The 57,287-nt window shown below is 53.9% G+C and carries 59 protein-coding genes (1 of these 59 only partly in view); 35 read left to right on the forward strand and 24 right to left on the reverse strand.

Translation table 11 applies throughout. The features are described from left to right. Positions 1-396 precede the first annotated feature (396 nt). Positions 397-1,956, forward strand: coding sequence for a CNNM family cation transport protein YoaE (gene yoaE, locus IAE48_RS05600; RefSeq protein ID WP_054803643.1), 1,560 nt, complete (start codon positions 397-399; stop codon positions 1,954-1,956). Here yoaE and IAE48_RS05605 read toward each other — a convergent pair. The 4 genes from IAE48_RS05605 to pabB all read right to left on the reverse strand — a co-directional run bounded on the left by IAE48_RS05605 (position 1,938) and on the right by pabB (position 7,188). Further along, positions 1,938-3,551: an EAL domain-containing protein gene (locus IAE48_RS05605; protein ID WP_200133740.1), complete on the reverse strand. Its 1,614-nt coding sequence runs from the start codon at positions 3,549-3,551 to the stop codon at positions 1,938-1,940. The two genes, yoaE and IAE48_RS05605, sit on opposite strands and share 19 nt — an antisense overlap. A 165-nt stretch (positions 3,552-3,716) precedes the next feature. Beyond that, complete coding sequence (gene sdaA / locus IAE48_RS05610) at positions 3,717-5,081, reverse strand: L-serine ammonia-lyase (protein ID WP_094419648.1); 1,365 nt, start codon at positions 5,079-5,081, stop codon at positions 3,717-3,719. Between the two features lie 175 nt (positions 5,082-5,256). Further along, a complete protein-coding gene (locus IAE48_RS05615) occupies positions 5,257-5,835 on the reverse strand; it encodes a CoA pyrophosphatase (RefSeq protein WP_042714448.1) in 579 nt (192 codons plus the stop codon). Positions 5,836-5,838: 3 nt separating this feature from the next. Continuing rightward, the gene (gene pabB / locus IAE48_RS05620) at positions 5,839-7,188 is read right to left on the reverse strand and encodes an aminodeoxychorismate synthase component 1 (RefSeq protein ID WP_200133741.1); all 1,350 of its coding nucleotides are present in this window, start codon (positions 7,186-7,188) and stop codon (positions 5,839-5,841) included. A gap of 84 nt (positions 7,189-7,272) precedes the next feature. Here pabB and IAE48_RS05625 point away from each other — a divergent pair, with 84 nt between their 5' ends. Next, on the forward strand, positions 7,273-7,461 hold the full coding sequence (locus IAE48_RS05625) for a YoaH family protein (protein WP_023480153.1): 189 nt from the start codon (positions 7,273-7,275) through the stop codon (positions 7,459-7,461). Here IAE48_RS05625 and IAE48_RS05630 read toward each other — a convergent pair whose 3' ends face one another. Beyond that, positions 7,462-7,806, reverse strand: coding sequence for a RidA family protein (locus IAE48_RS05630; protein ID WP_200133742.1), 345 nt, complete (start codon positions 7,804-7,806; stop codon positions 7,462-7,464). Between the two features lie 112 nt (positions 7,807-7,918). Here IAE48_RS05630 and IAE48_RS05635 point away from each other — a divergent pair, with 112 nt between their 5' ends. The 5 genes from IAE48_RS05635 to rnd all read left to right on the forward strand — a co-directional run bounded on the left by IAE48_RS05635 (position 7,919) and on the right by rnd (position 14,298). Then, positions 7,919-9,829: an ATP-dependent DNA helicase gene (locus tag IAE48_RS05635; protein ID WP_076770012.1), complete on the forward strand. Its 1,911-nt coding sequence runs from the start codon at positions 7,919-7,921 to the stop codon at positions 9,827-9,829. A 58-nt stretch (positions 9,830-9,887) separates the two neighbouring features. After that, entirely contained in the window at positions 9,888-10,583 is a 696-nt protein-coding gene (tsaB, locus tag IAE48_RS05640; RefSeq protein WP_200133743.1) for a tRNA (adenosine(37)-N6)-threonylcarbamoyltransferase complex dimerization subunit type 1 TsaB, read from the forward strand. A 36-nt stretch (positions 10,584-10,619) separates the two neighbouring features. Then, entirely contained in the window at positions 10,620-11,207 is a 588-nt protein-coding gene (locus IAE48_RS05645; RefSeq protein WP_023480101.1) for a Slp family lipoprotein, read from the forward strand. Between the two features lie 205 nt (positions 11,208-11,412). Then, positions 11,413-13,098, forward strand: a complete 1,686-nt coding sequence (gene fadD, locus IAE48_RS05650; protein WP_200133744.1) for a long-chain-fatty-acid--CoA ligase FadD — start codon at positions 11,413-11,415, stop codon at positions 13,096-13,098. A 72-nt stretch (positions 13,099-13,170) separates the two neighbouring features. Next, complete coding sequence (gene rnd / locus IAE48_RS05655) at positions 13,171-14,298, forward strand: ribonuclease D (RefSeq protein WP_094192962.1); 1,128 nt, start codon at positions 13,171-13,173, stop codon at positions 14,296-14,298. Between the two features lie 86 nt (positions 14,299-14,384). On the opposite strand, the gene minE is transcribed toward rnd, so the two are convergent. From minE to minC, 3 genes are read right to left on the reverse strand one after another with little or no spacing between them, the layout of a single operon-like run. After that, positions 14,385-14,651 carry a cell division topological specificity factor MinE gene (gene minE, locus IAE48_RS05660; RefSeq protein ID WP_004384978.1) on the reverse strand — a complete coding sequence of 89 codons (267 nt, stop codon included), beginning with the start codon at positions 14,649-14,651 and terminating at the stop codon, positions 14,385-14,387. A 3-nt stretch (positions 14,652-14,654) separates the two neighbouring features. After that, a complete protein-coding gene (minD, locus tag IAE48_RS05665; RefSeq protein ID WP_042712035.1) occupies positions 14,655-15,467 on the reverse strand; it encodes a septum site-determining protein MinD in 813 nt (270 codons plus the stop codon). A 22-nt stretch (positions 15,468-15,489) separates the two neighbouring features. Then, on the reverse strand, positions 15,490-16,185 hold the full coding sequence (gene minC / locus IAE48_RS05670; protein WP_200133745.1) for a septum site-determining protein MinC: 696 nt from the start codon (positions 16,183-16,185) through the stop codon (positions 15,490-15,492). Between the two features lie 122 nt (positions 16,186-16,307). Here minC and IAE48_RS05675 point away from each other — a divergent pair, with 122 nt between their 5' ends. The 3 genes from IAE48_RS05675 (at position 16,308) to IAE48_RS05685 (ending at position 17,921) form a co-directional block, all read left to right on the forward strand. Next, positions 16,308-16,583 (forward strand): YcgL domain-containing protein, encoded by a 276-nt coding sequence (locus tag IAE48_RS05675; protein ID WP_094419653.1) that lies wholly within the window; start codon positions 16,308-16,310, stop codon positions 16,581-16,583. Positions 16,584-16,723: 140 nt separating this feature from the next. Beyond that, a complete protein-coding gene (locus IAE48_RS05680) occupies positions 16,724-17,383 on the forward strand; it encodes a fumarylacetoacetate hydrolase family protein (RefSeq protein ID WP_200133746.1) in 660 nt (219 codons plus the stop codon). A 91-nt stretch (positions 17,384-17,474) separates the two neighbouring features. Beyond that, positions 17,475-17,921 carry a YcgN family cysteine cluster protein gene (locus IAE48_RS05685; protein ID WP_023480182.1) on the forward strand — a complete coding sequence of 149 codons (447 nt, stop codon included), beginning with the start codon at positions 17,475-17,477 and terminating at the stop codon, positions 17,919-17,921. A 26-nt stretch (positions 17,922-17,947) separates the two neighbouring features. Here IAE48_RS05685 and IAE48_RS05690 read toward each other — a convergent pair whose 3' ends face one another. The 7 genes from IAE48_RS05690 to IAE48_RS05720 form a co-directional block, all read right to left on the reverse strand. Further along, entirely contained in the window at positions 17,948-19,231 is a 1,284-nt protein-coding gene (locus IAE48_RS05690; RefSeq protein ID WP_200133747.1) for a site-specific integrase, read from the reverse strand. Between the two features lie 31 nt (positions 19,232-19,262). After that, entirely contained in the window at positions 19,263-19,511 is a 249-nt protein-coding gene (locus IAE48_RS05695; protein ID WP_054803809.1) for an excisionase family protein, read from the reverse strand. A gap of 172 nt (positions 19,512-19,683) precedes the next feature. Beyond that, positions 19,684-19,917: a hypothetical protein gene (locus IAE48_RS05700; protein ID WP_200133748.1), complete on the reverse strand. Its 234-nt coding sequence runs from the start codon at positions 19,915-19,917 to the stop codon at positions 19,684-19,686. A gap of 143 nt (positions 19,918-20,060) precedes the next feature. After that, complete coding sequence (locus IAE48_RS05705) at positions 20,061-20,297, reverse strand: hypothetical protein (RefSeq protein WP_200133749.1); 237 nt, start codon at positions 20,295-20,297, stop codon at positions 20,061-20,063. Further along, a complete protein-coding gene (locus IAE48_RS24045) occupies positions 20,298-20,567 on the reverse strand; it encodes a hypothetical protein (protein WP_232045418.1) in 270 nt (89 codons plus the stop codon). Between the two features lie 2 nt (positions 20,568-20,569). After that, positions 20,570-20,788, reverse strand: a complete 219-nt coding sequence (locus IAE48_RS05715) for a TraR/DksA family transcriptional regulator (protein WP_200133750.1) — start codon at positions 20,786-20,788, stop codon at positions 20,570-20,572. A gap of 91 nt (positions 20,789-20,879) precedes the next feature. Beyond that, a complete protein-coding gene (locus IAE48_RS05720; protein ID WP_232045419.1) occupies positions 20,880-21,293 on the reverse strand; it encodes a hypothetical protein in 414 nt (137 codons plus the stop codon). Positions 21,294-21,314: 21 nt separating this feature from the next. Here IAE48_RS05720 and IAE48_RS05725 point away from each other — a divergent pair, with 21 nt between their 5' ends. Both IAE48_RS05725 and IAE48_RS05730 read left to right on the forward strand, forming a co-directional pair. Further along, positions 21,315-22,382, forward strand: a complete 1,068-nt coding sequence (locus IAE48_RS05725) for a host specificity factor TipJ family phage tail protein (RefSeq protein WP_255564386.1) — start codon at positions 21,315-21,317, stop codon at positions 22,380-22,382. A gap of 56 nt (positions 22,383-22,438) precedes the next feature. Further along, a complete protein-coding gene (locus tag IAE48_RS05730; protein WP_200133751.1) occupies positions 22,439-24,454 on the forward strand; it encodes a hypothetical protein in 2,016 nt (671 codons plus the stop codon). Between the two features lie 28 nt (positions 24,455-24,482). Here the strand turns inward: IAE48_RS05730 and IAE48_RS05735 are convergent, their stop codons facing one another. From IAE48_RS05735 to IAE48_RS05745, 3 genes are read right to left on the reverse strand one after another with little or no spacing between them, the layout of a single operon-like run. Then, on the reverse strand, positions 24,483-25,787 hold the full coding sequence (locus IAE48_RS05735; RefSeq protein ID WP_200133752.1) for a hypothetical protein: 1,305 nt from the start codon (positions 25,785-25,787) through the stop codon (positions 24,483-24,485). Beyond that, the gene (locus IAE48_RS05740; RefSeq protein WP_200133753.1) at positions 25,774-26,706 is read right to left on the reverse strand and encodes a glycosyltransferase family 2 protein; all 933 of its coding nucleotides are present in this window, start codon (positions 26,704-26,706) and stop codon (positions 25,774-25,776) included. The genes IAE48_RS05735 and IAE48_RS05740 overlap by 14 nt, the downstream gene beginning before the upstream one ends. Continuing rightward, positions 26,703-27,065 (reverse strand): GtrA family protein, encoded by a 363-nt coding sequence (locus tag IAE48_RS05745; RefSeq protein WP_139569730.1) that lies wholly within the window; start codon positions 27,063-27,065, stop codon positions 26,703-26,705. The genes IAE48_RS05740 and IAE48_RS05745 overlap by 4 nt, the downstream gene beginning before the upstream one ends. Positions 27,066-27,288: 223 nt before the next feature. On the opposite strand from IAE48_RS05745, the gene IAE48_RS05750 reads away from it, so the two are divergent. The 3 genes from IAE48_RS05750 to IAE48_RS05760 are packed head-to-tail and all read left to right on the forward strand — an operon-like array spanning position 27,289 to position 28,084. Continuing rightward, on the forward strand, positions 27,289-27,528 hold the full coding sequence (locus IAE48_RS05750; protein WP_139569729.1) for a DNA polymerase V: 240 nt from the start codon (positions 27,289-27,291) through the stop codon (positions 27,526-27,528). Continuing rightward, positions 27,528-27,914 (forward strand): S24 family peptidase, encoded by a 387-nt coding sequence (locus IAE48_RS05755; protein ID WP_200133754.1) that lies wholly within the window; start codon positions 27,528-27,530, stop codon positions 27,912-27,914. Before IAE48_RS05750 ends, IAE48_RS05755 begins: the two co-directional genes overlap by 1 nt. Positions 27,915-27,928: 14 nt before the next feature. Beyond that, complete coding sequence (locus IAE48_RS05760) at positions 27,929-28,084, forward strand: hypothetical protein (protein WP_200133755.1); 156 nt, start codon at positions 27,929-27,931, stop codon at positions 28,082-28,084. A 58-nt stretch (positions 28,085-28,142) separates the two neighbouring features. Here the strand turns inward: IAE48_RS05760 and dsbB are convergent, their stop codons facing one another. Continuing rightward, positions 28,143-28,673, reverse strand: a complete 531-nt coding sequence (dsbB, locus tag IAE48_RS05765) for a disulfide bond formation protein DsbB (RefSeq protein ID WP_200133756.1) — start codon at positions 28,671-28,673, stop codon at positions 28,143-28,145. A 306-nt stretch (positions 28,674-28,979) separates the two neighbouring features. On the opposite strand from dsbB, the gene fadR reads away from it, so the two are divergent. Continuing rightward, positions 28,980-29,699, forward strand: coding sequence for a fatty acid metabolism transcriptional regulator FadR (gene fadR / locus IAE48_RS05770; protein ID WP_094419657.1), 720 nt, complete (start codon positions 28,980-28,982; stop codon positions 29,697-29,699). 35 nt (positions 29,700-29,734) lie between these two features. Here fadR and IAE48_RS05775 read toward each other — a convergent pair whose 3' ends face one another. Next, positions 29,735-31,267: a SpoVR family protein gene (locus IAE48_RS05775; RefSeq protein ID WP_200133757.1), complete on the reverse strand. Its 1,533-nt coding sequence runs from the start codon at positions 31,265-31,267 to the stop codon at positions 29,735-29,737. A 320-nt stretch (positions 31,268-31,587) separates the two neighbouring features. On the opposite strand from IAE48_RS05775, the gene IAE48_RS05780 reads away from it, so the two are divergent. Both IAE48_RS05780 and dadX read left to right on the forward strand, forming a co-directional pair. Next, positions 31,588-32,886: a D-amino acid dehydrogenase gene (locus IAE48_RS05780; RefSeq protein ID WP_200133758.1), complete on the forward strand. Its 1,299-nt coding sequence runs from the start codon at positions 31,588-31,590 to the stop codon at positions 32,884-32,886. Between the two features lie 18 nt (positions 32,887-32,904). After that, positions 32,905-33,975, forward strand: a complete 1,071-nt coding sequence (gene dadX / locus IAE48_RS05785) for a catabolic alanine racemase DadX (protein WP_200133759.1) — start codon at positions 32,905-32,907, stop codon at positions 33,973-33,975. Positions 33,976-33,990: 15 nt separating this feature from the next. Here dadX and IAE48_RS05790 read toward each other — a convergent pair whose 3' ends face one another. Both IAE48_RS05790 and ldcA read right to left on the reverse strand, forming a co-directional pair. Continuing rightward, positions 33,991-35,724 (reverse strand): potassium/proton antiporter, encoded by a 1,734-nt coding sequence (locus IAE48_RS05790; RefSeq protein WP_094419659.1) that lies wholly within the window; start codon positions 35,722-35,724, stop codon positions 33,991-33,993. Between the two features lie 113 nt (positions 35,725-35,837). Beyond that, positions 35,838-36,749, reverse strand: coding sequence for a muramoyltetrapeptide carboxypeptidase (gene ldcA, locus IAE48_RS05795; protein ID WP_200133760.1), 912 nt, complete (start codon positions 36,747-36,749; stop codon positions 35,838-35,840). A gap of 101 nt (positions 36,750-36,850) precedes the next feature. On the opposite strand from ldcA, the gene emtA reads away from it, so the two are divergent. Further along, the gene (emtA, locus tag IAE48_RS05800; protein ID WP_200133761.1) at positions 36,851-37,465 is read left to right on the forward strand and encodes a membrane-bound lytic murein transglycosylase EmtA; all 615 of its coding nucleotides are present in this window, start codon (positions 36,851-36,853) and stop codon (positions 37,463-37,465) included. Here emtA and IAE48_RS05805 read toward each other — a convergent pair whose 3' ends face one another. Further along, positions 37,466-38,197, reverse strand: coding sequence for a flagellar brake protein (locus IAE48_RS05805; protein WP_094419661.1), 732 nt, complete (start codon positions 38,195-38,197; stop codon positions 37,466-37,468). Between the two features lie 209 nt (positions 38,198-38,406). Between IAE48_RS05805 and IAE48_RS05810 the strand changes: the two genes are divergently transcribed. Next, positions 38,407-38,658, forward strand: a complete 252-nt coding sequence (locus tag IAE48_RS05810; protein WP_042711797.1) for a GlsB/YeaQ/YmgE family stress response membrane protein — start codon at positions 38,407-38,409, stop codon at positions 38,656-38,658. A 51-nt stretch (positions 38,659-38,709) separates the two neighbouring features. On the opposite strand, the gene IAE48_RS05815 is transcribed toward IAE48_RS05810, so the two are convergent. Next, entirely contained in the window at positions 38,710-40,413 is a 1,704-nt protein-coding gene (locus IAE48_RS05815; RefSeq protein WP_200133762.1) for an alpha,alpha-trehalase, read from the reverse strand. A gap of 969 nt (positions 40,414-41,382) precedes the next feature. On the opposite strand from IAE48_RS05815, the gene IAE48_RS05820 reads away from it, so the two are divergent. The 15 genes from IAE48_RS05820 to tagH form a co-directional block, all read left to right on the forward strand. Next, positions 41,383-41,874 carry a hypothetical protein gene (locus IAE48_RS05820; protein WP_042711795.1) on the forward strand — a complete coding sequence of 164 codons (492 nt, stop codon included), beginning with the start codon at positions 41,383-41,385 and terminating at the stop codon, positions 41,872-41,874. Positions 41,875-41,897: 23 nt separating this feature from the next. Beyond that, positions 41,898-42,404, forward strand: coding sequence for a type VI secretion system lipoprotein TssJ (gene tssJ, locus IAE48_RS05825; protein WP_042711793.1), 507 nt, complete (start codon positions 41,898-41,900; stop codon positions 42,402-42,404). 23 nt (positions 42,405-42,427) lie between these two features. Then, the gene (tssK, locus tag IAE48_RS05830; protein WP_042711792.1) at positions 42,428-43,771 is read left to right on the forward strand and encodes a type VI secretion system baseplate subunit TssK; all 1,344 of its coding nucleotides are present in this window, start codon (positions 42,428-42,430) and stop codon (positions 43,769-43,771) included. Between the two features lie 17 nt (positions 43,772-43,788). Next, positions 43,789-45,027, forward strand: coding sequence for a DotU family type VI secretion system protein (locus IAE48_RS05835; RefSeq protein WP_076769996.1), 1,239 nt, complete (start codon positions 43,789-43,791; stop codon positions 45,025-45,027). Between the two features lie 3 nt (positions 45,028-45,030). Continuing rightward, positions 45,031-48,642, forward strand: coding sequence for a type VI secretion system membrane subunit TssM (gene tssM, locus IAE48_RS05840; protein WP_200133763.1), 3,612 nt, complete (start codon positions 45,031-45,033; stop codon positions 48,640-48,642). 18 nt (positions 48,643-48,660) lie between these two features. Next, complete coding sequence (gene tagF, locus IAE48_RS05845; protein WP_023480097.1) at positions 48,661-49,371, forward strand: type VI secretion system-associated protein TagF; 711 nt, start codon at positions 48,661-48,663, stop codon at positions 49,369-49,371. Positions 49,372-49,382: 11 nt separating this feature from the next. Then, positions 49,383-50,399, forward strand: a complete 1,017-nt coding sequence (gene tssA, locus IAE48_RS05850; RefSeq protein ID WP_094419664.1) for a type VI secretion system protein TssA — start codon at positions 49,383-49,385, stop codon at positions 50,397-50,399. A 74-nt stretch (positions 50,400-50,473) separates the two neighbouring features. Next, positions 50,474-50,998, forward strand: coding sequence for a type VI secretion system contractile sheath small subunit (tssB, locus tag IAE48_RS05855; protein ID WP_023480163.1), 525 nt, complete (start codon positions 50,474-50,476; stop codon positions 50,996-50,998). Between the two features lie 3 nt (positions 50,999-51,001). Then, positions 51,002-52,504, forward strand: coding sequence for a type VI secretion system contractile sheath large subunit (gene tssC, locus IAE48_RS05860; RefSeq protein ID WP_023480123.1), 1,503 nt, complete (start codon positions 51,002-51,004; stop codon positions 52,502-52,504). Between the two features lie 73 nt (positions 52,505-52,577). Further along, the gene (locus tag IAE48_RS05865; RefSeq protein WP_370568963.1) at positions 52,578-53,003 is read left to right on the forward strand and encodes a Rap1a/Tai family immunity protein; all 426 of its coding nucleotides are present in this window, start codon (positions 52,578-52,580) and stop codon (positions 53,001-53,003) included. Then, positions 53,000-53,494 carry a T6SS effector amidase Tae4 family protein gene (locus tag IAE48_RS05870; protein WP_200133765.1) on the forward strand — a complete coding sequence of 165 codons (495 nt, stop codon included), beginning with the start codon at positions 53,000-53,002 and terminating at the stop codon, positions 53,492-53,494. Before IAE48_RS05865 ends, IAE48_RS05870 begins: the two co-directional genes overlap by 4 nt. A gap of 202 nt (positions 53,495-53,696) precedes the next feature. After that, positions 53,697-54,179 (forward strand): type VI secretion system tube protein Hcp, encoded by a 483-nt coding sequence (locus IAE48_RS05875; protein WP_023480099.1) that lies wholly within the window; start codon positions 53,697-53,699, stop codon positions 54,177-54,179. A 201-nt stretch (positions 54,180-54,380) separates the two neighbouring features. After that, a complete protein-coding gene (locus IAE48_RS05880) occupies positions 54,381-55,214 on the forward strand; it encodes a peptidoglycan-binding protein (protein ID WP_054803667.1) in 834 nt (277 codons plus the stop codon). Between the two features lie 3 nt (positions 55,215-55,217). Beyond that, positions 55,218-56,012: a lysozyme inhibitor LprI family protein gene (locus IAE48_RS05885; protein ID WP_200133766.1), complete on the forward strand. Its 795-nt coding sequence runs from the start codon at positions 55,218-55,220 to the stop codon at positions 56,010-56,012. A gap of 140 nt (positions 56,013-56,152) precedes the next feature. After that, positions 56,153-57,287 carry the 5' portion of a type VI secretion system-associated FHA domain protein TagH gene (tagH, locus tag IAE48_RS05890; RefSeq protein ID WP_200133767.1) on the forward strand. Its footprint extends 686 nt past the window's final position, so 1,135 of the gene's 1,821 nt are visible here — the first part of the coding sequence; the start codon lies at positions 56,153-56,155; its stop codon lies beyond the right edge, outside the window.

Below are 57,287 nucleotides of genomic sequence, written 5' to 3' on the forward strand. Positions count from 1 at the left end.
TGTGAATCGGCACCAAAAAAGCGAATCGATTCAGAGATAAACTCAAAGAGAAGTTTAGGAACTTTCGCGAATTATTTTAGAGAGTGAAAAAATAATTTATGTGATGAAGATCCGTAATTTAGCTTTCATAAAAATGAAATTTTGTGGCGCAAAATATCCATACATTTTGCAAAGTCTGGTAAATCTTTGCCAGCTACCCAGGCTCTTTGCTATGTTTAACCTCCGTTTAAGTTACCAGGAGTAAAGGGCAGTAGCCCATCGTATGGATCGTCACCGACGTCAGTTCACTTTATGGCCGTCCCGCGCCACGCATTCCCCCCTTTCAAATAGAGTCAATGTCATCACGCCTGCGCATTTTCGCGCGCCGTATACTGTTTTCCTGAACAGGAGCCTGTCATGGAATTCTTAATGGATCCGCAGATTTGGATCGGTTTGTTGACGCTGGTTGTGCTGGAAATCGTGCTGGGTATTGATAACCTGGTCTTTATTGCCATTCTTGCCGATAAACTGCCGCCGAAGCAGCGCGATAAAGCACGGTTGATCGGTCTGTCACTGGCGCTGGTGATGCGACTTGGCCTGCTGTCGCTGATCTCATGGATGGTGACGCTCACCCAGCCGCTCTTCTCGGTGTGGAACCTTACCTTCTCCGGCCGTGATTTAATCATGCTGTTCGGCGGTATTTTCTTACTGTTCAAGGCCACTACGGAGCTTCATGAACGGCTGGAAAACCGCGATCACGATGGCGGACACGGTAAAGGCTACGCCAGCTTCTGGGTGGTGGTGACGCAGATCGTGATTCTCGATGCGGTCTTCTCCCTCGATGCGGTGATTACTGCGGTCGGTATGGTTAATCACCTGCCGGTGATGATGGCGGCGGTGGTAATCGCGATGGCGGTAATGCTGCTGGCCTCGAAGCCGCTGACTAACTTTGTGAACCAGCATCCGACGGTCGTGGTGCTCTGTCTGAGCTTCCTGTTGATGATTGGTCTGAGCCTGGTCGCAGAGGGCTTTGGCTTCCATATTCCGAAAGGCTACCTCTACGCCGCGATTGGCTTCTCAATCATCATTGAGTTCTTTAACCAGGTTGCGCGCCGTAACTTTCTGCGCAACCAGTCGCGCCTGCCGCTGCGTGCGCGCACCGCGGATGCGATTGTGCGTCTGATGGGCGGTCGCCGTCAGAATACGACGCAAACCGAGACGGACAGCGATGCCTCAGTAACGGTGCCGGAAGGCGCGTTTGCGGAAGAGGAGCGCTATATGATCAACGGTGTCCTGACGCTGGCGTCCCGTTCGCTGCGCAGCATTATGACGCCGCGCGGTGATATCAGCTGGGTGGATGCCAATCTGAGCGTTGACGAGATCCGTCAGCAACTGCTCTCTTCCCCGCACAGCCTCTTCCCGGTCTGTCGTGGCGAACTGGATGAAGTGATCGGTATTGTGCGCGCCAAAGAGCTGCTGGTGTCGCTGGAAGAGGGCGTCGATGTTGCCGCTATCGCATCTGAGTCGCCGGCAATTGTGGTGCCGGAAACCCTCGACCCGATCAAGCTGCTGGCGGTATTACGCCGCGCGCGCGGCAGCTTCGTAATTGTCACCAATGAGTTTGGTGTGGTTCAGGGGCTGGTAACCCCACTGGACGTGCTGGAGGCAATTGCCGGTGAATTCCCTGATGCGGATGAAACGCCGGAAATCATTGCCGACGGCGACGGCTGGCTGGTGAAAGGCACTACCGACCTGCATGCGCTGCAGCATACGCTGGATCTCGATAACTTCGTTAATGAAGAGGAAGATATCGCCACCGTTGCGGGCCTTGTCATTGCCGCGCGTGGGCAGATCCCGCCGGTAGGCGAAACCTTTGCCATTGCGCCGCTGCATATCACCGTGATGGAAGCAAACGACTACCGGGTCGATCTGGTGCGTATTGTTAAAGAGCAACCGGCTCACGACGAAGAGGAGTGATCCTCAATCGTCATCAGCGGAGCCAGCCGGTCGTCATGCGCGGCTGGCGTCGCATTCCCGGCTAACCACGCCGGGAAGTTCTCAATGGGCATCGGCTGTGCAAACAGATATCCCTGAAGTGACTGAACCCCCTGCTGACGCAAATATTGCGCCTGCTGCGGGGTCTCTACCCCCTCTGCCACCAGTTCAATATCCAGCCGCTGCGCAAGCGCGATAATGATGTCGGTCACCTTGGAGTTCACCGCATCGGTGCCGATCGCCGCAGTATAGGATTTGTCGATTTTCAGAATGTCCGGTTGCAGCTTCTCCAGCCAGCTCAGGGCGCTATTACCGGTGCCGAAATCATCAATCGCAATCTTCACGCCGTTGTGATGCAGCTCGCGCATCATGCGCGAATCAACATCCTGCAGCGCATCGCGCTCGGTTAACTCAATGATCAACTGCTGAACCGGATGGTGAACAAACCACAACCGGTGCAGATCTTTCAGTAACTCGCCATCGCGCAGATGGCTGGGGGCGGCATTAATGCCGATATGAAAATGGGCGTCGGCCGGAAAGAGATGGCGGTGCGCCTGCACCTCAATCAGCACATACCGGGTCAGCGGGGCGATCAGATGCTGCGCCTCGGCGATAGGAATAAACACCTCCGGCGAAATCGCACCCTGGCGCGGATTGTGCCAGCGCAGCAGGATCTCCACGCCGACGCACTTCAGGCTCTGGGCATGCAGCACCGGCTGGCAGAAGAGGGCAAATTCGCGGCCGGTTAAGCCAAGGTTAATTTCACGAGCGAAGCTCATGCGGCTGGCAGTGGTAAACCAGGTAATCACGCTGGTTAAAAGCCCAATCATCAGCGCCAGCGGCAGCTGTGAGGGCAGATGTTGCAGCGCCAGCCGCGTTGCACCCGGGCCGCTTACGCTCACCGACAGGGGGAAGAATTGCGAGGTACGCTGATAGCGCTTCTCATCGTCGGCCAGCAGTAGGGTCTCCAGCAGACCTTTTCCCTGCACCAGATGCCGCCCGGCAACAGAGAGTGCAACGCGGGTGATAAGCGGCGGCTGGGGCTCCAGCATTAAGCGGCTGAGCAGTTCAATATTGACCACTTCCATCACGCCACTTTGCCCATCTGCGGCGGTGGGAAACCAGACGATCAGCACCGGGCGATCTTTCAACAGGGATTTATCCGTTGAGAGGACCAGCAGCGTGGTTTTCGCCGGCAGGCTCGGCTGAAGCTGGTGAACAGGGACGTGGCGATCGCCAAAAATGCTCGAGCAGTAAAGTATGCCATCGTGCACCAGCGTAATGGAGCGCACCGTCTGCAGGCTGGCAGCGATTTTGCGCAGTTGCAGGTGCACCCCGTCACAGGGTTTACCGACCAGCGGCGAAACCATCTCGCGGGTCGATTCCAGCGGCAGCAGCAGGCGATCAAAGTTCACCACCGCATGATGGGTAAAAGAGGCGACACGTTGCTGGTTGAGGTTACGCTCGGAAACAAAGCGAAAAGCGAGGGTCAATATCAGCGCAGCAATGCCCGCCAGCACGCAGACCGTCGCGCGCCGCTGTCGATAGCTTTTAATGATCCGCTGAGCCGTTTGCATGCGCCGATCGCCTGTAATATCCCTGGCCTGATTGCCATGCCAGCACAGTTGAAGTGTAGCGGGAAATTGCTCAGCTTATGCACAAACGGCGGGGAATATTCTTGATTTGTGGCGCAGCGGGTAAAAAAAACGCCGTTCGGTTGAACGGCGTTGAGAGCGGTGAGTTTAGTCACACTGCACTTTGATGGCCAGACCACCGCGCGAGGTTTCGCGGTATTTGGCATTCATATCTTTCCCGGTCTCGTACATGGTTTCGATAACCTTGTCGAGAGAGACGCGCGGCGCGCTGGTGCGGCGCATCGCCATCCGCGCGGCGTTAATCGCCTTCACCGAGGCAATGGCATTACGCTCAATGCAGGGAACCTGCACCTGGCCGGCGACCGGATCGCAGGTCAGACCGAGGTTGTGCTCCATACCAATCTCTGCGGCAACGCAAACCTGCTCCGGGCTTGCACCCAGCAGTTCAGCCAGACCTGCCGCCGCCATCGAGCAGGCAACGCCCACTTCGCCCTGGCAGCCCACTTCCGCACCGGAAATGGAGGCGTTCATTTTATAGAGCGCACCAATCGCCCCGGCAGCGAGGAAGTAGCGAATGTAGATATCCGGGCTGACGGACTCAATAAAGTGGTCGTAATAGGCCAGCACCGCCGGCACGATACCGCAGGCACCATTGGTCGGAGCCGTCACAACGCGACCGCCCGCCGCATTCTCTTCGTTAACCGCGAGGGCAAACATGTTGACCCAGTCCACAACGATCATCGGATCGTTGGAGAGCTTATCGCTGGAGACCAGCAGGCGGCGCAGGGCTGAAGCGCGACGCGGTACGCGCAGCGGACCCGGCAACACGCCTTCGGTGTTCATGCCGCGATCGATACAGGCGCGCATGGTCGTCCAGACGTTAGCAAAGTACTCTTCAATCTCTTTTTTCGAGTGCAGCGCCAGCTCGTTCTGCATCACCATCCCGGAGAGAGAAAGCCCGGTCTGTTTGCAGTACTCAAGCATCTGCGTCGCAGAGTTGAAGGGGTAGGGCACAGCGACAGAGTCGAGGGTCTCTTTACCAAAATGCTCTTCATCAACGATAAAGCCGCCGCCGATGGAGTAGTAAGTTTTGCTGTAAACGGCTTCATCGCCGTTCAGGGCGGTAATGCGCATGCCGTTTTCGTGCAGCGACAGGTTATCGCTGTGAAAACGCATGCCATCATTCTGCGGGAAGTCGACTTCATGGCGACCCTGCGCCAGCAGCAAGCGCCCACGGTTTTCCACATCGCGGATAAACCCCGGGATCGCATCAATATCGACAGTGGCCGGCTCATTGCCCGCCAGACCCATAATAATGGCGATATCGGTATGGTGTCCTTTCCCGGTAAGGGAGAGTGAGCCGTAAACATCCACCACAACGCGGGTAGTGTTTTCCAGCAATCCTTTTTCGACCAGATCATCGACGAACTGCTTCCCGGCCTTCATCGGGCCAACAGTGTGGGAAGAGGAGGGACCAATTCCCACTTTGAACATGTCGAATAGACTAATCACATTTACACTCCTGACAGGGTTACTGGGTTTCCAGTAACGATGTAATAACTGCGCATAGTGTAAGAGGGAAGGGTGCCAGCAGGTTAACTATTCACATGAATTAAACTAATCGCTGGCCTCTATTAAACTAATAGCGAGTTCGCCGTCACAAAGTGCGCAAAACAGAGTATAGCGCTTATGGGCGCAGGCCGATTTGCAGCGCCAGCGAGCGGATGATCCCCGCCGTCATGCCCCAGACAAAATAATGCTCATACCAGGATAACCACACCCGGTGGGCATTACCGTGACGATGCACATCCAGCGGGTGATAACGCCCAAGCCGCAACGCCTCGGCAAGCGGCATTTCAAACACCGCCGCCACTTCATCTTCACTGGCACGCCAGGGGAGATCCGGCGGAATAATCCCAACCACCGGCGTAACCTGAAAGCCGGTCACGCTATCCACCGGCGGCAGGACGCCAATCACTTCAACCGATTCCGGCGGGATAGCCACCTCTTCCTGCGCTTCACGCAGCGCGGCGGCGATAAGCGAGGCGTCGGTACTGTCGACCGCGCCGCCGGGAAAGGCGACCTGGCCGGCATGTTTACGCAGCATGGCTGAGCGCTGCGTCAGCAGCAGGCCCGGCTCTTTACGCCGTACAATCGGCACCAGCACCGCCGCCTGGCGCGCATTCAGGGTAGCGGCATTAAGCTGCGGTCGCATTAGCTGAAAGCGTGATAAAAAGTTATCCAGAGTTAACACCGGTTGCTCCACGAATTACCTCTCAAGTTGCCGCAGAATACGATTAACTTTATCAAAGGTTTCCTGATATTCCGCATCCTCATCGCTGTCGGCGACAATCCCGCCGCCCGCCGAGCAGTAAAGCTGACCGTCACAGGCGGTGACGGTACGGATGGTGATGCTGGTGTCCATATTGCCGCAGAGGCTGAGGTAACCGATGCTGCCGCACCAGGCATTGCGGCGGTGTGGCTCCAGCTCATCGATAATCGCCATCGCCCGCACTTTCGGCGCACCGGTAATCGACCCGCCGGGAAACGCCGCGCGCAGCAGATCGCTTGCGTGTCGTCCGGGCGGCAGCTTCGCCGTCACGGTGCTCACCAGGTGATGCACCGCCGGGAAGGGTTCCACCACGAACAGCTCCGGCACCTGCACCGAACCCGGCACCGCCACGCGACCAATATCGTTGCGCATCAGATCGACAATCATCACATTCTCGGCACGATCTTTCGGCGAGGCGGCAAGACGGGCGGCCTGCTCAGCATCCGCTTGCGGATCCGCAAGACGGGGCAGGGTGCCTTTAATCGGGCGGGTCTCAATCTCATCACCGGTCAGGCGAATAAATCGCTCCGGCGACAGGCTGAGGATCGCCCCCTGCGGCAGGCGCAAAAAGGCGCTGAACGGCGCACGGTTTTCCTGGTTAAGGCGCACAAACGCCTGCCACTCATCGCCGCTATAGTGCGCCTGGAAACGTTGCGCGAGGTTAACCTGATAGCAGTCGCCGCTGTGCAGCCACGCCTGCACCTGGCGGAACTTCTCGCCATACTCCGCGCGGCTCATATTGGCCTGCCAGGCAGAGGTTAAGCGAAACTCAGCCTGTGGCGGTGCGCTCTGGGCCTCAAGCCAGGCCAGGCGCGCATTGACATCCCCGTGGCTCAACAACGTTACGCGCTGCAGTTTGTGGTCAACAATCAGCGCCCAGTCATAGAGGCCAACCGCCATATCCGCGACGGCAATATCCTGCGCGGCCAGTGAGGGCAGTTTTTCAAAACGGCGGCCTAAATCATAACCAAACAGGCCCAGCGCGCCGCCCTGGAAAGGGAGGTCATTCGTGGGTTCAGCATGCAGACCGCACGTATCCAGCGCCTGCTGTAAGAGTTCAAGCGGATCGCCTTGCGACGCGCGTCCAGCCTGATAAGTGATATCGCCCTGCGTTGTCAGTGTGGTGAGCGGATCGGCGACTAAAATATCAAAACGGTTATGGGGATGATCGGCATGCCCCGAATGGAGCAGCATCGCCCACGGCTGCGCGCTGAGCGGTGCGAAATAGAATTCCGCAGCGTCGCGGCGCCACGGGAGCGAGAGTTGGGCAGGCGTTAACTGTTTCATGATTCCTGGCTCTTGAGCGTCTTCGCTGGCGTAGTGCACAGACGCGTGGAATAATTAGCGCCGATAATTTATCAGGAGTTGACCATGTTTGCAGGATTACCCGCCCTCAGTCACGAACAGCAGCAGAAAGCAGTCGAACGTATTCAGGAGCTTATGGCAGGCGGCATGAGCAGCGGCGAGGCCATTACCCTGGTGGCACAAGAGTTGCGCGCCAGCCATACCGGCGAGCGGATTGTGGCGCGCTTTGAAGATGAGGAAGACGAGGAGGAGTAATTAGACCGCCGCGATAATCTTAATCTCAACTTTATAACGCGGATTCATCAGCTTCGCCTGCACGGTGCAGCGCACCGGTGCATGGCCCGCCACGACCCACGCATCCCAGGCCTTATTCATCGCTGCAAAATCATCGCTATCGGCAAGAAAAATAGTGGCGTCGAGGATCCGTGACTTATCGCTGCCCTGTTTTTCGAGCACCGCGTCAATCTGCGCCAGCGTGTTAGCCGTCTGCTCAAAGGCGTCGTCATCGAGGTTTTCCGGCACGCCAGTGTAATAAAGCGTCTGGTTATGGATCACCACATCAGACCAGCGGGCTTCCGCGTCAATACGCACAATTGTCATCACCTTTTCCTTCCTGGTTACATAGATTCGCCGGGAAGAGTGCCACAAAAACCTGGCTGGCGTAAATCCGCTCACCCTGACATAATCACTGGCGATTTAACCAGGGGGTAGTGTGACGGACGATTTTGCAACAGACGGCCAGCTTGCCAAAGCGATACCGGGATTTAAACCGCGCGAACCGCAGCGCCAGATGGCTTACGCCGTGACCGAAGCGATTGAAAAAACGCAGCCGCTGGTGGTTGAGGCGGGAACCGGAACCGGTAAAACCTACGCCTACCTTGCGCCCGCATTGCGCGCCGGGAAGAAAGTGATCATCTCCACCGGTTCGAAAGCCCTGCAGGATCAACTCTACAGCCGCGATCTGCCCACCGTCTCAAAAGCGCTGGAGTACACCGGGCGCACGGCGCTGCTCAAAGGCCGTTCAAACTACCTCTGTATCGAGCGTCTCGAACAGCAAGCGATTGCCGGTGGCGATCTGCCGGTACAAACGCTGAGCGATGTCATTCTGCTGCGCTCCTGGTCTAACCAGACCAAAGATGGCGATATCAGCACCTGCGTCAGCGTGGCTGAAGATTCCGCCGCCTGGCCGCTGGTCACCAGCACCAACGATAACTGTCTGGGCAGCGACTGCCCGATGTACAAAGAGTGCTTCGTGGTGAAGGCGCGTAAAAAAGCGATGGAAGCCGACGTTGTCGTCGTCAACCACCACCTTTTTCTCGCCGACATGGTGGTGAAAGAGAGCGGTTTCGGTGAGCTGATCCCGGAGGCCGAGGTGATGATCTTCGACGAAGCGCACCAGTTGCCCGATATCGCCAGCCAATATTTTGGCCAGTCGCTCTCCAGCCGCCAGCTGCTCGATCTGGCCAAAGATTTCACCATCGCCTACCGCACCGATTTACGCGATACCGCGCAGTTGCAGAAGTGCGCCGACCGGCTGGCGCAAAGCGCGCAGGACTTCCGCCTGCAACTCGGCGAGCCGGGCTATCGCGGGAACCTGCGCGAACTGCTGGCCGATGCGCGCATTCAGCGTGCGCTGCTGCTGCTTGATGACGCCCTTGAGCTCTGTTACGACGTGGCGAAACTCTCCCTCGGGCGCTCAGCGGTGCTGGACGCCGCCTTTGAGCGCGCCACGGTTTACCGCGCCCGCCTCAAGCGGCTGAAGGAGTTCAACCAGCCCGGCTTCAGCTACTGGTATGAGTGCACCTCGCGCAACTTTACGCTGGCGCTGACGCCGCTGACCGTCGCCGATAAATTCCAGGAAGTGATGAAAGAGAAGAAGGGGAGCTGGATCTTTACCTCCGCGACCCTGTCGGTTAACGACGATCTGCATCACTTCACCGCGCGGTTAGGCATCGAGGAAGCCGAGTCGCTGCTGTTGCCGAGCCCCTTCGATTACCCGCGCCAGGCGCTGCTCTGCGTGCCGCGCAATCTGCCACAGACTAATCAGCCCGGCTCTGCGCGCCAGCTGGCAGCGATGTTAAGGCCGATGATTGAGGCCAACAACGGTCGCTGCTTTATGCTCTGTACCTCGCACGCCATGATGCGCGATCTCGCAGAACAGTTCCGTGCCACACTTAGCCTGCCGGTGCTGTTGCAGGGTGAAACCAGTAAAGGTCAACTGCTGCAACAGTTTGTTGAAGCGGGTAACGCGCTGCTGGTTGCCACCAGCAGCTTCTGGGAGGGCGTCGATGTGCGCGGCGATACGCTTTCGCTGGTAATCATCGATAAGCTGCCGTTTACCTCGCCGGACGATCCGCTGCTGAAAGCGCGGATGGAAGATTGCCGTCTGCGCGGTGGCGATCCCTTTGATGAAGTGCAGCTCCCGGATGCGGTCATTACGCTCAAGCAGGGCGTCGGTCGCCTGATCCGTGATATTGACGATCGCGGCGTGCTGGTGATTTGCGATAACCGTCTGGTGATGCGGCCCTACGGCGCGGTGTTTCTCGCCAGCCTGCCGCCGGCACCGCGCACGCGCGATATCCGCCGCGCGGTGGAGTTTCTTGCCCGGCCTGCAGCGGAGTAATTTTCCGCGAAGTGTGGTAAGATGCGCGCCATTTTGTTGAATCTGGACTGCTATACCCATGCGAATTCTGGCTATTGATACCGCCACAGAAGCCTGTTCTGTCGCCCTGTGGAATGACGGTACGACCTTCGCTCACTTCGAACTTTGCCCTCGTGAACATACACAACGCATTCTGCCGCTGGTCAGAGCTGCCCTTGCCGACGCCGACGTCAAGCTTACCGATCTCGATGCGCTGGCCTTTGGCCGCGGGCCCGGCAGCTTCACCGGCGTGCGTATCGGTATTGGTATCGCCCAGGGCCTGGCCCTCGGCGCAGAGCTGCCGATGATTGGCGTCTCGACGCTGGCGACGATGGCGCAGGGAGCCTGGCGTAAAACCGGCGCAACCCGTGTGCTGGCGGCCATTGATGCCCGCATGGGCGAAGTCTACTGGGCTGAGTATCAGCGCGATGCCGACGGCGTCTGGCACGGTGAAGAGACCGAAGCGGTGCTGAAGCCTGAGGCGGTAAGCGATCGTTTGCAGCAGCTTGATGGCAACTGGGCGATGGTTGGCACCGGCTGGGGCGCATGGCCTGAATTAGCAGCGAATAGTCCTGTTACGCTGACCGACGGCGAGATGTTGCTGCCCACGGCGGAAGATATGTTGCCCATCGCCCGCCAGCTTTTTGCCGCGCAAAAATGGGTTGCCGTTGAACAGGCGGAACCGGTTTATTTGCGTAACGAAGTGGCGTGGAAGAAACTTCCTGGCCGGGAATGAATCTCAGTAGTACTAACTGAGTTAAGGGGTCGCATGATGGCGGGTCAAAAAGGGTTTATGCAGCTGTTACTGGCAGGGCTGGTAACGGTAGCGTTGAGTGGGTGCGTGACGGTGCCCGATGCGATCAAGGGCACCAGCCCGACACCGCAGCAAGATTTAGTGCGGGTGATGAATGCGCCAACGCTCTATGTCGGTCAGGAGGGGCGTTTCGGCGGGAAAGTGATCAATGTGATCAATCAGCAGGGCAAAACCCGGCTGGAGATCGCCTCTGTCCCGCTGGATGAAGGCGCGCGCCCGGTGCTGGGCGAGCCCTCTGTCGGGCGCATCTATGCCGACATCAACGGTTTTGTTGACCCGGTCGATTTCCGTAACCAGCTGGTCACCGTGGTCGGGCCGATTACCGGCACCGAAGCGGGTAAAGTTGGCAGCGCCTCCTACACCTATATGGTAATGCAGGTGAACGGCTACAAGCGCTGGCGCTTGCAGCAGCAAATCATGATGCCGCCGCAGCCGCTCGACCCCTGGTTCTCCGGTCCGGGGGCTTATCCCTGGCGCACAGGCTACGGTCCATGGGGCTGGTATCCGCCTGAACCCGCTCGTGTACAAACGGTCGTAACAGAATAATTTCTTGTTTTGACAGGAAAAATAAACAGCGGCCCGGCCGCTGTTTTTGTTTTCTGTATTAGATGACAAAAATAATTAGTGACGCGCTTCGCAACCTTCCGTCCGGTTAATTTTCAAACTGGTACGCTGAGTTAATATAATGTTAATTTCTTGTTTATTAACTGGGGCTGCGATGACAACAAACACTCATTTTAGAGGTGATGCATTGAAAAAGGTTTGGTTAAATCGTTATCCCGCCGATGTGCCTGCGGAGATCAACCCTGACCGTTATCAATCCCTGGTTGAATTATTTGAACACTCAGCAGCCCGTTATGCCGACCAGCCGGCGTTTATCAATATGGGCGAGGTGATGACCTTCCGTAAACTGGAGGAGCGCAGCCGGGCATTTGCCGCCTACCTTCAGGAGGGGCTTGGCCTGCAAAAGGGCGATCGCGTGGCGCTGATGATGCCGAACCTGCTGCAATACCCCGTTGCGCTGTTCGGGATTTTGCGTGCCGGGATGATTGTGGTAAACGTTAACCCGCTCTACACACCCCGTGAGCTTGAGCATCAGCTTAACGACAGCGGCGCGGCGGCAATTGTGATTGTCTCCAACTTTGCCCACACGCTGGAGAAGATTGTCGACAAAACCCAGGTGCGCCACGTCATTCTGACCCGCATGGGCGATCAGCTCTCAACGGCAAAAGGGACGGTGGTCAACTTTGTCGTTAAATATATCAAACGGCTGGTGCCGAAATATCATCTGCCGGACGCCATCTCGTTTCGCCGCGCGCTGCAAAACGGCTACCGCATGCAGTATGTCAAACCGGAACTGGTGTGCGAGGATCTGGCGTTTCTGCAATACACCGGTGGCACCACCGGCGTGGCAAAAGGGGCGATGCTGACCCACCGTAATATGCTGGCTAACCTCGAACAGGTAAACGCGACTTACGGGCCGCTGCTGCATCGCGGCAAAGAGCTGGTGGTCACCGCGCTGCCGCTTTATCACATCTTTGCCTTGACCATGAACTGCCTGCTGTTTATCGAGCTGGGCGGGCAGAACCTGCTGATCACCAACCCGCGCGATATTCCGGGGCTGGTGAAAGAGCTGGGCAAATACCCCTTCACCGCTATGACCGGCGTGAACACGCTGTTTAACGCGCTGCTTAATAATGACGAGTTCAGAAAGCTCGACTTCTCATCACTGCATCTTTCCGCCGGTGGCGGGATGCCGGTGCAGCAGGCGGTGGCGGATCGTTGGGTCAAACTGACCGGGCAGTATCTGCTGGAAGGGTATGGCCTGACCGAATGCTCGCCGCTGGTGAGCGTCAACCCGCACGATATTGACTACCACAGCGGCAGTATTGGCCTGCCGGTACCGTCGACCGAAGCCAAGCTGGTGGATGACGACAATAACGAGGTCGCTCCGGGCGAACCGGGCGAGCTTTGCATTAAAGGGCCGCAGGTGATGCTTGGCTACTGGCAGCGTCCCGATTCAACGGATGAGATCCTGCGTGATGGCTGGCTGCACACCGGCGATATTGCGGTGATGGATGACGAGGGCTTCCTGCGTATTGTCGATCGCAAAAAAGATATGATTCTGGTCTCCGGTTTCAACGTCTATCCGAACGAGATCGAAGATGTGGTGATGCAGCACCCCGGTGTGCTTGAAGTGGCTGCCGTTGGCGTGCCGTCCGCGAACAGCGGCGAAGCGGTGAAGCTGTTTGTAGTGAAAAAAGAGGCTTCCGTGACGGAAGAGGCGCTGATCGCCTTCTGCCGCCGACAGCTTACAGGCTACAAGGTGCCGAAGCAGGTTGAGTTCCGCACGGAGCTGCCGAAATCGAACGTCGGAAAGATTTTGCGACGAGAATTACGTGACGAAGCGCGTGCCAAAGTGGACAATAACGCCTGAGCTATCCGTTAGCCTCCCGAACGCCGGTTAAAGCCGGCGTTTTTTATGGGCGCAAACTGAAGAGAAAATGATTTGAATTACCAGATGATAACGACGAACGATGCGCTGGCAGCCATATGTGAAGCTGCCAGTGCGTTTCCAGCCATTGCCCTTGATACGGAATTTGTCCGCACCCGCACTTACTACCCGCAACTGGGTCTGCTGCAGATGTATGACGGCGAGCGTGTCACGCTTATCGATCCGCTGACCATTACCGACTGGACGCCGTTTCGCGACCTGCTCACCAATACGGCAATCACCAAATATCTGCACGCGGGAAGCGAAGATCTGGAAGTGTTCCTCAATACGTTTGGTGTACAGCCACAGCCGATGATTGATACGCAGATCCTCGCGGCATTCTGCGGCCGTCCGATGTCATGGGGCTTTGCCTCGATGGTGGAGGAGTTTACCGGGACGGTGATTGATAAAAGCGAATCCCGCACCGACTGGCTGGCACGTCCGCTGACCGAGCGTCAGTGTGACTATGCAGCGGCAGATGTCTGGTATCTGCTGCCTATCGCCGGGAAACTGCTGGCAGAAACCGAGCAGGCGGGCAGGCTGGCTGCCGCGCTTGATGAGTGTCGCTTAATGATGCAGCGCCGCCAGGAAGTGCTGGCACCGGACGAGGCATGGCGTGAAATCACTAACGCCTGGCAGCTGCGCCCGCGCCAGCTGGCCTGTTTACAGTTGCTGGCATCGTGGCGTCTGCGCAAGGCGCGCGAGCGTGACATGGCGGTGAACTTTGTGGTGCGTGAAGAGCATCTCTGGGCCGTGGCGCGCTATATGCCGGGCAGCCTCGGCGAGCTGGATAGCCTTGGTCTCTCCGGCAGCGAAATCCGTTTTCACGGTAAAACCCTCGTGGCGCTGGTCGCGCAGGCGCAGGAGTTGCCGGAAGAGGCGCTGCCTGAACCGCTGCGTAATCTGATGGATATGCCCGGCTATCGCAAAGCGTTTAAAGCGATTAAAGCGCAGGTGCAGACCATCAGTGAAAGCGAAAATATTAGCGTTGAGCTGCTGGCTTCGCGTCGGCAGATTAATCAGTTATTAAACTGGCACTGGAAATTAAAGACGCAAAATAGCCTGCCGGAATTAATCAGCGGCTGGCGCGGTGAATTGATGGCCGATCGTCTGAACGCGTTATTAGCAGAGTATCCGCAATAAGACTGTAAATAATTACAGTGTATTTGAGCAGATAAATAAAAAGGCAGAATTTATTCTGCCTTTTTTTATTGCCCTTATTGCGAAGACTATTTCGTCTCTTCCGCTTCTGGCAACGTGACGTTCAACTCCAGAATAGAAATATCGTCCCCTTTCTGCTCCAGCTGTACGGTGACCATTTCCGGATCGATCTGCACATATTTGCAGATGACTTCCAGAATATCGCGCTTCAGCTGCGGCAAATAGTGGGGTTCAGCGTCGCTGCGGCGGCGCTCTGCAACAATAATCTGCAGGCGTTCTTTAGCGATGCTGGCGGTATTCTTTTTTCTGGAGAGAAAAAAGTCGAGTAATGCCATAACTTATCCTCCGAACAGGCGTTTGAGGAAACCTTTCTTCTCTTCTTCAATGAAGCGGAAAGGACGTTCTTCTCCCAGCAGACGTTCCACGGCATCGGCATACGCTTTACCGGCGTCAGCATTGGCATCCAGAATAACCGGCTCGCCCTGGTTGGAGGCCCGCAGTACAGACTGATCTTCCGGGATCACGCCAATCAGTTTGATGCGCAGAATTTCCAGCACATCTTCCATGCTCAACATGTCGCCACGGTTAACGCGGCCTGGGTTGTAGCGGGTGAGCAGCAGATGCTCTTTAATTGGCTCTTCACCTCTCTCCGCACGACGTGATTTGGAAGCCAGAATGCCCAGAATACGGTCAGAGTCACGCACGGACGATACTTCGGGGTTGGTGGTGATAATGGCTTCATCGGCGAAGTAGAGCGCCATCAGCGCGCCGGTTTCGATGCCAGCCGGTGAGTCGCAGACGATAAAGTCGAAGTCCATTTTTTTTAGATCTTCTAATACTTTATCAACGCCTTCATAGGTGAGGGCGTCTTTATCGCGCGTCTGCGATGCCGGGAGAATATAGAGATTTTCAGTGCGCTTATCTTTAATCAACGCCTGGTTCAGCGTTGCGTCGCCCTGGATAACGTTAACGAAATCGTACACAACGCGGCGCTCGCAGCCCATGATCAGGTCAAGGTTACGAAGGCCAATATCGAAGTCTATAACGACCGTTTTCTTGCCCTTCTGGGCTAAACCAGTAGCGATGGCCGCGCTGGAGGTGGTCTTGCCGACGCCCCCTTTACCCGAAGTAACAACAATAATGCGTGCCATAGGAGTTCCTTGTTAAAAGGGCTTAATCTAAGGGTTGAATTGTCAAAGCGTTACCTGCCAGTTGCAGACGCGCCGCTTTGCCATAAAATTCGGCCGGGATTTGGTCACTCAGCCAGTACTCACCCGCAATAGAGACCAGCTCCGGCGTCAGGTGGGTACAAAATATTTGTGCTTCATCATCACCGCTTGCACCCGCCAGCGCGCGGCCGCGCATCATGCCGTAGACGTGAATATTGCCATCGGCAATCAACTCCGCGCCTGCGCTCACGTGGCTGGTGACAATCAGGTCGCAGTTCTGCGCATAAATTCGCTGACCTGAGCGCACCGGGGTATCAATCAGCCGTGTTTTAATAGCCGGCGTGGCGACGGATACCGGTTCAGCAACGGGCTCCGGGCGCGGTTGCGCCTTCTCTTTGCCTTCCAACAGAATAGGAAAGCCAGCGCGTTCAATTTCCGCTTTCAGTTCAGCGTCTTTGCAGCCGCTAATACCGACAACATGCAGGCCGGTGGCGGCAATGCTTTTTTGCAATTGCGGCCAGTCAATCGGACCTACCAGTGCTGAGACATTCACCACCACGGGAGCATGCTGCAAAAATGCAGGAGCCTGAGCGATTTTGTCTTCTAACGCCTGACGAATAACTTCGGGTTTTGCATCATGCAAATGAACCACGGATAAGGTAAAACTACTGCCTTTAAGCTCGATGGGCGTGTTTGACATCCTGACCTTACTCATTTTGCTCTAAACACCCGAAATCGGGGTGATATTCTGAATACTACCGGGCATGTTATAGTCCCTGTTATATTCAGGCAAGTAACCACCTCCTAATTCCGAGTAAAAGTATGTTTTGTGTGATCTATCGAAGTGCCAGACGTGAACAGACCTATCTGTATGTTGAGAAAAGAGACGATTTTTCTCGTGTGCCGGAAACATTAATGCAAAGTTTCGGCCAACCGCAGTTAGCGATGATTTTACCCCTCGACGGCAGTAAAAAATTAGCTGGCGCGGATCTGGAAAAAGTAAAAACCGCGCTCAGCGAGCAGGGATATTATTTACAGCTTCCGCCGCCGCCGGAAAATTTACTTAAAGCGCATCTCGCGGCGAACACTCAGCAATAACTCTCTCTAAAGGCGGCGGATTATTCCACCGCCTTTTTTAAACCCACTACATCCCTCTCATTTTGCGATTTGACAAACCGCCGGGCGGCGCGGATAGTCATTTTTCGCTCATGTTCAACGTGTTACCGGAGAGGCAAAACATGTATCAACATCATAACTGGCAGGGCGCTCTGCTGGATTACCCGGTGAGTAAAGTGGTATGCGTCGGCAGTAACTATGCGAAGCATATAAAGGAGATGGGCAGCGCGACGCCGGAAGAGCCGGTGCTGTTTATTAAACCTGAATCCGCATTGTGTGACCTTCGCCAGCCGCTGGTGCTGCCGACTGAGCTTGGCTCGGTGCATCATGAAATTGAACTGGCGGTGCTAATTGGTGCAACGCTGCGCCGTGCGACCGAAGATCATGTTCAACAAGCGATAGCGGGCTACGGCGTGGCGCTGGATCTGACCGCGCGCGACCTGCAAAGCAAACTGAAGAAAGCAGGGCAGCCGTGGGAGAAAGCGAAAGGGTTTGATAACGCTTGTCCCATCTCGGGTTTTATCCCCGCCGCTCAGTTTGAGGGCGATCCGCAGAACAGCGCGCTGGAGTTGAAAATTAACGGCGAGATTCGCCAGCAGGGCAGCACTTCTGACATGATTCATAAAATCGTGCCGCTGATTGCCTATATGAGTAAATTTTTCACGTTGAAAGCGGGGGATGTGATCCTCACCGGTACGCCGGAAGGCGTCGGCCCGCTTAGCAGCGGTGATGAACTCGAGCTGCGCCTCAACGAACACTCTCTCTCGACCCGCGTGCTTTAATGCTTTTGCCGCTCATTCGGGCGGCAAAACTTGCATCCCTCTGCCAGAGTGGTTATAAGGTGCACCCTGGTTACCAACGGCGGATTTTATCATGAGCGACACTCCTTTCTGGCAAAGCAAAACTCTCGACCAAATGACGGACGCAGAGTGGGAATCGCTCTGTGACGGCTGCGGGCAGTGTTGCCTGCACAAACTGATGGATGAAGATACTGACGAGATCTACTTCACCAACGTTGCCTGCCGCCAGTTAAATATCAAAACCTGCCAGTGCCGTAACTACGAGCGCCGTTTCGAATATGAACCGGACTGCATCAAGCTGACCCGTGAGAATCTGCCGACCTTCGAATGGTTGCCGCCAAGCTGTGCGTACCGCTTGCTGGCTGAGGGGAAAAATTTGCCGGTCTGGCACCCGCTGCGTACCGGGTCAAAAGCGGCGATGCACGCTGAGCGGATTTCCGTTCGCCACATTGCGGTGAAAGAGTCTGAAGTGCGTGACTGGCAAGCCCATATCCTGAACAAGCCTGATTGGGCGGATTGAGGCGTTGATATGAAAGAGGTTTTATCTTACTGATTTTGTGCCTGGGGCATGTGTGGGACATTTCCTCCAAAGTGCGCATTCAAAATATCCATCTGGTTTCGGTTATTATCGGTCATCAATTTACCGTAAACGTTGTAAACCATCTGTGCAGATGTGTGGCCCATTTGTGTAGCTATGAAGTTGGGGTTGGCTCCAGCACTTAACGCCCAGCATGCAAAAGTGTGCCGCGACTCATATGCTCGTCGATGACGAATGCCGGCGCGCTTCAGAACTTCGTTCCATGTGGCTCCAAATGACCCGGGAGCGTACCAGTCACCACCCTTACCGTTCCTTGCTGTGAGTCTCGGTACAAAAACAAAAGTGCATGCATCAATACGAGTTCTGCCAAACTCTCTGAGATGCACCTCTATCTGATGTTGCTTACCCATCCTTGTATAAGCCATCTGGCATTTGAGGGCTTGTATCGCTGCGTCAGTGAGCGTTATCACACGGTTACCACACTCTGTCTTGGGAGGCGTGAAGTGCCCCTTCAAAGCAATGTTACGACTAACGGTGATAGTCCAGTTTCTCAGGTCTATGTCTTCCCACGCCAGCGCGCTGATCTCACCATGTCGTAAACCGGTGTTAATTGCCAGAATCCACAGATTCCTTATCTGTTCTGATGGGCAAGCATCGAGAAGGCGGTAGTATTCATCCCTGGAAAGAGGATCAGGCTCTGATTTGCTCTTCCTGAGTGGATCGATACCTTCAAATGGATTTTTATCGATGTATCCATTTTGCTTTGCGAACGAGAACATGCCACCAAGACAGTTGAGATACACATTGACGGTTCTCACTGTTCTTCCCTTTTTGGGTTTGCAGTGCTCGCGATGCTTGGCGGGCATTTGATATCCAGTCAAAAGCTCCTTCCTGATCAACAAAATGTGTTCGTTAGAAATGCCAGAAACTTTCTTTTCTCTCCCCAAAATATCAACACAAATCTTGATGTAAGACTTGTAGCGGCTAAATGCGTTGAGTGTTATCTCCATCCTTTTAAGTTCAAGCCAGCGATCGGCTATTTCACCCAGGGTTGCGCCAGGGCGAAGTAAACTGAACCGAGAGAGGTTTGGAGACTGCGGGAACTGCTCTGCATAGTTGAATGTCCCTGTTTTGACTGCATAACAAATTGACGTTCTGAGCTCGCCAGCCATCTTTCTGTTTTTAGGGGTATCGGGTACGCCAAGATTTTCACGTACCCTTACACCCTGGTAGATAAACCACAGGCGCAGTGTGCCCCCGTGGTTCTCGACCCCGGTTGGATATTTAGACATGCTTCTTCCTCTGTTATGAAAGAGGGGCTATTTAAGCAGATTTTTGACGGGGGATCGCCGGGCGCTGACGTTCCACCCAGTTATCGACTTCGTGGCGGTTGTAGAGAATAGGGGAGTTGTCCTTCGGCTGGCAGTCTCCGGAGTAATGCCGGTACTCGCGGCCTTCCATCCAGGACTTTTCCCGCGCGGACTTGATAGCGTTTTTGGTCAGGCCAGTGATCGCCATCAGCACTTCTTCCGATACCCATTTATTGGGCACCAGTTGGATCGCTTCACTCATGGTTTACTCCAGGCAAAAAGAAGCCGCCCGCAGGCGGCAAACATTAAGGGATGATAGATAGGTCTTATCGGTGCTTAACACCCATCAGGCGACTCAGGGAATCGCCTGTAAGTTGCTACCGAGTGGTAATCAAAAAGCCGGACTCGGCGGCTTTGTTGAACAGAGGTGGTGGTTAAACCCAGTTGTGTTTTATCGCTTCATGCAGAGTGTCTGTATCTCCGGCAACAATATTCCATGCTTTGTTATAAACAGCCCTGTTTTGAACCTCACAACCCTCCGTTTGGCAGATAACATCGTGATGGCCATCAGCACCTTTTGATGGTGGAGTGCTAATGCAAACATCCAGTAGCATCTCTTTAGGCTGAACGCCGCAGAACGGACAAGGGATTATCGAATCAATGCTCATATCATCTCCTGGGGTTGGGTGAAATATGAGCATATCAGTAAGACAGCGCAAAGGAAGGGTTATGATTATTAATAAACGTTATATTTCAACATGTTCTTGACGGTATCGTCATTAGAACTTCTCGCTGAATCATGGTGCGCAGCTCAGTTGTCATCATCCACCCACCAGTCATAATCGTCATCATCCTGCGAAAGATTGAATAAAGGATTTGTGGCCGCCAGCATCTCCGCAGCCGCTCCCTTGCGCTGAAGTCGGCGCAGTGCTTCGTAAAGCTCGAAAGCTTCGGTGCGCTCATCGCCAATATCGAGAGAGCATGCGACGCGGTGCGCGGCGACAACGATCACCTCTAACTGGTTACGGATGTCCTGAATAGTTTCCATTCACACCTCCTCCTCAGGCGCTGCCGGGGCGTTGAACAGCGGAGTTATGTTTCTCTCCAGGTCAGTAATAACGCTCCATATCTGAACCGACTCAACACCTTTTTTTGCCAGGTCACGATAGCTATCGGCATAAACCAGCACTGGGTTTGGCACTGACCCGCTGCCCAGCAACTCAAGCAGCATGTTTGCCATTGCCGCAGCATCACCGCACTGCACATGGTCGGTATCGGCGATGACGCGTAATTCGCCGCGGGTCATTTTTGGTTTCATCGTTAAAAGCCTCTCTGCTTGCGCTTCAGTTCGATAATCCCCTGGCACTCGGCGCACATCTGGCAGCCGGGCATCGCCGCGCGCCGCAGATCAGGAATAGGATCGCCGCACTCCTCGCAATGCTCAGCCGATACCGCATTGCGGTCGACGCGGTGAGCGGAAAGTGCAGCGTTACGCTGAAGCTCTTCAATCTCTGATGCACTGTCGATGATGTCGGCCATAATCACTGCTCCCGGAACTGTTGGTTAATACGTTTGAAGGTGAACGCCAGCAATAAAAAAGGAGCCTTAAGCTCCTGGGTGATTAGTGCCTTCATGCGGTACGCTCCAGTTCTGCGAGCCCACCGCGCACCGCATCAATGATGCGTTCGAGGTATTGGTATTTGTGGTTTGGTACAGAGGGCCAGTTCGCATACCAGGGGTCATCACCCAACAGCCCAAGCAATTTGTCTCCAACGAGCCGATCGCAGCAGTTCGCTTTCACGTCATCTGCATCCTCAGCCTCGTCCCACATTTCGCGGGCTTCTTCTGCTGCGATTTCCTTCTCCCGGCGTAGTTTGATGATTTGTGACTTAACGAAGAGACGGTTTGCGTCATTGTCATCATCGACAGTGCTTTGCAGTTGCGGGTCGAAGTAGCCAATCAGATAGTCATTGCTTACGCGTTTAATGAACTCCTGAACTATATCGCCAAGCAGGACATCAACAACAAATATTCCGTCATTCACGCATCGAGCTAAGGATAAATCATGGCACTGGTAGAAATCGTGGCAACCAACCTGCACGCCGGTGCCGACCTCCGCAAACTGGAGGTTGGCTCGGTGGTAGATGTTGACGACGCAACGGCTGAGCGCTGGTTAAAGACCGGCAAGGCGAAGAAGACTGACCAAAAGAAAGGCGAAAAGCAGCCTGTCAGCAGCATTGACCTTTACGGTTTGTACTCGATCGCCGAAAGCCTGCCTGATGAACGTCTGGGTTACTTCGACTACACGTTCGATGATGAGAATGATTCGTTGGGCGACCGCGTACAGGCTATCTGTAATGCAGCGTCGGTTGTGCCGTACTGGGATGACGGCGTGCTGACCTTCACGCGCGACCAGAAAGTTAACTATCCGGCGGCAGTATTCAACCGGGCCAATATGAAGACGGACGAGTACAAAATGACGTACGAAGCCACTCTTCCTGGCGGATATGACGGGGTGCAGGTGTCGTATGTTCACCCGAAAACTAACAACAAGACCTACATCAACTATCGCGTGTTAAACGGCGCTATCCTAGAGCAGGAAGCTGAGAATCCGAACAAAATGGAGATCGTCGGATTTCGTAATGAATATCAGGCCAGAGAGCGCGCACTACGCGAGACCAAGCGTCTGATTTATTCGCGTGTTCGCATGAATGCCCGGGTGTTCGAGGACGGCATTATACAGGTGGGCAGTGTCATTCAGATGCCGGACATCTACGACAGCAACCAGCATCAGGGTTACATAACAGGGCGCGCCGGAAATAATTTTGATACCAGCGAGTCAATCACTTTTACCGGCACGATGTATGTGATGGTTACTGACAGCCTGGGAAATCCTACGCAGCGTTATCCTGCGACTGCGCGCAGTGAAACGAAATACGGATTTACGGCCGCAATACCAAATATTGAACTCAATATCTGGAATGGCGACACGGTGCAGCTGCCATCGCGCTATTTGATCGCAACCGTCGAAGAGCTGGACAGCCAGTTATGGAAGGTGGGGACTATAAAGCCTAATTCAGACAACACGGTTTCTCTGTCTGTCGCAGAGTATAGCGAAGCTATCTACTCATAAGACCTGTCCAATTCAACTACACCCGGCCGGTGCGCCGGGTTTTATATGGAAAAAATATGGCTACCACACCGACTAATATGCCCGTCCCGAGCGAGTCCCCGCGTGATCTGAAATTCAATGCGGGTAAGATCGATGAGTTCGTTACTTCCCTGGTTCACCAGTATATCGACCGTTTCGGTAATGCTCACTACACCATTGAGGGAATTCGCTGGCTCGCTCAGCAGGCAATAGCGCAGTATGGATGGATTCCGGTTGGTACATTCCAGGCCGGAGCGACACTGACACTGCCAAACCAGATTCTGAAGGACGAAACAGATGGTGAGTACTATCGGTGGGATGGCGTGCTCACTAAAACAGTAGCTGCTGGATCAACGCCTGGCTCAACTGGCGGTGTTGGTGTTGATGCATGGATATCCGTAGGTGATTCGGCTTTGAGGGCGATGCTTGCATCAGCTGCAGGCGCATCCATGGTTGGTGCTAGTTCAGGGCTCACAGTCCAGGAAGAGATCGAGAGATTAGATGGCAAAATATATTCACCGGAAGATTTTGGTTGCGATATTGCAGCTGCAGATAACTCCGCGTCTGTCATTTCTGCTCTGACGTCTGGTAAAAATGTTCACTGGAACCCGGCGAAAACTTATAAGGTGACCGGAATTATTACAGCCAGCCAGAATGTGTGGAATCTCCACACGGGTGTAATGAGCCTTAACACTTCGCGTTATTCGCTGGGCGTCGTGAAGGTGTCTTTCTCCGATAAAGTGCAGGACGATGCAAAACTGCGGATCATGTATGTTGAATCGGCTTACGACCTCTGTGAACTGGCATTCATAAAATCTCTCGGCATCAATACCATCAAGCACTATGGTAACTTCAGCCACCCTAACACGGTTGAAAATGATGGTGACGGCACCGTACAGAAGGTGCTTGATAATGCACGGGCAATTGGCTTACGCGTTATAGTCAGTACTGAAGTCGGTGCTCCGGGAATGACAACCGAGCAGTTCCTGAGTGCTTACCGATATCACCCTGCACTCCTTGGGTGGGCGACTTATGACGAGGCAATGAGCCGTAACATAAGTTACGCGCAACAAAAAACGCGTTATGACCTAATCAGGCAGTACTCGAATAAGCCCGTTGTGATAGTTGATGCATGGTATGGTGCTGATGTTATATCTGATTTGTTACTCGATTATTATGACATCGTTTTAGCTGATCCATATGCGGAGCGGCAAAGTTCTGGAACCATTTCAGAAAGGGTCGCCAATGATTTGAACCGTATGCGCCGTAGCTTTGCGGGTATGCAGGCCCACAGCCGAAACAAAAAGGTAATTCCTGTTTTAGGTACCTTTACCTCTTCTTCGGGCGCAGGGACGGACGATGTTACACAAATCTTACGGGGGGCTGAGGTTTTCCGTAACGCCGGAAATGGTGAGTTTGCTGTCTTTGTCTGGGATGGGGCTGGTGATCCAACGATAACCGGAGGTATTCGCTCCAACGAAACATTCCGATCTTTTGTTGCGGCGACCTCTGAGAAGAAGTACCCGGTACCGTACATAACAGAATCTATTCTGGTAGGCGGAAACTCAGTTACTGGGCACAAGTCGCTTAATAATATTATCGACAGGATGATGAGGGGAGACTCTTCGAGTTCTGATGCATTTCAAGGTCAGAAAGCGTATCCAGTGCAGGTAATTAGCGGATCTTCGAACAGAGATAGGGTTACAGCTACTGCCGGTTGGAATAAGTCAGGCATAGGCTTTAAAGGCACCCTAGCGATGATCGTCACAAATATACCTTTCAGAAATAATTTGCTGATATTTGGTGAGTACAGCGCTATTACTCCAGACATTGCAAACGTGAATGGGAACTTTACAATCTTCGGCTCTTACGATGGTGGGTATACGACCATTCAGCGTGGCGATCAGGCCGTCTCAGGTACATCTGCACTAATTGAGCAGTACCTCACAACGCCAAATAGCAATGAAAGGTTGTGCATCAGGACATCCGCAGTTATAGATTCAAACCAATACAGAAGGTTTTTTAGGGGTTTAATCGCATCAACAGATTGGTAAAGTAAAGGCCGCTATATGCGGCCTTTTTTTACGCTCTGAGCTTCTTGCTCAATGCAGATACAATTAGTATGCACAGAATGAAGACGGACATATCGAAGCTGAAATTCATTGGCATCAGATGCTTTGCAAGGTCACGATACCCTTCACCGATGAAAGCTATGTAAAACTGAGATATAGCAGTGGCGCTGGCGAGAAAAAGCAAACCGCTCAGCCTGTTTCTGAAAAAGATTACTGAAGCTATCAGGATTATTATTGAAAGAATAGGCTTGAGTGAGCCATAAAATTTCTGCTTTGCATGGGTTACTTTACTTGTAAATCCGTGGTCATTCACCATCACTTTTATTGATTTGTAGACATGAAAATAATCCTCGTCCATTTGCGATTTGATGTTTTTATCGAAAAGGAGAGTGATAATTGTCATAGGATTTTCTGCGATGTATTGGATTGCGCTTTTAAATCCGGCCTCGGGATGTTTTTTGAAGCAGGACTCGCCTATATCACTTGGTATGGCACCCTCTTCAAGGCTCAAGACATTGCCCCACGCATCAACGCCCGCGCAGTCTTTATCATACTGCGCCTTGTTCAGGCCAGCATACTTATCCAGTGCATATACACCAAAGTACGCGGAGTGATACTTGTTATACGTAGTTGCTGTGGTAGTAAACACAATACAGGAGACTGCCAACCCAAGAGCAACAACCATCATGGCCAGTTTTCTTAAAATATGCTCTCTGTCATAAATGACATAGTAAACAAGCATGAGCAGTGGTAGATAAAAGAACTGGCTTTTAGAGCACGCAATAAAAGACAAAAGCAAAAACGTTGAAAAATCCATTCTCTTATAAATGGCAACCATCAGAAGCGGCATGAAAAGAATCAAAGCCTGCTCCTGATAAAGAGAGTTGGAAAAGCTCAGAATTGAAGATGATAACAATGGTATGCAGCAAATAACAAATATCGGGAACTTTAGCCACTTTTTGTTTATTTCGCTACAGCATGAGAAAAGTAAATAAACAGAGGCTATGTAAAATGCTTTCTGTAATGAGGCGAAAACACGCATATCAAAAAAAGGTGTAACCCATGATAATAGCCATGCGTAACAATACACCAGAACTGTATATGAGCTTTTATAGTCGTATTCCCACAGCGGGAGAAATAACGGCTTAATATTAAAAATAAGTGGAAGATCACGGTTGAACATCGCAGCATCGTTCATGAAACCATAATCAAGTCGATAGAAGTCACCAGTGTTTATGAGGAACAAATCACTTGTAGCCACAATAACAACTAATATCAATGCAGATAAAAGATATCGTTCCTTAATGTTGATCATCAGATTTCCTACTTTTCAACAGATATTTCGGTCGCTGTTTCGACTCGACATAAATCCTTCCGATATACTCGCCAAGAACGCCAATTCCGATAAGCTGTATCCCGCCCAAAAACAGTATCGAAACAAGCAAAGATGGATAGCCTCGCACCGGATTACCAAAAGCCAGGGTATCGATAATCATCCATGCGCCATACAGGAATGATAAGCCAGCCACGACCAGGCCAATGTAGGTCCACATGCGCAACGGGAAAGTGGAGAAGCTGGTAATACCCTCAAGAGCTAAGTTCCACAGTTTCCATCCGTTAAACTTGGAATCTCCGGCGACGCGTTCTGCGCGAGCATATTCGACAACATCAATTTTCCCGCCGACCCAGCTCAGTACACCTTTCATGAAAAGGTTTCGCTCTGGCATCTGCTTAATATTCTCTACTACTTCCCTGGACATCAGGCGGAAATCGCCAACGTTCTCTTCAATCTTTGGGCTGCTGATTTTATTATGCAGTTTATAAAACCACTCTGCTGTTTTTCGCTTCAGCCTGCCGTCGGTAGAGCGATCTGCTCGCTTTGCCAGCACCATATCGGCTCCGGACTGCCACTTCGTAATGAGGTGAGGGATTACCTCAATTGGGTCCTGTAAATCAACATCGATAGGGATGATGGCATCGCCTGTGGCATGCTCAAGACCAGCAAATAAAGCCGGCTCTTTGCCGAAATTACGCGTGAAAGATAACGGCACGACAAGCGAATCGGATAGCGCCAGGGCGTTAATAATGGCTTCAGTAGCATCTTTACTGCCGTCATTGATGAATACAATTTCAACCTGATGCTGCTGTAACTCTTCGAATTCCCGGACTGTTTTATAGAAGATTGGAATTGCTTCCTCTTCGTTGAATACCGGAACGACCAGAGAGATTTTCATTTCGCATCCCTAAAGACAATGAACTTGGAATAAATAAAACCACACACCAGGCTGATAGCAGAAAAGGCAACGAGTGTAATAATCGGTGCCATACCGCACTTATCAGCCATCCATCCAATAGCGGCACTCAGCCCACCCATGAAGCCTACATAAAGCATATAGCGCAAAGTGGTAGTAGAAGAATTGAACGTGAATCGTGCATTAGCGAAGAAGCTGAAACTTACAGCGACGATGAATCCAGAAAAGTTGGCTAGCGCCTGGCTCGTTTGAAAAACGTAAATGCACATGGCAAAAATAACCCAATGGATGAGCGTGTTGATTAAGCCAACAGAAGTGTATTTAGCAAAAAGTTTTAACATTTTCTTATCATCAGTTTTATGAGGGGCATAGTCTACCATCGGGCGTGGCATCGATCGAGAATGTAGTGGGACAAATCCTATAAAGATAAGCCTATGTGTTGCAAAGAGAATGTTTAGGAATAGAAAAATATTCATCAACATTCTGATCATCAATAGGCTTCGCCTTCTTGATATATTCTCTGATGACAAATACTGTATATAAAAACAGTATTGCGGGGGCATTATGCCAAGAAGAGACGATATCGAGACAGCATTCAGGCAGGCCATAGTGATGGAGCCGAGCGGTCGACGCACGATCACTACAGAAAACTTCGTTAAGGTTTTACTCACCTTTAACTGGGACTTGTCGCCAAGGCAGGCCAACCAGTGGATTGAGGGACATGTCAGCACGTTCAAGGATATCTCCCAACAAGAGGGTGAGCTCCGCACGTTCATGATGTACAACCCGAACGGAGGTCTGTGATGGGATTCCCTTCGCCAGCTGCTGACTACATGGATGAAAAGATATCGCTCGACCATGAGCTGATCCGCGTACCTTCCGCGACATACTTCCTGCGCGCCGGCACAGAGTCCCGCCGGGAAGCGATAAAGAAGGGGGGGTTGCTGGTTCTGGACATGTCGGCAACTCCGGTAGACGGGTCGATCGTGATGTGTCACATGGATGAGCAAATGCGAATGCTGCGGTTGCGGCTTTACCCTCGACCGAGACTGGAAGAACTCGACAGGCCTGAAATCACCTACCCGATGACGAGTGATGACTTCGAAGGCCGCCTGGTTTTCAAAGGCGTTATCACCTACATCATCAACGACGCGCGCACCGGTGAGTTCGATGATAATCCGGTGATGTGAAAGATGGGGCATGGATGGGGCAAAAAATTAGCGCAAAACAACTCAAAACCCCTGAAGGTGTCGGCTCGCCTTGCGCTTATGCATTGCTTTTAACCTGCTTTTATTTCACTTCAACGCAAAGTGATTTTTTACTGCTGCCTGTTTTGAACAAACCGGATTGGGCGGATTGAGGCTCTGCGTCTCATCACTGCTTTCATCAATAAAAAACGCTCCCGAAGGAGCGTTTTTTTACCGGCCAAACAGGTCGCGTTTTTTCGGTTTAAAGAACTGCGCAATCAGCACCAGCAGCGCCACCACCAGATAGGCGACAAAAATGCCCAGCAGCCACTGCGGCATATCCATCTTCAGGAACTCCCACTGACGCTGCGCGCAGTCGCCGGAGGCAACAAACACCTGCGGCAGCCATTTATCCAGCGGCAGCCAGCTCGGGAAACGCGCGGCAAAATCGCAGGTCATAAAAGGGGAGGGGTGAAGCTGGATCTGCGTGTGTTCCCACGTCAGCTGGATGCCGCGAATGGCGCTATAGAACCAGATGGCAAGGGCGGCAAAGCGAAGCGGAGTTTTTGGCGCAATGGCACCGACAATACCGGCACCCAAGACGCCAAAGAGGGCGCAGCGCTCGTAAATGCATAACACGCACGGTTTCAGCAACATGACATGCTGGAACCACAGCGCCGTCATCTCAAGCGCAAAGGCGGTTAACGCCATCAGCAGCCAGGCGCCGCGCCCGTGTGAGCACTTATTTAAATATCGCAACATAATCATTTCCCTGGAGATGCGTAGAGACCGCAGTGTAAACGAAATCAATCTCAAGGCCACTAGCGGGGGCAAAATAATGCGTAATGGAATGTTTAGTCAGCAAAAAGTGAAACATCGCCTACGCCATTTTGGCGGATCTTCAGTTAATTATTTGGATTTAAGGCATATTTGCACGAAATATTCATGTAGCAAATTCGTCAAAATAAAACGTTGATCGCCTTTTTTCTTCCTACCCTACGCTACCTGCCCACTGCATGCTTTGGTATGATGAGTGCTCATTGCTTAGCTGTGTTATGGAAATCTTATATGGTCATTAAGGCGCAGAGCCCGGCGGGTTTCGCGGAAGAGTACATCATCGAAAGTATCTGGAATAGTCGCTTTCCTCCGGGGTCGATTCTTCCTGCTGAACGCGAGCTCTCTGAACTGATTGGCGTCACTCGTACCACACTGCGTGAAGTGCTGCAGCGACTTGCCCGGGATGGCTGGCTCACTATCCAGCATGGCAAACCGACAAAAGTGAACAATTTCTGGGAAACCTCCGGTCTGAATATTTTGGAAACGCTGGCACGTCTGGATCACGAAAGCGTACCGCAGTTGATCGATAACTTGCTGTCCGTGCGTACCAACATTTCCACGATTTTCATTCGCACTGCGTTTCGCCAGCATCCTGAAGATGCGTTAAAGGTGCTTGCCACCGCGCGTGAAGTCGAAGATCACGCCGATGCGTTTGCTGAGCTGGATTACAACATTTTTCGCGGTCTGGCGTTTGCTTCCGGCAACCCGATCTATGGTCTGATCCTGAACGGTATGAAAGGGCTCTATACCCGCATTGGTCGCCACTACTTCTCCAGCCCGGAGGCACGTAGCCTCGCACTCGGTTTTTATCATCGGCTGGCAGAGATCTGCGAGCATGCCCAGCACGACCAGGTTTATGAACTGGTTCGTCGCTACGGGCATGACAGCGGGGAGATCTGGCACAAGATGCAGAAAACCATGCCTGGCGATCTCGCGCTACAAAGCCGCTAGTGACAAAAAACCCCTCATAGAGAGGGGTTTTCATATCACAGCACGTTGCTTCGTGGCGGACAGCGCTCCAGCAGCTCCACACTGCCATCTTCGTTTTGCTGCTCAAGCAGAACGTCAAATCCCCACAGGCGATGCACATGTTTCAGCACTTCGCGACGTCCTTTATCGAGCGGGGCGCGGTTGTGCGGAATATAGCGCAACGTCAGCGAGCGATCGCCGCGCAGATCGACGTTCCAGACCTGAATATTCGGTTCAAGATTGCTCAGGTTGTACTGCGATGAGAGTTTCGAGCGGATCTCGCGGTAGCCCTCTTCGTTATGGATCGCGGCTATCTCCAGGTAGTTATTGCGATCGTCATCCAGCACGGTGAAGAAGCGGAAATCACGCATGATCTTCGGCGACATAAACTGGCTGATAAAGCTCTCATCTTTAAAGTCGCGCATGGCGAAATGGAGCGTATCCAGCCAGTCGGAACCGGCAATATCCGGGAACCAGTAGCGATCCTCTTCCGTCGGTGACTGGCAGATGCGCTTGATATCCTGGAACATGGCAAAGCCGAGGGCGTAGGGGTTAATGCCGCTGTACCACGGGCTGTTGTAAGGCGGCTGGAATACCACATTGGTGTGGCTGTGCAGAAACTCCAGCATAAAGCGGTCGGTCACTTTCCCTTCGTCATACAGATGATTAAGGATGGTGTAGTGCCAGAACGTCGCCCAGCCTTCGTTCATCACCTGCGTCTGCTTCTGCGGATAAAAATATTGGCTCACCTTGCGCACAATGCGCAGGATCTCACGCTGCCACGGCTCGAGTAGCGGCGCATTCTTCTCCATAAAGTAGAGCAAGTTCTCCTGCGGCTCCGCCGGGTAACGTCGCGCCTGAGCGACGGCCACCTCTTCATCGCGTTTTGGCAGCGTGCGCCACAACATATTTACCTGGCTTTGCAGATACTCTTCCCGGCTTTTTTGCCGCGCTTTCTCCTCCTGCAGCGAGATTTTCTGTGGACGCTTATAGCGGTCAACGCCGTAATTCATCAGTGCGTGACAAGAGTCGAGCAGTTTTTCCACTTCGACTACGCCGTAGCGCTCTTCGCAATCGGTAATGTATTTACGCGCGAAGATCAGGTAATCGACAATCGAGCTGGCATCGGTCCAGCTGCGGAAGAGGTAGTTATTTTTGAAAAACGAGTTGTGTCCGTAACAGGCATGCGCCATCACCAGCGCCTGCATGGTGATGGTGTTCTCTTCCATCAGATAAGCGATGCAGGGATTGGAGTTAATGACAATCTCGTAGGCCAGGCCTTGCTGACCATGCTTATAGAGCCGTTCGGTTTCAATAAACTTTTTACCGAACGACCAGTGGGGATAATTGATAGGCATGCCAACGCTTGAGTAGGCATCCATCATCTGTTCTGAGGTGATCACTTCGATTTGATGCGGATAGGTATCCAGCCGGTAGAGTTTCGCCACCCGGTCAATCTCTGCCAGGTAATCATCCAGCAGCTCGAATGTCCAGTCGGGTCCATCGCTCAGACGAATAGAATCCTTATTCATTGAGTCAATCGTAGCCATTAGCGCGCCCTCATTGTTCTCGACACTCTCTGTATGGAGCGTCTCATTTCAAGCATAGAACACTGATTTAAAAGTGTACGCCAGCCCTCACCAAATCTTCACGATATTCCCGCTCGCTCACCGTGTAAAAAGCCGAGTTGCCAAAATATTATGCTGCGGCGATAGGGTGCGCAGCAGGAGATGCTGAATATCCGCAGCCCTTAGCTGGCGGCGATGTTGTGAGGAACGTCACCATAAAAAAGCCATATGTTGAATAATATTTTCATCTGAGTTATCAATTTGTAATCAGATGATTGTGCTTTACTCACGGGAGAAGGGATATGCGAGTTGTTGTATTGGGCAGCGGCGTTGTTGGCGTTACCAGCGCCTGGTATTTACGCCAGGCCGGACATGATGTCACCGTAATCGATCGCCAGCCAGGGCCTGCACTGGAGACCAGCGCCGCCAACGCCGGGCAGATCTCGCCGGGCTATGCCGCACCCTGGGCTGCGCCCGGCGTGCCGCTGAAAGCGATCAAATGGATGTTTGAGCGCCACGCGCCGCTCGCCATCAAGCTCGACGGCTCCTCCTCGCAGTTAAAGTGGATGTGGCAAATGCTGCGCAACTGCGACACCCGCCACTATATGGAAAATAAAGGGCGCATGGTGCGTCTGGCTGAATATAGCCGCGATTGTCTGAAGCAACTGCGGGAAACCACCGGGATCCAGTATGAAGGCCGCCAGGGCGGGACACTGCAACTGTTCCGCACCGCCGAACAGTATGAAAACGCCACCCGTGATATCGCCGTGTTGCAGGAAGCGGGCGTGCCCTATCAGTTGCTGGAATCGGCGCGTCTGGCCGAGGTGGAACCGGCGCTGGGTGAAGTCGCGCACAAGCTGACCGGCGGTCTGCGGCTGCCAAACGATGAAACCGGCGATTGCCAGCTCTTCACGCAGCGGCTGGCGCAGATGGCCGAAGCGGCCGGGGTAGTGTTCCGTTTCAATACGCCCGTTGATCGTTTGCTCTACGAAGGTGAAAAAATCTACGGCGTGAAGTGTGGCGAAGAGGTCGTGAAGGCAGATGCTTATGTGATGGCTTTCGGCTCCTGGTCCACCGGCCTGCTGAAAGGGATTGTCGATATCCCGGTTTACCCACTCAAGGGCTACTCGCTGACCATCCCGGTGGCACAGGAGGATGGCGCCCCGGTTTCCACCATTCTTGATGAGACCTACAAAATCGCCATTACCCGCTTCGATCAGCGCATTCGCGTCGGCGGCATGGCAGAAATCGTTGGATTTAATACTGAGCTGTTACAACCGCGCCGCGAAACGCTGGAGATGGTGGTGCGCGATCTCTTCCCGCGCGGCGGCCATGTTGAAGAGGCAACCTTCTGGACGGGCTTACGTCCAATGACGCCGGACGGCACGCCGGTGGTTGGCCGCACGCCGTTTAAAAACCTGTGGCTCAATACGGGTCACGGCACGCTGGGCTGGACAATGGCCTGCGGCTCCGGACAGCTGCTCAGCGATCTGATGACCGGTAACACACCGGCTATCGCCGCTGACGATCTGTGCGTGGCGCGTTATCTTCCGGGGTTCACGCCTGCGCGTGCCCAGCATCTCCATGGTGTACACAGCTGACAGGCGTAAGGAATAGACATGTCTCGTCCGGTTCTGGCGACCCTCGATTTACAGGCGTTAGCCAATAATTTGCAAATAGTGCGCCGCGCGGCACCCGATGCCAAAGTCTGGTCGGTGGTGAAGGCAAATGCCTACGGCCACGGTCTGGATCGCATCTGGTCGGCGCTCAATAAAACCGATGGCTTTGCGATGCTCAACCTTGAGGAGGCGATCCTGCTGCGCGAGCGCGGCTGGAAAGGGCCTCTCTTAATGCTGGAGGGTTTTTTTGATGCGGAGGAGATGGCGCTTTATGACCAGTACCGTCTCACCAGTGGGATCCACAGTAACTGGCAGCTTAATCTGCTGAAAAATGCGAAGCTGCAGGCACCGCTTGATATCTACCTCAAAATCAACAGCGGTATGAACCGTCTCGGTTTCCTGCCGGAGCGCGTGCACAGCGTCTGGCAGCAGCTGAGCAGCTTTGCCAGCGTCGGCAATATCACGCTGATGTCGCACTTTGCGGAAGCGGAGCGTCCGGACGGCATTTCGCAACCGATGCGGCGCATTGAGCAGGCGGCGGAAGGGCTGCCGTTACCGCGATCGCTCGCCAACTCTGCCGCGACGTTATGGCACCCGGAAGCGCATTTTGACTGGGTTCGCCCCGGCATTATTCTCTACGGTGCCTCGCCATCGGGCAGATGGCAGGATGTGGCAAACAGCGGTATTCGCCCGGTAATGACGCTAAGCAGTGAGATTATTGCTGTACAGACGCTGAAGAGTGGCGACGCTGTAGGCTACGGCTGTCGTTACCGTGCGCAGACGGAGCAGCGTATCGGCGTGGTGGCGTGTGGTTATGCAGATGGTTATCCGCGCCAGGCTCCCACTGGCACGCCGGTTCTCGTCGATGGGATTCGTACGACGGTGGTTGGCGCGGTGTCGATGGATATGCTGACGGTCGATCTTACGCCGTGCCCGCACGCCAGTATCGGCGCGCCGGTGGAGCTGTGGGGCAGGGAGATCAAGATTGATGATGTAGCCGCGGCGGCCAATACGGTCGGGTATGAATTGATGTGCGCCCTGGCGCCGCGCGTGCCTGTTGTGACAATGTAACTTCTCGCGAGGCGCTTACTCCGCCTCGCTCTCCACCACTTTTACACCCACTTTTGATACCGAATTCTCACTCTTCTCTGCCACGGTCCAGATCATACCGGCAAACTCAACCTGATCGCCCACAACCGGAGCGGCACCCAGCAGTTGCTGAACAATCTCACCGAGCGTTTGCTGGTTATCGCGATGCTCAAGCCCCTCATCAAGACCATAAATCATCGCTATGTCGGCAAACTTGGCATTCGCTTCGAGGATGAAGTCACCAAAGAAGCGCTGATCCAGCGACACCGGCGGCGACTCACTGAAGAGTTTACCGAGAGCTGGCAGATCTTTTTCGCGACCAATCACGCATAGAACGTCGCCTTCACGTAACCGGGTGCTGCCGGTTGGATGAAGCAGGCTGTTATCGCGGAACAGCGCCGCAATGCGCGTCTCTTCCGGCATGTGCAGGTCGCGCAGCGCCGCACCAACGCACCACTTATCGGCACTCAGTTGGTAGACGAACTGCTCGAAGGGATTATCGGGGTGAATATCCAGCCCGACGCGCGATACCGGCCAGCCCACCGGCGGCACCACCACTTTCGCTTTTTTCGCCGCCCAGCCCAGAGACGTTCCCTGGAACAGCAGCGAAATCAACACCACGAAGAAGGCGACATTAAAGAAGAGGCGGGCGTTGTCCAGCCCGGCCATCATCGGGAAGGTCGCCAGAATAATCGGCACCGCGCCGCGCAAACCGACCCAACTAATAAAGACGCGCTCGCGCAGGTTAAAACCGCGAAAAGGCAGCAGGCTGGCGAACACCGAGAGCGGGCGGGCAATAAAGATCATCCACGCCGAGAGGATCAGCGCAGAGAGTGCAATCGGCATTAAATCAGATGGCGTCACCAGCAGGCCGAGCACGAGGAACATCGCAATTTGCGCCAGCCAGGCGAGGCCATCGAAGTTTTGCAGGATACCGAAGCGATTACGAATCGGGCGATTGCCTAACACGAACCCACATAAATAGACGGCCAGGATCCCGCTGCCGTGCAGCGCCGTGGTAACAGAGAAGATCAGAATGCCGCCGCTCAGTGCTAATAAAGGATAGAGCCCAGGCGGCAGGGCAATGCGGTTGATCATCTGTTGCAGCAGGTAGCCTCCCGCGCCACCAAGCAGTATGCCGAGGCCAAACTCGCGCAGAATATGCAGAAAGAAGGTGAAATCAATATTGGCGTGGTGGCTCTGGATCATCTCTATCAGAGTGATGGTCAGAAACACCGCCATCGGATCGTTGCTGCCGGACTCAATCTCAAGCGTTGAGCCGACACGCTCGTTCAGCCCTTTACCGCCGAGCAGCGAGAAGACCGCCGCCGCATCGGTTGAGCCGACTATCGCGCCAATCAGGAAGCCTTCCATAATGTTGAGCTTGAAGAGCCAGGCCGCCATCATGCCGGTCAGACCTGAAGTGATCAGCACCCCGACAGTTGCCAGCGAGAGCGCGGGGCCGAGGGCAACGCGAAAAGAGCTGGCGCGCGTGCGCATACCGCCGTCGAGCAGAATGATCGCCAGTGCCAGGTTACTGACCATATAGGCCAGCGGGTAGTTATCGAAGGGAATGCCACCGATGCCGTCAACGCCTGCCAACATACCAATCGCCAGAAAAATGACCAGAATCGGAATACCAAGGCGGGATGAGAACGAACTCAATAAAATACTGCAGGTTACCAGTACAGAACCCAGAATAAACAGACTAATTATCGCCCCAGCGTCCAATGGTATGCATCTCCTTCTCTTCTCGGTGAGATCCCGGCACCGACCGGGATTTATTACGGCACATTATAATAACGGCAGAAAAAGCAATTTAATAAGGGCATTAAGGGCTTTTTTTACGCCGAGATTGTGGGATGGCCTGTGAGGGTCAGCGTTGATTTTTCAGCGTGTTGCAATATGGCGTGCGCACCCAGCGGCAACGTGACGGTTTTCGCTTCGTGGCCGAAGTCCAGCCCTGCGATCACCGGAATTGCCACCCGTGAACGTAACCAGGCCACCATCTTCTCTAAAGTGTAGCCCGCATCGTAATCGTTGGGTTGCGCATGGGAGAAACTGCCGAGGATCAGCGCGCGCTGCTGCGCGAGGATCCCGCTGTAGAGCAGTTGCAACAGCATGCGCTCAACGCGGTAGGGGTGCTCATTGATATCTTCAACCACCAGAATGCCGCCGGGCACTGTCGGCAGCCAGGGGGTGCCAATCAGCGAGGTCAGCATCGCCAGGTTTCCGCCCCATAATCTTCCTTCAACATGGCATTGCGGCCCGTCGCCGTCCCACTCAATGGTGTAGGTTTTATTGCGTATTGCCCGCCAGAAGTGCTCCTGGGTAAAGGCATTGAGTGGTTCAGCACCAAAGTTGCCCGCCAGCATCGGGCCGCTAAAGGTGATGGTGCCACCCGCCGCCAGCAGGCCGCACTGAATCGCAGTAAAGTCGCTGTGACCGCAAATCACCAGCGGTTGCTGCTGCTGGCGCTCGACCAGTGCCTGCCAGTCGATATCGGCCAGCAGCCGGCTTGCGCCGTAGCCACCGCGCACCGGCATAACAATCAGATTTTCCCCAGCCAGCCGGACGAGGTCATTGATGTCCGCCAGCCTTTCAGCTTCGCTACCGGCAAAACGTTCCTCACGCCGGGTAATCACCTGTTGGTTATTGACCTGATGGCCTTCGCGGGTCAGCCGTTCAACGGCCAGCGCCGCAGCACGCTGATTGATGCAGTACCCGGAGGGGGCAATTAAATGGAAAGTGGACATGGCATTTCCTTGCTGACATCTCTAAACAAACAGTTATCATGCCGCTAACCCTGGTCATTGTCATCCGCCGTGATGTACAGCTTATATAAGGATTTTCTGGCGTGAAATTAAGATGGTTTGCCTTTTTAGTGGTGCTGCTGGCGGGCTGTAGCTCGACAAAACAGGATTATCGTAACCCCGACTGGAACCCGGAAGTGCCGGTCAAACGGGCGATGCAGTGGATGCCAATTAGCGAAAAAGCCGGCGCGTCGTGGGGCGTAAGCCCGGAACTGATTACGGCGATGATTGCCGTGGAGTCCGGAGGCAACCCGGAGCTGGTGAGTAAATCGAATGCGGTAGGTTTAATGCAGCTGAAGGCGTCAACGGCGGGGCGCGAAGTCTATCGTCGTATGGGCTGGAGCGGGCAACCCTCAACGCGCGAGCTAAAAAACCCGGAGCGTAATATCTCAATGGGTGCAGCCTACCTGAGCATTCTGGAACATGGGCCGCTTGCCGGGATCAAAGATCCGCTGGTGATGCAGTACGCGCTGGTGGTCTCATATGTGAATGGCGCGGGTGCGCTGCTACGCACCTTCTCTTCAGACCGCCAGGAGGCGATTGACGAGATTAACTCGCTAAGTCCAAAGGGCTTTTTGCAGCACATAGCGGAAAAACACCCCGCGCCACAAGCCCCGCGCTATATCTGGAAAGTACAAAAAGCGATGGATGCGATGTAACTAGCGCACCCGGCTGGCGCGTTCGCGCGCTTCGCGCTCCAGCGCAAAGATAATGCGCTGGAGTTCGCGCTCAACGCCCGGGCTGACATTTAAAAAGCGGAAGCTCAGCCTTGGCGTGGCGATGGTGTCATTTTTACCATCCACAACTTTGCGCTCGCCCACTGCAATCAACTGTGCATCAAAGTAGAACTGCCCCCACGATGCCATATCCAGTTCGACCTGCGTGAAGCGCATGCCAGGCTGGACATTCTCCGGCAACGCGCCATCCAGCAATGCGCCCATGCCGCCCAGTGAGAGATCGAAGAGACGAAAGCGCAACTGGCTCTTATCGGGTAACTTCGCTTTGCAGAAGTAAGCCGGGTGGAGCGGGGCGCTAATACGGAAATATTCCCGACGTTGAATAAACCACAGCGTTTCCGGGAGCGGCGTGATAAACGCAGGCAGATCCTGATAATCGCCGGTGGTGAGCGCATTAAGCGTGAACTCTACCTTTGCGCCATGGGTTTCAGCGGTAATAGTCACTTTACCGGCACGCTGAACGGCACTGTTTTCATACTCCTGGCTACCAAAATCCATCACCAGCATCTCAGGGTTAACCTCGAGAATTTTGCTGATAAATTGACCGCTACCCCAGCTGATGCACACCGGCACCTGAGTGTTTTGCAGGTCGCGCAAGACGCCCAGCACGGCCAGAGGATTTTGCTTCAGGAACTGCTCACTGTAATTGCTCACGCCGAATGGCTCCTCGATACTGACACAACGTCGATTGTTTATCGGCAATCTATGCCAGAACTTAATACAAATGGTAGAAATTATCTCATTAAATTATGAATTAAATCTGTGAGATGGCAGCGCTTTTGCGCAAGACATCTATACTGTACGCAACGCACTGCAAGGTGGTGTGTTCATTTACACGTCATAAACGAAAGGAGAAAGTGAATATGGGTATTCTCGCGTGGATTTTATTTGGCCTGATTGCGGGCGTTATCGCGAAATTCATTATGCCAGGACGCGACGGCGGCGGCTTTATTCTGACCTGTGTTCTGGGGATTGTAGGGGCAGTGGTCGGTGGCTGGCTGGCGACAATGTTCGGTTATGGCGGCGACATTACGGGCTTCAACATGCACAGTTTTATCGTCGCGGTGATTGGCGCGATTGTGGTGCTGGCAGTTTTCCGACTTGTACGCCGGTAACGGATTTTCTCTGAAAAAAGGCCGCACTTTGATGCGGCCTTTTTTTATACGCTACTGCGCGACTTTCTGCGCCGTTGGCTCAGCGGCAGGCCTGGCCTCATCCGCAGGCTGTTTTTGCGGTACGCTGTCGCACGGTTTCTCTTTCGGACAGATGAGATCGAGCATTTTTAGCGTTACGCCATTACTCCAGCCAAAGCCATCCTGCAGCGGATATTCACCGCCGCCCCCGCCTGTGCCGGTGGAGCTGACATCATATTTTTCCACCAGCTTCTGTTCGCGATCGTAAGTGTGCTGAACATTGGTCAGGAAGCGCCAGCTGACACTCATCGCCAGTTTTTGGTGGTCGTAGTTCTGCAACCCGGCGGCGGCGACCCACTGCAGCGGTGCCCAACCATTCGGCGCATCCCACTGTTGACCGCTTTTAACGGTAGTCGTGGTGATGCCGCCCGCTTTTAACAGCCGTGCTTCGGTCACCGCCGCTACTTTGTCGGCGCGATCTTTTGCCGCCGCGTTAACAAACAGCGGATAGAGCGCCGCGGCGGTCAGCTGATTACGCACCTTTTTGGTTTTCAGATCGTAATCGGCGTACCAACCCTCTTTTGTATTCCACAGATTGGTTTCGATGGCTTTTTGCCGGGCAGTGGCCAGCGCGTCGTAGTGACTCGCTTTAGCGCTATCGCCAGAGACCTGATATGCGCGGGAGAGCATCTTCTCCATCTTAAACATCAGGGCATTGAGGTCGACCGGCACAATGCTGGTGGTGCGAATCGTGCCAAGCTGCTCAGGATCATCCATCCAGCGGGAGCTAAAGTCCCAGCCGGAAGCCGCAGCGGCGCGAAGATCGCGGTAGATCTCTGTCGCCGGGCGGTTCGGATTGTTTTTTGCTGTGGTGACATCTGCCAGCCATGACTCCGGACGCGGCGTGGAGGAATCATCCCAGTAGCGGTTGAGAATGCTGCCATCGCTTAACTTCACCACGCGCTTATTTGCTTCGCCCGGCTGCAGCGCATCAGCGCCCTCCATCCAGTACTGATACTCTTTTTCCATCTGCGGCAGCCAGGTTTTCAGCACCTCATCACCGTCATGTGTCGCCAGTAACTCCACCATTAATGAGAAGAAGGGGGGTTGAGAACGGCTGAGGTAGTAGCTGCGGTTGCCATTCGGAATATGTCCCCAGGTATCAATTTCATAACCGAAGTTGGCGACCATATCTTCGATTTTGTCCCAGTGACCGCTTTCGGCAAGGCCGAGCATGGTGAAGTAGCTGTCCCAGTAATAGACTTCGCGAAATCGCCCGCCGGGCACGACATAGGGTTTAGGCAGCGGTAAGAGTGAGTCCCACTTGCCCGCGCTATCCGTGGTGCGTGTCAGTTCTGGCCATAAGCCGTCGATATGTTCACGCAGGTTTTGTCCGGCAGGCGGCACATAGGGCTTACCTTTTTCCGGCAGCGTGAAGTTCACCTCGACGAAATGGCGCAGATCGAAGCTGCTCTGGTTCCGTTGCATGCGGTAATCCGCAAGGATCATCAGTGGGTCGCTCTTGGGCACGGCATCGGCGAAGGTTTTTTGATCGGGGAAGAGTTTGGCGCTTTGCACATCACTGAATAACGGACCGAGAAGAATGTCGGGAGTTTGCGGCGGGTTTTGCGCTTCAGCAGCGAATGTTGGGGCATTTGCGGCAAGTAATGTTCCACCCAATGCAAGTTGCATGACCAGAAAGAGGGTGCGCGGCTGGCGCAAAACAGGTTTTATCATTGACGTCTCCTTAGCGAGCAAGCAGCGGGCCGCTGCATTCAACCTTGACCAAAACCATAGACGAATCTCAGACAATTCGTGTGCTGTGCCCGGCAATTTGTGTCAATACGGAGAAATTACCTCTCGCCTCTGAGCAATTCGGCTGTTCAAAGCGTACGGCAGTGGCGACGAGATCCGTCTGTAAGGATGAGAAGGCAGATATCAAAGAGATCGCATACCGGATTGCCTTATTTTTAATCACAGGCCTTTTGCTGAATGGATTCGGTTAAGCGCGCTTTATTAGAGTTTAGTCACACTGAATGAAATAAAGTACAGCGGGTACCTTGTAAAAGCGATTTACTGCGGTAATAGTTTTGCCTGTAACTATCTTTTTTGCAGAATACGAAGAGTAAAAGTCGATATATTTCGCAAAAAAAGAGGCTGTGGCGAAGAAAAGTCCCAAATAAACATTCTTAGCGCAAAGGTTAGCCCGACAATGTGGAATATCAGCTACCAAATATTGTAGTATTGCTTCGCTCTTTTTGACTTTTAGGAATTGTCCTATCTCATATTTCGGTCTGTATACTACCGGATTATGCATATAAAATTTTTATTATTATTCATCAGTTTAGGATTATAATTGGCGGCGAGGGATTCATCTCAGAACAAAATTTTGCCGTTTTTCTGCTTAAGTGAAATTAATTCTTGAGATTTATCCTAATTTGCAAAAGAATTAAGTAATAGTTTTTCAACGGCTCGGCAATGATATTGAATTGAATTATCCGATCTGTAAAATCATGTCACGATAGTCAATGAAAAGTAATATTGTTGCGGCGGTCCTCGCGGACAGGCTCGTGCGGTAGCTATGCCCTTAATTCATTAACAGGTCGTTTAACGGACAAGGAACTGAGTCATTCATAACGATTTCATTTCCCCTATCCATAACGATGCACGTCAACACAGTAATATATTTGCAATGGAACAAACCCTATGAACATGCGAATCGTATTGGCACTTCTTTTTGTATTTGGCGTCTCTGGCTGTGTAAAACATCAGAAACCCGCACCTTCCGACGACACGATTGTTACCAGTGAAGTAAATGGCGTAACCCTGACCCACCGTTATGCCGTACTGCCGCCGAAGGAGTTCGAACCGGTTAAACAAGACTACCGCGCACTCTATCCGGCCTCTGTAATGAGCAAACCTGATTTCGGCGGCAAAGTCATTCGCCAGCTGGAAGCGGGCAAAACCTACGTTGTGCTTGGTCAGGTTGAACACTTCTGGATGGCGCTGGCCGATGAAGGTCAGGAAGAGCTGATTGGCTACGTGCCGATGCGTGCGGTCGTTAAAAGCGATCTGTACGAAAAAACGCTGCGTAACGATCGCCGCAAAGTTCAGCGTAAAAAAGCGAACTGCGTAACGGTCGACGGCAGCGGTAAAGCTTGCAAAAACGTTAAATCCGGGACCTGGATTATCGATTAATCCAGCCGTGATGAGTACCTGCTATGAATAATAATTCGGTTGTACGCCAGATTAGCCTGGTGTTTTTCTTTGTGCTGGCCACCCTGGCCAGCGGTTGTGGATCGTCTTCACACAGCGTACCTACCAGCTATAACCTTCAGTTCAGGGCTCATCCGCAAATCAATGAGTCCGCTCCCCTTAAAGTCAGGGTGTTGCTGTTGAAATCGGACGCGACATTTATGTCCGCCGATTTCTGGTCGCTGCAAAACAACGCCGATAGCGCACTGGGCGGCAATCTGCTGAACAGTGATGAGTTCTTCCTGATGCCCGGTCAGCTGTCAAAAACGCTGTCCGGCAACAGTTCGCCTGAAGCGCGCTACATCGGCGTGATGGCGGAGTATCAGGCGCTGGACGGCAAAAAATGGCGAATCTCCCTGCCGCTTCCGGTACAGGGGGAGTCTCACTTCTATGAGTTCTGGAAATCGTCAGAAGATGCGCTGGAAGCCAACATCTTTCTCGACGTTAACGGAATACGCGTGATTTCCAAATAGCGCCATCCTGACAGGAATACAGTATGAATAAAGCAGAAAAGGTCGTCTGGACCGAAGGTATGTTTCTGCGTCCTCACCATTTTCAACGCGCGGAAAGCTATCTTCAGCACCATATTCGCGAGTGGGGAACACTGCAGCGGCCCTATCTTTGGGGCTACCTTGATATCGAACTCGACGACGCGATGCTTCGCCAGGGATGCATTGCCGTCAGTTACGCCAGCGGCTTATTGCCAGACGGCACCTTCTTCTCTTTCAACGATGCTCGCCAGGCGCCAACCCCGCTGGTGATCCCGGATAATCTCACTAACGAACGTGTCGTGCTGGCGCTGCCAGCCCGTCGCGGCGGTCGTGATGAAGTGATTTTCAGCGAAGAGAAAGATTCGCTGGCGCGCTACATCACCTGGGAGAGCGAAGTCGATGATGATAACGCGATGTCCGTTGGTCCCGCTGCGGTGCAGTTTGGGCGCCTGCGCCTGAAACTGATGCTGGAGAAGGATCTCAGCGCAGAGTGGACGGCAATTGGCGTGGCGCATGTGCTTGAAAAGCGCAACGACAACCAGGTTCGCATCGATAATCGTTATATTCCGCCGATGTTAAATGCGGTCAACAACCCCTCACTTTACGCCGTGATGAACGATCTGCAGAGCCTGCTGATGCAGCGCAGCCAGCAGATTGGTCAACGTCTGCGCCAGCCTGGGCGTTTCAACACCTCTGAAATGGTGGAGTTCTCGCTTCTGGCACTGATTAACCATCACGTCGGGCAGATGTCGCACCTGAAATCGCTGCCGATGATCCACCCGGAAGAGTTATGGCGCAGCTGGCTGGCGTTTGCCACCGAGCTCACCACCTGGACCGCGGCGCGCTCGCCGGAAGAGACGCTCCCCATTTACGACCATGACGATCTCGCTGGCTGCTTCAGTAAACTGCAGCTGATGCTGCGCCAGGGTTTGTCGCTGGTAATGGAAGAGCATGCCATCCAGTTGCCGCTCACCGAGCGCACCCATGGACTCAATATCGCCACGCTGCCTACCACCACGATGGCGCGCGAGTTTGGTTTTGTATTGGCGGTGAAAGCCAGCGTGCCGGGCGAAATTCTGCAAACCCACTTCCCGGCGCAGATGAAAGTTGCGCCGGTGACCAAAATCCGCGATCTGGTGCAGCTTCAGCTGCCTGGCATGAAGCTACGCAGCATGCCTGTTGCACCGCCGCAAATTCCATGGCACGCCGGTTATAACTATTTTGAACTGGAAAAGGGCGGCGAGCTCTGGAACGAAATGGAAAAATCGGGCGCTTTCGCACTGCATCTGGCGGGCGAATTCCCCGGTCTTGATATGGAATTTTGGGCCATCCGTAGCCCGACGGAATAACACAGCGAGCGCACACTATGCAGCAACAACACGCCTCCGGCAGTGATGCCGTCCTGGCAGGAGCAAGTGGTAACAATCCGTTGGTGGCGGCCGCAAATCCGCTGCTCAATGCGATACCGCAGATCCGCTATTCGGTCTCTCATGACGATCAGAGCGGGCTACGTCAGCACCTGATAGATGAAATCCGCCGTTTTGAAGTACGCTGCCAGCAATCTGGCCTAGCGTACGAAGTCATCGTGGGCGCACGCTACTGTCTTTGCACCGCTCTGGATGAAGCCGCCGCGCTCACACCGTGGGGCAGCCGCGGCGTGTGGTCCGGCAGCGGCCTGCTGGTGACGTTTCACAACGAAACCTGGGGCGGGGAGAAGTTCTTCCAGCTGCTGGCGCGTCTGTCGCAAAACCCGCGCGAACATATCGCGCTGCTGGAGTTAATCAACTTCTGCCTGCTGCTGGGTTTTGAAGGTCGCTACCGCGTGATGGACAACGGCCGTACACAGCTTGAAACCATCAAGCAGCGTTTATGGCAGATGATCCGCGGCGTACGTGGCAACTACCCACCGCCGCTCTCGCCGCATCCGGAAGATCAGCCGGTGATGCGCAAATTGTGGCGTCCGGTGATCCCTTTGTGGGCGTGTGCCGGGCTGGCGGGTTTCCTCGCCTGCCTCTTCTATATCGTCCTCAACTGGCGGCTGGGCGACAACACCAATCCGGTGCTGGCGAAGATCTACCAGACACAGCTGCCGGAAGTCTCCGTTCAACAGCCGGTGCAGCATGTGCAGCCGGTGCTTAACCTGCGCGAGTTCCTGCGTCCTGAAATCAAGGCCGGCCTGGTGGCGGTACGTGATGAGGCCGATCGCAGCGTCGTGACTCTGAAAGGTGACGGGCTGTTTGCCTCTGCCTCCACGGTTGCGCGCGATAGCTACGAGCCGGTCATCGACCGCGTTGCGCAGGCAATGAACAATGTCAGCGGTAAGATCCTGGTGGTCGGCTTCAGTGATAACGTGCCGATTCGCAGCGCCCGTTTCGCCTCCAACTATGAACTGTCGCTGGAGCGCGCGCGCTCTGTGCAGTCGCTGCTGCAAAAACACCTTTCGCAGCCGGAGCGTGTGAAAGCCGAAGGGCGAGGGGAGATGGATCCCATCGCGCCGAACAACTCGGCCGAAAACCGCGCGCGTAACCGCCGTGTCGAAATTACCTTGCTTGTGTCGCCGGAAAATACGGCTGCCGAGCTGAACGGACTGCCGCAAGGAAACTAATGGATGAACATGTTGCTTTCGTTGCTGACTAACCGCATTTTGTGGGGTTTCCTTGGCGTTACCGGGCTGGCTGCGGTTATCTGGATGATCGGGCCGCTGCTGTCGGTCGTCGACTCCCGACCGCTGGAGTCCGAACAAAACCGCATGATCGCCATTGCGGTGATGTACCTGATTTGGGTTCACAGCCACATTGTGCCGCGTCTCTATAATGCGTGGCTCAACCGCAAGCTGATGGACAACCTCAAAAGCGAAGAGGCGAAAGATCCCGCTGAGCGTCAACGTCTGACCAGCGACGATCAGGTGCTGAATGACCGTTTCGAAGAGGCGGCACAGGTACTGAAAAAAGCGCACTTTAACCAGCCGGGCCAGCGTGGCCTGTGGACGCAGCGTTTCAGTACCCAGTATCTCTATCAGCTGCCGTGGTATGTGATTATCGGCGCGCCAGGCTCTGGTAAAACCACCGCGCTGGTAAACTCCGGCCTGCAATTCCCGCTCGCCGATCGCTTCGGTAAAACCGCATTGCGCGGTATTGGCGGCACGCGCAACTGCGACTGGTGGTTCACCAATGAAGCCGTTCTGCTGGATACCGCCGGACGCTATACCACGCAGGAGAGCGAGCAGATTCAGGATGCCAGCGAGTGGAATAAATTCCTCGGCCTGCTACAGAAATACCGCCGTCGCCAGCCGATTAACGGCGTGATTATCACCATCAGTATCGCTGACCTGCTGACCCAGTCTGCTGAAGCCTCGCGCGAGCAGGCGCTCAATCTGCGTAAACGTCTTACCGAACTGCATGAGCAACTGGGCATCCGTTTCCCGGTCTATGTGCTGGTAACCAAAGCTGACCTGCTTAAGGGTTTCCGCGCCTATTTCTCTGGCTTTGATAAAGCGCAGCGCGACCAGATTTGGGGCTTCACCTTCCCGTGGGAAAAAGCGAAGCTCGCCGATTTCGATCTGCAGGGCAGTTTCATTCAGGAGTTTGCCCTGCTGCAACAGCGTCTGGACGCCGGCCTGCCGGATACGATGCTGCGTGAAAGCGATCCACAGGCGCGCGCTGAGTGCTTCCTCTTCCCGCAAGAGTTTGCCGCGCTGCGTCCGCTGCTGTCGGACTATCTTGATACGATTTTTGCCCGCTCCAATTTTGAGACCGAGTTCTCGCCGCGCGGTATCTATTTCGCCAGCGGCACGCAGGAAGGTCTGCCATTCGATCGGGTGATGGGTGAGCTTAATCGTGCACTCTCTCTGCCGCAGGGCAAGTCGGGCGATAATTGGGATTCCGTCAGCAAGGATGAGCCGGTGCCGGGTGGTAAAGGGCAGAGCTTCTTTATCAAGCATCTGCTGCAGAACGTTATCTTCCAGGAGGCGGGGATCGCCGGGCAGAACCGCTGGTGGGAGCTGCGCAGCCGTGCAGTCATCTGGTCTGGTTATGCCGCACTGCTGGCTTTGCTGGTTATCCTTAGCGCGCTCTGGTTCACCAGCTACGGCAACAACAAAGATTACCTTGATGAAGTCCAGGCGAAAGTGCCGGCGCTCGATCAGGAGATTAAAGCGCTGCGTAACCGCCAGCAGGGGGATCTGTTTGCCTTACTGCCGCTGCTGAATGGCCTTGCCGAACTGCCGCAGAGTGAAGAGTTCGATATCAATCATCCGCCGATCACCCGCCGTATGGGGCTCTATCGCGGTAACGATGTGTCGGATGCCTCGCAGGCGCTCTACCGAAAAGCGCTGGAGCAGATGCTGCTGCCGGAAGTGGCAATGCGCGTCACCACCTGGCTGCGTAATGACAACGGCAGTGACGTCGAGTACAGCTATGAAGCGCTGAAAGCGTATCAGATGCTCTACCAGCCAAAACATTACGATGGCAAATTCCTGCACTCATGGGTGATGCTCAATCTGGAGCGCAACCTGCCGCAGAATGTGACCAAAGCCCAGATCCGCCAGCTTGAGTGGCACCTGATGCAGTTGCTGGAGCAGCAGATTGTCGCTTCACCCTATGCAAAAGATGATGCGCTCATCAGCCGCGAGCAGGCGTTGATTAACCAGCAGCCACTCTCAACCCGTGTTTATGGACGCCTTAAACGCCTGCTGGAGCGTGATGAAAACCTCAAGCCGGTGTCGCTGACTACGCTGGGTGGTCCGCAGAGTGAATTGGTCTTCTCGCGTAAAAGCGGCAAGCCGGTAAACGATGGCATTCCTGGGCTCTACACGCCGGACGGTTACTGGAACAGTTTCAATGCGCAGATTGCGCCGGTGACCGCCTCACTGCATGAAGATGACGCATGGGTATTAGGCTCAACCACGCAGCCTGAAGACAAACAGCAGACGGATAATGCAGTGCGCCAGCTCTACGCTCGCGACTTCATTACCATCTGGGACAGCTTCTTAAGCGATATTCAGTTGAATAACAGCGCCGATCTCAATCAGCGCATCAACACCGCGCGTGTTCTCTCCAGCAACAACTCACCGCTGCGCCGTCTGGTGGTTAACCTCAGCCAGCAACTGACGCTGGTGCGCGATGACCCTGCGGCGGCGGAGAAAGAGAAAAGCCCTGAAAGCAGCAATCGCGGTACACAGATGCTGGAGTCGCTCTTCAGCAATCGTGAAAACAACGCTGCGGGCAACGCGGCCGCTAACCAGACGCCTGAACAGCGCGTGACCGAGCACTTTGCGCCGATCATTGAGCTGGCGCAGCCGCTGGAGAAGGGCGGTAAAACCATCGTCTTTGATGATTTCCTCAAACAAGTTGATGAACTCTATCGCTATCTGACGGCGGTGCAGGACGCGGCCAACAGCGGTATGCCAGCACCGGGTGGTGAAGCAATCAGCCGCCTGCAGGCCAGCGCAGGGCGCTTGCCGGGCGGTCTGCAAACCATGTTCAGCAACATGGCGGTCGGCGCGAGCAGCGATACGCAACGTCGTGATATGGAAAATGTGCGTAAACGCATCAGCGTCGAAGTGGGCAGCTTCTGCCGCCAGGCGATCGCCGGGCGTTACCCGCTGGTGCGTTCTGCCAGCGCTGAAGTGACGCCGGACGATCTGGCGCGTATGTTCGCCCCTGGTACCGGCCTGATGGATGTCTTCTTTCGCGATAACCTGACCAATAAGGTCGATACCACGCAGGCCACATGGCGCTTTATGCCGGGGATCGATGGCAAAACGCTGCCGGGAAGCGAAGGGGTGCTGGTCCCGTTCCAGCAGGCGCAGTCGATTCGCGATGCCTTCTTTGCCAATGGCAGTGCAACCCCCTCTTTTCGTACTACGGTGCGTACAGTGCGGATGGATAACACTATCCTCAATATGACGCTGGATGTGGACGGACAGATCCTGCGCTACAGCCACGGGCCGCAGGCGGTACAAATTGTTAGCTGGCCGGGCACAGGCGGCACCAACCAGGTGCGCATGCAGTTGGGTCTGGCCAATGGTACTACGGCAACACTGGTGACCAACGGCGCCTGGGCGCTGAACCGCTTTTTCGATAAAGCGCGCGTGAGCCCTGGCAGCAGCAGCCTGAGCCGCCAGGCGACATTCACGGTTGACGGGCATCAGGTCACGCTGGAGTTTGCGCCTAACAGTATCCGCAATCCGTTCCAGCTTCCACGATTCGCATGTCCTTGATCCGCAAAGGAACGCCTAATGACTACGACTTCTGCAATTAGCTGGTATGGGAAATTGCCCAGTGCGGGTGATTTTCTCCAGCGCCGCTTTCCAGACGCTCTGCAGCGTCAATGGTCCCACTGGTTTCAGGTGGGATTGATGAACTGGCAAAAAGAGGAGCAGCGCGGCGGTGAACGGCAGTTCAGCAATGCGCCAATCTGGAACTTCGTTGTACCGCCGATGCTGGGCGGGCAACAGGTTCAGATGGGCTGCCTGCTTCCCGGACGCGATAGCGTTGGCCGCCAGTATCCGCTCTGCGCGCTGATGGCGATTAACCCACTAGAGTGGTCGCCGCGTCACCTGGCACAAGCGGGTGACTGGTATCAGCAACTGGGACGCACCATGCTTCACGCCGTGCGCAACGGCTATTCGCCGGAGCAGCTCGATCAGGCGCTGCTGGCTATCCCACCGGTACAGCTGGCAGAGCCGGAAGCGCGCTCGGAAATTCTCGATGTGATTGGTTATGAAGGCGATGGCGAATCATCGATCGGCTGGCAGCAGGCCGCCGAGTGCTTTGATCCGCAGCGTCAGATTAGTTTCTGGTGGACCAACCGTAGCGACGGGTATCCGCTCTACACGCATGTACACAGCGGTAACTTTACCGGTCAACTCTTTACGCTACTGTTTGAACCGGCGGGCGGCGCAAGACCCGGTCGTCACGGTCTTTACCCACCAATGTTTGATGAATAAGCAGGTTGCGGATGACTATTGAAACGTTACTGGCTCCGGTTACTGCGGAGCAGCCGTGCGGTGAAAACCTTGAGTACGACGCCGATTTCCAGGCGATGGAGCAGGCGAGCCTTGGCAAAGCCGAGCAGCAGTTTGGCAGCACCATTATTCCTGCTGAACCGGCTGACTGGACGCGCGTGGAAAAACTGGCCACCGGCTTGCTGTCACGCACCAAAGATATCCGCGTGATGATGGCGTTGACCCACGCCTGGACACGCCGCCGCGGCCTTGAAGGGTATGCCGATGGTTTGCTGTTGCTGGGTCAGGCTCTCTCACTGTACTGGGATCAGCTCTGGCCATCGCTAACCGACGGCGGCGAGTTTGATCCCTTCTACCGCATTAACGCCCTGGCCGGGTTAAGCGATAAATCATCGCTAACCACCACGCTTCGCCAGTCCGTATTACTGCGCAGCAACGGCGATGAAATTATCGTGCGTGATGCGCAGTCGCTGCTCGACGGCAGCAAAACAGAGTGTGCAGGCTATCCCGGCGGACGGGTGCGCCTGATTGATGAGTTGACGCGTGGCGGTCAGCCCGGCATTGAAGCTATCGGGCAAATCGAAGGGCGTCTGCAAACCATCCGTACATGGCTGCTGGAACAACTGGGCGAAAGCGGGGTGCCGGAAATGGAACAGTTACTCAAGACCGTGGGTATGATTGCCGGTGTCAGCCGCGCTTCCCGCTCTGATGAGCCTGTAGAGACGACATCTGAGCCGCAACCAACGCAGAGCGCTGCGCAACCTGCGGCTGCCGTTCCGCTACCGGCGATGACCGACTGGCGTACCGCGCAGGTCGCCACGCGTGCGGATGCACAGTTAATGCTGGAGAAGGTAAAACAGTACTTTGCCCAGCATGAGCCGAGCCACCCCGCACCGCTGATGATCGACCGCGTGCAGCGATTAATCGAGCTGGATTTTATGGAGATCATTCGCGATCTGGCGCCGGACGGCGTCAATCAGCTACAAAATATTTTTGGGCGTCAGGAGTGACGCAAACCGCGTTATGACGGCAGGCGTGTTGCCTGTCATCAAACCTTCACCGCGTATATTCGATGGAGAACATCATGGCAATGAGTAACAGTGGTCAGAAATTTATCGCCCGCAACCGTGCGCCGCGCGTACAGATCGAGTACGACGTGGAAGTTTACGGCGCGGAGCGCAAAATCCAGCTTCCGTTTGTGATGGGCGTAATGGCGGATCTGGTAGGGAAACCGGTGGAGAACTTACCTTCTATTGAAGAGCGTAAATTTCTCGAGATCGACGTCGACAACTTCGATGAACGCATGAAAGCGCTGAAACCGCGCGTCGCGTTTAACGTAGACAACACCCTGACCGGTGATGGCCGTCTGAACGTGGATTTAACCTTTGAAAGCATGGATGACTTCCTGCCGGACGCCGTTGCCCGCAAAGTCGAACCGTTGAACAAGCTGCTGGAAGCGCGTACCCAGCTCTCTAACCTGCTGACCTATATGGACGGTAAAAACGGCGCTGAAGAGCTGATTGCAAAAGTTCTGCAGGATCCGACCCTGCTGAAATCACTCAGCCAGATGCCGAACAGTGACGAGAGCGCGCAAGGTAAAGAGGAATAATTGATGAGCAATCCTTCTCAACAACAAGAACTACAGCAGGGTGCCCAGTCCTTTAGCCAGGACGAGTTTAGCTCTCTGCTCAATAAAGAGTTTCGTCCAAAAACCGATCAGGCGCGCTCGGCGGTTGAAAGTGCGGTGAAAACCCTGGCGCAGCAGGCGCTGGAGAACACCGTTACGTTCTCATCCGACACCTATCGCACCATCCAGAACCTGATTGCCGGTATTGATGAGAAGCTGTCGCAGCAGATCAACCAGATTATTCACCACGAAGATTTCCAGAAGCTGGAGAGCGCCTGGCGCGGTCTGAGCCACCTGGTGAATAACACTGAAACCGATGAGATGCTGAAGATCCGCTTTATGAGCATCTCCAAGCAGGAGCTGGGTCGCAACCTGAAACGCTATAAAGGCGTCGGCTGGGATCAGAGCCCGCTGTTCAAAAAGATCTACGAAGAAGAGTATGGCCAGTTCGGTGGCGAACCGTTCGGCTGCCTGGTGGGCGACTACTACTTCGACCACAGCCCGCAGGATGTGGAGCTGCTGGGTGAAATGGCGCGCATTGGCGCGGCCTCACACTGCCCGTTCATCACCGGTACTGCACCAAGCGTGATGCAGATGGAGTCCTGGCAGGAACTGGCGAACCCGCGCGATTTGACCAAGATCTTCCAGAACACCGAGTACGCCGCATGGCGTTCGCTGCGTGAGTCTGAAGATGCGCGTTACCTGGGCCTGGTTATGCCGCGCTTCCTCGCGCGTCTGCCGTACGGTATTCGTACCAACCCGGTTGACAGCTTCGATTTTGAAGAAGAGACTGATGGCGCGAACCACAACAATTACACCTGGTCGAATGCCGCTTACGCGATGGCGACCAACATCAACCGCTCCTTTAAAGAGTACGGCTGGTGCACCTCTATCCGCGGCGTTGAGTCTGGCGGTGCGGTAGAAAACCTGCCTTGCCACACCTTCCCGAGCGATGACGGCGGCGTGGACATGAAGTGTCCGACCGAGATCGCCATCAGCGATCGCCGTGAAGCGGAACTGGCGAAAAACGGCTTTATGCCGCTGATCCATCGCAAAAACTCCGACTTTGCTGCCTTTATTGGCGCGCAGTCGCTGCAAAAACCGATGGAGTATCACGACGCCGATGCCACCGCCAACGCGCGTCTGGCTTCCCGTCTGCCGTATCTCTTCGCCTGCTGCCGCTTCGCGCACTATCTGAAGTGCATCGTGCGTGACAAAATCGGCTCCTTCCGCGAGCGTGATGAGATGGAACGCTGGCTGAACGACTGGGTGATGAACTACGTCGACGGTGACCCGGCAAACTCCTCGCAGGAGACCAAAGCGCGTAAACCGCTGGCTGCTGCAGAAGTGCAGGTGCAGGAGATCGAAGACAACCCAGGCTACTACGCAGCGAAATTCTTCCTGCGTCCGCACTACCAGCTGGAAGGCCTGACCGTTTCTCTGCGTCTGGTTTCAAAACTGCCGTCGCTGAAAACCAAAGAGGCGTAAGGCTGTAAGACCGTAAGCGCGATGCGCTTACGGTCAACTAATACTTTTCGTAACAGAGGGATTTGTGATGAAAATGAGAGCACTACTTGTCACTATTTTAATAACAGTGCCTGTGATGGTTTTAGCGGAAACTAAAACGTATGAATATCCCAGGGCTGAATCTTTACCAGAAGATGACACTTCTGTATTCCCACGCGATCCTGCACTTTTAACCGGGCATGATGTTAAGCTCACCGCCGAGCGTTTTTTCAACGCCTGGAATAATAAAAAAAACGAACGTGAGCGCATTAAAGCTGATATGTATTTTTTAGGCGTGCTGGATGCAACCGAAGGTAAAATATGGTGTAACTACAAAAAAATCCTTCCCAGCTCCGCGCATGAATATATTTATTCAAGCTTATCAAGAATGAAATCAGCGGAAAGAGAACGACCTGCAGCTGAGTATATTGTTAAATCGATGGCCGATATTCTTCCTTGTAATGAGAGGAGTAAAAAATGAGGCCATTATATGAACAATTGAAAAAGCAGCATTACTCTTCAAATGATGTGCGAGCAGGTTTCGTAGACTCTGATGACCTTTTTTCAGAGATAGGCTATGATTTTAAGGCCTTACTACGGCAAGGTCGCCAGTACGAAAACACTTGCGCAGTAAGAATGAGCCTGGCGCTGCTGAAATGTAACATTGAATTTTCAGGGCGGTTTACTATCAGAAAAGGCCCGTTAAAAGGTAAAAAATTTGAAATGGGGGCCAAGCTTCTGGCCGACCAACTCAATAAACCCCATATTTTTGGTAGTGCGGAAATTTACACTGACAAAGTCGAGGGTGGTCGGGCCCTTTTAAAACGTCGTGGTGTCGTTTTTTTTAATAGAATTGATGGTTATGGCGGTGGGCATATTGATATGCTTGAGCCCCTGACAAGTAATTCTTTTATTTGTAACTCAAACTGCTTTCCGCATTGCAAGGAAATCTGGTTCTGGGAATTAAACTGATTCACAGTAATCAAATTATCACTTTAAAAGATTAAATTTCTCTATGTGAGAGAAAACGAATTTCTGAAGAAACACCCGTTTTTTCGGAATGTAAAGAGGCAGAGGTAAAATATGGACGGTTTTATTCAGCCCCATGCTTACCCATTTGCCATATAAGCGCTTTTTCGAAAGCAATATTTATCATTAACGAAGAGTAAATATTATGGCTATTGATATGTTTCTGAAGGTCGATGGAGTTACGGGCGAGTCCAAAGACTCTAACCACACCGGCTGGACTGATATCACATCTTTCTCCTGGGGTGCTTCACAGCCAGGGAACATGAGTGTTGGCGGTGGCGGCGGTGCCGGTAAAGTCAATTTCAACGACCTGCATGTAAATGCACTCATTGACAAATCCACTACCGCTATCCTGAAGCACTGCTCCAGCGGCAAGCATCTGACCAAAGTTGAACTCTCTGTCTGCAAAGCAGGTGGTCAGCAGGTTGAATATGCTCGCATCACTCTGGAAGACGTGCTGGTGACCTCCGTTCAGTACACCGGTGCTGACAACGGCGACACCGTAGGTGTGACCTATGCATTCCAGGCTGCGAAAGTGAAACAGCAGTACTGGGAGCAGTCCTCTTCCGGCGGTAAAGGTGCTGAAACCAGCGCTGGCTGGAACATCAAAGAAAACAAAGAAGCGTAATTGCTTCGGTGAGCCCGCAAGGGCTCACCCTGTTTTCGTGCTGATAAACACCACACATTTCCTCTTTAGTTTTGACTTCCTCTTATCAAATAGCGTGTTTCCTGCAACAGAGAGCTATTGCTACTCAAACGCAGCAGCTTTGCTGAAAGCTGTGTCGTTTGAATGCGTATAAATATTAAAGAATATTTTGAGGATGAACGAATGAGTGTTCTGCGCAAGGGTGATCGTGGTACGAATGTAAAAGAGTTACAACAACTGCTGAGTAAAGCAGGGTTTAACGTCGGTGATGATGGTATTTTCGGCTTGAAAACGGAAATGGCTGTCAAACAGTTCCAGGCTAAACAGAATCTCCATGTGGACGGTATTGTCGGGCGTCGTACGCTCGCTGCATTGGGTAAACCCGTGACAACCCGCGCGCCGCAGCCGCCGATTTCCGGCAGCGCAGGGCGTCAGGCGGTTGGCGCAATGGATATTTCCGCCAGCGGTATGAGCTTCATTTTTCATCGTGAAGCCTGGGCGAACAAAAGCTGTTATCTGCACTGGCCAGGCGGCGCAAGCGGCGTTACGCTTGGGCCGGGCTACGATATGAAAGAGCGATCTGAGCAGTCCATCAAAGCTAAAATGATGGAAATTGGTATCGATGCCATTACGGCAGAGAAGATCAGTAAAGCTGCCGGGCTCAAGGACGACAAAGCGAGCCAGTTTGCTAAAGATAACGCCAAACTGGTGCGCCTGACGGATGAGCAGGAGACAAACTTACTGCGTGCAACGGTCCCCCCGTACGTCAACAGTGTCAGAAATGGTATTTTTGTGCCTCTCAAACAGTATGAGTTTGATGCACTGGTCTCCTTCGCTTATAACCCGGGAGGACGACTGAGAAATGTGTTTGGCTTTATCAACCGTGGGCAGATCTCTGACGCGATGACGGAAATTAAACGCGCCGTTACCAGTAATCATAAAGTGGTGAAAGGCTTGATTAATCGTCGCAACTTTGAAGTGAACTTGTACTTAAACGGCGACTATGGGAATAACTGACCGATGAAGACGCATAAAATTGTGATGCTGGCGGCGGCAATCTCCGCCGCGACCCTGTTGCCGTCACTTGCGCTGGCGGCGAATTCGCCGGTTACGGGCGAATGGCAGGTTAAGCAAGCTTTTATCAATACGGAATCAGAACGTACCCTGAACTATCAGTTCAATGACGATCGCCTGGTGGGACGCTTTCTGAGCGTGACCGATAAGGGGATCTCCACGTCGCTGCCGGGTGGGTCAAACTGCCAGTCACCGACGATAAAAGAGAACGGTTCTACGCTTAACGCCTGGGTTGCGGCAACGCAATCTATTCCGGAGAAAGACGCCGCTAAAACCTATGAGCTGGGCTTAGATGGTAAAGCGAAAGCGAAGGTTGAGAACATTACCTGTGCATCAGGAAACTTTTCTAACGGCGATCCGGGCGCTGATGCCAGTTTCGCAGTGGTTAACAAAAGCGTACTGCTCAACTGGACGGATGGCACCATCTTGTTACTCGCGCCTGTAGATAAAAACAGCAAGCCGAAAGCGTCGTTTGACTGTGCTAAAGCGGCTTCTGCACCGGAAAAAGCGATCTGTAGCGATCGCGAACTGGCGTCACTGGATAACAGCGTCGCGCGCTCCTACCGATCTTTCCGTCAGGAAGCGGTCAAGGTGGGCAATAAGGACCTCGACAAGCAGTTGCAGTCACAGCAGAAAGCGTGGTTAAGCCAGCGCAACAACTGTAATGCGGACACGGAGTGCCTGAAAAAATCGATGAACGATCGTCTGGAAACCCTGGCACATAGCCTGGATGGCGTCTGAGTCGTTTCATAATAGCGGGGAGGGCGCACTGCTTTCCCCGCAGTAGGCTGAGTAACGCTTTCAGATGCCCGTATTCAAACGCAGCCGCTTTACCCAAAACGGCGCCGTTTGAGTGCACATAACTCCAGCAGGAATACGCGATGCGATTCACTATTATCACCAATAAACCCGGTCATCAGCCGCCGCAAAGCCGCTGCGACTTTTATCCTCCGGGCGGCACCATTGGCCGCGGCACCGACAATAATCTGGTGCTGCCGGATAACGACCGCTCTATTTCCCGTCTGCAGGCCATTGTTCATATCTCCGGCACGGGTGAATGCCGTGTCACCAACCGCGGCAACGTGACGCGCGTTGTGCTCAACGACATCCCGCTTGAGCGCGGCCGTCAGGTCGAGCTTCAGGATGGGGACATTCTTGGTATCGATGAATACCGCATCGAAGTGAGCGATCTGATTCAGGACACGCAGCCGGTAAGCCGCATGGCCGAGGAGATGTATCCGAAGCCAACGCCTGCACCGACAGCGAAGCCTGCACCTGCGCCGGCCGCTGCGCCGAAAAACGCAGCAGAGGGCGCGCCAGCCTCCGTGCCGACGGAAATTTGGGACAGCCTGATGCAGGAGTTCTCAATCTCCGACAGCATCTCCAGCAGCCGTGCCAAACCCGCCGAGCCGCAAAACTTCAATCCTTTTGCTGAACCAAAAGAGCCGGAGCGCAACCCGGAAGACCCGCTCTCATTATTGGGCAACCACGAACCGCTGGTCGCGCCAAAATCACTCGATTCAGACAATCTGTTCAATGACGAACAGCTGTTTAAAAACGACAGCATCTTTAATGACGCCACGCCATCGACCTTAGTCCCGCCGGTTGAACCGGTACAGGCACCGAAAGAGAGTGCGCCTGAGAGCGACGAACTCGATCCGCTGGCGCTGTTTGGCGGCAGCGGCAGTGCTCAGCAGGCACGCAGCGACGACCCGCTTGGGCTGCTGAGTGGTGCTGTACCGCTGGCGCATGCTGATGAGATTGCCCTGGCGAAACCGCAGGAGCCCTCTTCGCCGATCATTACCGATCTGCAGGCCAGCGAGCCGCCGGCAGAGCCGCAACCGATTATTACCGATCTGCACGCAGAGGATTTGAGCGGCACGCCGCTCTTCGCCGAAGAGGAGCCGATGCCGCTGCAGGAGGGCGTGCAGGAGCCACAGGATTATGCCGGCATCACGCTGCCGACACCGCAGGCGGTACAGCGCAGCGCGGCGCAGACGCCGAAAGGGCGCCTGC

The organism is Kosakonia sp. S57 (assembly GCF_016516575.1).
Classification (GTDB): Bacteria; Pseudomonadota; Gammaproteobacteria; order Enterobacterales; family Enterobacteriaceae; genus Kosakonia; species Kosakonia cowanii.

Coding starts and splice junctions, on each gene's coding strand:
- ldcA (WP_200133760.1), bottom strand. CDS start 36,749: ATGTCCACTTTCCATTTAATTGCCCCCTCCGGGTACTGCATCAATCAG.
- IAE48_RS05695 (WP_054803809.1), bottom strand. CDS start 19,511: ATGAGTGAAGCGATCCAACTGGTGCCCAATAAATGGGTATCGGAAGAA.
- IAE48_RS05880 (WP_054803667.1), top strand. CDS start 54,381: ATGAGTGTTCTGCGCAAGGGTGATCGTGGTACGAATGTAAAAGAGTTA.
- IAE48_RS05630 (WP_200133742.1), bottom strand. CDS start 7,806: ATGACAATTGTGCGTATTGACGCGGAAGCCCGCTGGTCTGATGTGGTG.
- IAE48_RS05690 (WP_200133747.1), bottom strand. CDS start 19,231: ATGTCTAAATATCCAACCGGGGTCGAGAACCACGGGGGCACACTGCGC.
- IAE48_RS05780 (WP_200133758.1), top strand. CDS start 31,588: ATGCGAGTTGTTGTATTGGGCAGCGGCGTTGTTGGCGTTACCAGCGCC.
- IAE48_RS05625 (WP_023480153.1), top strand. CDS start 7,273: ATGTTTGCAGGATTACCCGCCCTCAGTCACGAACAGCAGCAGAAAGCA.
- IAE48_RS05725 (WP_255564386.1), top strand. CDS start 21,315: ATGGCACTGGTAGAAATCGTGGCAACCAACCTGCACGCCGGTGCCGAC.
- tssK (WP_042711792.1), top strand. CDS start 42,428: ATGAATAAAGCAGAAAAGGTCGTCTGGACCGAAGGTATGTTTCTGCGT.
- minC (WP_200133745.1), bottom strand. CDS start 16,185: ATGTCAAACACGCCCATCGAGCTTAAAGGCAGTAGTTTTACCTTATCC.
- IAE48_RS05870 (WP_200133765.1), top strand. CDS start 53,000: ATGAGGCCATTATATGAACAATTGAAAAAGCAGCATTACTCTTCAAAT.
- IAE48_RS05705 (WP_200133749.1), bottom strand. CDS start 20,297: ATGGAAACTATTCAGGACATCCGTAACCAGTTAGAGGTGATCGTTGTC.
- IAE48_RS05835 (WP_076769996.1), top strand. CDS start 43,789: ATGCAGCAACAACACGCCTCCGGCAGTGATGCCGTCCTGGCAGGAGCA.
- dadX (WP_200133759.1), top strand. CDS start 32,905: ATGTCTCGTCCGGTTCTGGCGACCCTCGATTTACAGGCGTTAGCCAAT.
- yoaE (WP_054803643.1), top strand. CDS start 397: ATGGAATTCTTAATGGATCCGCAGATTTGGATCGGTTTGTTGACGCTG.
- IAE48_RS05675 (WP_094419653.1), top strand. CDS start 16,308: ATGTTTTGTGTGATCTATCGAAGTGCCAGACGTGAACAGACCTATCTG.
- tssM (WP_200133763.1), top strand. CDS start 45,031: ATGAACATGTTGCTTTCGTTGCTGACTAACCGCATTTTGTGGGGTTTC.
- tssB (WP_023480163.1), top strand. CDS start 50,474: ATGGCAATGAGTAACAGTGGTCAGAAATTTATCGCCCGCAACCGTGCG.
- IAE48_RS05740 (WP_200133753.1), bottom strand. CDS start 26,706: ATGAAAATCTCTCTGGTCGTTCCGGTATTCAACGAAGAGGAAGCAATT.
- IAE48_RS05685 (WP_023480182.1), top strand. CDS start 17,475: ATGAGCGACACTCCTTTCTGGCAAAGCAAAACTCTCGACCAAATGACG.
- IAE48_RS05730 (WP_200133751.1), top strand. CDS start 22,439: ATGGCTACCACACCGACTAATATGCCCGTCCCGAGCGAGTCCCCGCGT.
- IAE48_RS05815 (WP_200133762.1), bottom strand. CDS start 40,413: ATGATAAAACCTGTTTTGCGCCAGCCGCGCACCCTCTTTCTGGTCATG.
- IAE48_RS05810 (WP_042711797.1), top strand. CDS start 38,407: ATGGGTATTCTCGCGTGGATTTTATTTGGCCTGATTGCGGGCGTTATC.
- IAE48_RS05885 (WP_200133766.1), top strand. CDS start 55,218: ATGAAGACGCATAAAATTGTGATGCTGGCGGCGGCAATCTCCGCCGCG.
- IAE48_RS05760 (WP_200133755.1), top strand. CDS start 27,929: ATGGGGCAAAAAATTAGCGCAAAACAACTCAAAACCCCTGAAGGTGTC.
- IAE48_RS05775 (WP_200133757.1), bottom strand. CDS start 31,267: ATGGCTACGATTGACTCAATGAATAAGGATTCTATTCGTCTGAGCGAT.
- tssJ (WP_042711793.1), top strand. CDS start 41,898: ATGAATAATAATTCGGTTGTACGCCAGATTAGCCTGGTGTTTTTCTTT.
- IAE48_RS05820 (WP_042711795.1), top strand. CDS start 41,383: ATGAACATGCGAATCGTATTGGCACTTCTTTTTGTATTTGGCGTCTCT.
- IAE48_RS05605 (WP_200133740.1), bottom strand. CDS start 3,551: ATGCAAACGGCTCAGCGGATCATTAAAAGCTATCGACAGCGGCGCGCG.
- IAE48_RS05700 (WP_200133748.1), bottom strand. CDS start 19,917: ATGAGCATTGATTCGATAATCCCTTGTCCGTTCTGCGGCGTTCAGCCT.
- IAE48_RS05750 (WP_139569729.1), top strand. CDS start 27,289: ATGCCAAGAAGAGACGATATCGAGACAGCATTCAGGCAGGCCATAGTG.
- fadR (WP_094419657.1), top strand. CDS start 28,980: ATGGTCATTAAGGCGCAGAGCCCGGCGGGTTTCGCGGAAGAGTACATC.
- IAE48_RS05680 (WP_200133746.1), top strand. CDS start 16,724: ATGTATCAACATCATAACTGGCAGGGCGCTCTGCTGGATTACCCGGTG.
- tagF (WP_023480097.1), top strand. CDS start 48,661: ATGACTACGACTTCTGCAATTAGCTGGTATGGGAAATTGCCCAGTGCG.
- tssC (WP_023480123.1), top strand. CDS start 51,002: ATGAGCAATCCTTCTCAACAACAAGAACTACAGCAGGGTGCCCAGTCC.
- IAE48_RS05715 (WP_200133750.1), bottom strand. CDS start 20,788: ATGGCCGACATCATCGACAGTGCATCAGAGATTGAAGAGCTTCAGCGT.
- tssA (WP_094419664.1), top strand. CDS start 49,383: ATGACTATTGAAACGTTACTGGCTCCGGTTACTGCGGAGCAGCCGTGC.
- IAE48_RS05865 (WP_370568963.1), top strand. CDS start 52,578: ATGAGAGCACTACTTGTCACTATTTTAATAACAGTGCCTGTGATGGTT.
- minE (WP_004384978.1), bottom strand. CDS start 14,651: ATGGCATTACTCGACTTTTTTCTCTCCAGAAAAAAGAATACCGCCAGC.
- IAE48_RS24045 (WP_232045418.1), bottom strand. CDS start 20,567: ATGAAACCAAAAATGACCCGCGGCGAATTACGCGTCATCGCCGATACC.
- pabB (WP_200133741.1), bottom strand. CDS start 7,188: ATGAAACAGTTAACGCCTGCCCAACTCTCGCTCCCGTGGCGCCGCGAC.
- tsaB (WP_200133743.1), top strand. CDS start 9,888: ATGCGAATTCTGGCTATTGATACCGCCACAGAAGCCTGTTCTGTCGCC.
- dsbB (WP_200133756.1), bottom strand. CDS start 28,673: ATGTTGCGATATTTAAATAAGTGCTCACACGGGCGCGGCGCCTGGCTG.
- IAE48_RS05645 (WP_023480101.1), top strand. CDS start 10,620: ATGGCGGGTCAAAAAGGGTTTATGCAGCTGTTACTGGCAGGGCTGGTA.
- IAE48_RS05735 (WP_200133752.1), bottom strand. CDS start 25,787: ATGATCAACATTAAGGAACGATATCTTTTATCTGCATTGATATTAGTT.
- IAE48_RS05875 (WP_023480099.1), top strand. CDS start 53,697: ATGGCTATTGATATGTTTCTGAAGGTCGATGGAGTTACGGGCGAGTCC.
- IAE48_RS05755 (WP_200133754.1), top strand. CDS start 27,528: ATGGGATTCCCTTCGCCAGCTGCTGACTACATGGATGAAAAGATATCG.
- IAE48_RS05745 (WP_139569730.1), bottom strand. CDS start 27,065: ATGTTAAAACTTTTTGCTAAATACACTTCTGTTGGCTTAATCAACACG.
- minD (WP_042712035.1), bottom strand. CDS start 15,467: ATGGCACGCATTATTGTTGTTACTTCGGGTAAAGGGGGCGTCGGCAAG.